The organism is Histidinibacterium aquaticum (assembly GCF_008710275.1).
Lineage (GTDB): Bacteria > Pseudomonadota > Alphaproteobacteria > Rhodobacterales > Rhodobacteraceae > Oceanicola > Oceanicola aquaticus.
This window is the reverse complement of the sequence record NZ_VYQE01000002.1, coordinates 223186-278262: the sequence shown is the minus strand read 5'-3', so window position 1 is coordinate 278262 and position 55077 is coordinate 223186. Positions and strand designations below refer to the sequence as shown.

56 protein-coding genes, 4 tRNA genes and 1 pseudogene (2 of these 61 cut by a window edge) are annotated in these 55077 nt (G+C 69.6%); 22 read left to right on the top strand and 39 right to left on the bottom strand.

Annotated features, from left to right (window positions below; translation table 11 throughout):
• A protein-coding gene (locus F3S47_RS06780) for a S41 family peptidase (protein ID WP_150444491.1) crosses the window boundary here: on the top strand, positions 1-213 show its end. It extends 1074 nt beyond the left edge of the window; the window shows 213 of its 1287 coding nt (coding positions 1075-1287); its start codon lies off the left edge, out of view; the stop codon is at positions 211-213.
• 8 nt (positions 214-221) lie between these two features.
• Here F3S47_RS06780 and F3S47_RS06775 read toward each other — a convergent pair.
• The 9 genes from F3S47_RS06775 to F3S47_RS06735 all read right to left on the bottom strand — a co-directional run bounded on the left by F3S47_RS06775 (position 222) and on the right by F3S47_RS06735 (position 5809).
• Positions 222-298: transfer RNA gene (locus F3S47_RS06775), tRNA-Asp, on the bottom strand.
• Between the two features lie 120 nt (positions 299-418).
• A tRNA-Asp gene (locus F3S47_RS06770) sits at positions 419-495 on the bottom strand.
• 114 nt (positions 496-609) lie between these two features.
• A tRNA-Val gene (locus F3S47_RS06765) sits at positions 610-685 on the bottom strand.
• 21 nt (positions 686-706) lie between these two features.
• Positions 707-1318 carry a histidine phosphatase family protein gene (locus F3S47_RS06760; protein WP_150444490.1) on the bottom strand — a complete coding sequence of 204 codons (612 nt, stop codon included), beginning with the start codon at positions 1316-1318 and terminating at the stop codon, positions 707-709.
• Positions 1319-1446: 128 nt separating this feature from the next.
• A tRNA-Val gene (locus F3S47_RS06755) sits at positions 1447-1521 on the bottom strand.
• A gap of 14 nt (positions 1522-1535) precedes the next feature.
• Entirely contained in the window at positions 1536-1898 is a 363-nt protein-coding gene (locus tag F3S47_RS06750; RefSeq protein ID WP_150444489.1) for an HU family DNA-binding protein, read from the bottom strand.
• A gap of 60 nt (positions 1899-1958) precedes the next feature.
• Entirely contained in the window at positions 1959-2489 is a 531-nt protein-coding gene (locus F3S47_RS06745; protein WP_150444488.1) for a dihydrofolate reductase family protein, read from the bottom strand.
• Positions 2490-2626: 137 nt separating this feature from the next.
• Positions 2627-5035 carry an endopeptidase La gene (gene lon, locus F3S47_RS06740; RefSeq protein ID WP_150444487.1) on the bottom strand — a complete coding sequence of 803 codons (2409 nt, stop codon included), beginning with the start codon at positions 5033-5035 and terminating at the stop codon, positions 2627-2629.
• 186 nt (positions 5036-5221) lie between these two features.
• The gene (locus tag F3S47_RS06735; protein ID WP_150444486.1) at positions 5222-5809 is read right to left on the bottom strand and encodes a hypothetical protein; all 588 of its coding nucleotides are present in this window, start codon (positions 5807-5809) and stop codon (positions 5222-5224) included.
• A 128-nt stretch (positions 5810-5937) separates the two neighbouring features.
• On the opposite strand from F3S47_RS06735, the gene F3S47_RS06730 reads away from it, so the two are divergent.
• Positions 5938-6501: a hypothetical protein gene (locus tag F3S47_RS06730; RefSeq protein WP_150444485.1), complete on the top strand. Its 564-nt coding sequence runs from the start codon at positions 5938-5940 to the stop codon at positions 6499-6501.
• A 5-nt stretch (positions 6502-6506) separates the two neighbouring features.
• Here the strand turns inward: F3S47_RS06730 and tgt are convergent, their stop codons facing one another.
• Positions 6507-7634, bottom strand: coding sequence for a tRNA guanosine(34) transglycosylase Tgt (gene tgt, locus F3S47_RS06725; RefSeq protein ID WP_150444484.1), 1128 nt, complete (start codon positions 7632-7634; stop codon positions 6507-6509).
• Positions 7635-7734: 100 nt separating this feature from the next.
• Positions 7735-8184 (bottom strand): annotated as a pseudogene (locus F3S47_RS06720) (YciE/YciF ferroxidase family protein); the annotation flags it as partial.
• Between the two features lie 281 nt (positions 8185-8465).
• Between F3S47_RS06720 and rimK the strand changes: the two are divergent.
• The 6 genes from rimK (at position 8466) to F3S47_RS06690 (ending at position 13929) form a co-directional block, all read left to right on the top strand.
• Positions 8466-9890 carry a 30S ribosomal protein S6--L-glutamate ligase gene (gene rimK, locus F3S47_RS06715; protein ID WP_150444482.1) on the top strand — a complete coding sequence of 475 codons (1425 nt, stop codon included), beginning with the start codon at positions 8466-8468 and terminating at the stop codon, positions 9888-9890.
• Between the two features lie 87 nt (positions 9891-9977).
• Complete coding sequence (locus tag F3S47_RS06710; RefSeq protein WP_150444481.1) at positions 9978-10340, top strand: SUF system Fe-S cluster assembly protein; 363 nt, start codon at positions 9978-9980, stop codon at positions 10338-10340.
• 51 nt (positions 10341-10391) lie between these two features.
• Positions 10392-12059, top strand: a complete 1668-nt coding sequence (locus F3S47_RS06705) for a mechanosensitive ion channel family protein (RefSeq protein WP_150444480.1) — start codon at positions 10392-10394, stop codon at positions 12057-12059.
• Positions 12060-12144: 85 nt separating this feature from the next.
• The gene (locus F3S47_RS06700) at positions 12145-12771 is read left to right on the top strand and encodes a hypothetical protein (protein ID WP_150444479.1); all 627 of its coding nucleotides are present in this window, start codon (positions 12145-12147) and stop codon (positions 12769-12771) included.
• A complete protein-coding gene (locus tag F3S47_RS06695) occupies positions 12772-13503 on the top strand; it encodes a DUF3307 domain-containing protein (protein ID WP_150444478.1) in 732 nt (243 codons plus the stop codon).
• A 48-nt stretch (positions 13504-13551) separates the two neighbouring features.
• Entirely contained in the window at positions 13552-13929 is a 378-nt protein-coding gene (locus tag F3S47_RS06690; protein ID WP_150444477.1) for a HesB/IscA family protein, read from the top strand.
• Between the two features lie 3 nt (positions 13930-13932).
• On the opposite strand, the gene F3S47_RS06685 is transcribed toward F3S47_RS06690, so the two are convergent.
• On the bottom strand, positions 13933-14835 hold the full coding sequence (locus tag F3S47_RS06685) for an isopenicillin N synthase family dioxygenase (protein ID WP_150444476.1): 903 nt from the start codon (positions 14833-14835) through the stop codon (positions 13933-13935).
• Positions 14836-14956: 121 nt separating this feature from the next.
• Between F3S47_RS06685 and tpiA the strand changes: the two genes are divergently transcribed.
• Positions 14957-15703 carry a triose-phosphate isomerase gene (tpiA, locus tag F3S47_RS06680; RefSeq protein ID WP_150444475.1) on the top strand — a complete coding sequence of 249 codons (747 nt, stop codon included), beginning with the start codon at positions 14957-14959 and terminating at the stop codon, positions 15701-15703.
• Positions 15704-15809: 106 nt separating this feature from the next.
• Here tpiA and pgi read toward each other — a convergent pair whose 3' ends face one another.
• The 12 genes from pgi to F3S47_RS06620 form a co-directional block, all read right to left on the bottom strand.
• A complete protein-coding gene (gene pgi / locus F3S47_RS06675; RefSeq protein WP_150444474.1) occupies positions 15810-17414 on the bottom strand; it encodes a glucose-6-phosphate isomerase in 1605 nt (534 codons plus the stop codon).
• A 1-nt stretch (position 17415) separates the two neighbouring features.
• Positions 17416-18087: a 6-phosphogluconolactonase gene (gene pgl / locus F3S47_RS06670; RefSeq protein ID WP_150444473.1), complete on the bottom strand. Its 672-nt coding sequence runs from the start codon at positions 18085-18087 to the stop codon at positions 17416-17418.
• A 197-nt stretch (positions 18088-18284) separates the two neighbouring features.
• Entirely contained in the window at positions 18285-19736 is a 1452-nt protein-coding gene (gene zwf, locus F3S47_RS06665) for a glucose-6-phosphate dehydrogenase (RefSeq protein ID WP_150444472.1), read from the bottom strand.
• A 104-nt stretch (positions 19737-19840) separates the two neighbouring features.
• Complete coding sequence (gene speB / locus F3S47_RS06660; RefSeq protein ID WP_150444471.1) at positions 19841-20785, bottom strand: agmatinase; 945 nt, start codon at positions 20783-20785, stop codon at positions 19841-19843.
• Positions 20786-20960: 175 nt separating this feature from the next.
• Positions 20961-21545 (bottom strand): HNH endonuclease, encoded by a 585-nt coding sequence (locus F3S47_RS06655; protein ID WP_150444470.1) that lies wholly within the window; start codon positions 21543-21545, stop codon positions 20961-20963.
• Between the two features lie 169 nt (positions 21546-21714).
• Positions 21715-22053, bottom strand: a complete 339-nt coding sequence (locus tag F3S47_RS06650) for a DUF3140 domain-containing protein (RefSeq protein WP_150444469.1) — start codon at positions 22051-22053, stop codon at positions 21715-21717.
• Between the two features lie 54 nt (positions 22054-22107).
• On the bottom strand, positions 22108-22776 hold the full coding sequence (locus tag F3S47_RS06645) for an alpha/beta hydrolase (protein WP_150444468.1): 669 nt from the start codon (positions 22774-22776) through the stop codon (positions 22108-22110).
• Positions 22773-23396 carry a DNA-3-methyladenine glycosylase family protein gene (locus F3S47_RS06640; RefSeq protein ID WP_223877746.1) on the bottom strand — a complete coding sequence of 208 codons (624 nt, stop codon included), beginning with the start codon at positions 23394-23396 and terminating at the stop codon, positions 22773-22775. Before F3S47_RS06640 ends, F3S47_RS06645 begins: the two co-directional genes overlap by 4 nt.
• Entirely contained in the window at positions 23393-24109 is a 717-nt protein-coding gene (locus F3S47_RS06635; protein WP_150444467.1) for a cobalt-precorrin-6A reductase, read from the bottom strand. The genes F3S47_RS06640 and F3S47_RS06635 overlap by 4 nt, the downstream gene beginning before the upstream one ends.
• On the bottom strand, positions 24106-25149 hold the full coding sequence (locus F3S47_RS06630) for a cobalt-precorrin-5B (C(1))-methyltransferase (protein WP_150444466.1): 1044 nt from the start codon (positions 25147-25149) through the stop codon (positions 24106-24108). Before F3S47_RS06630 ends, F3S47_RS06635 begins: the two co-directional genes overlap by 4 nt.
• 122 nt (positions 25150-25271) lie before the next feature.
• A complete protein-coding gene (locus tag F3S47_RS06625; RefSeq protein ID WP_150444465.1) occupies positions 25272-28439 on the bottom strand; it encodes an efflux RND transporter permease subunit in 3168 nt (1055 codons plus the stop codon).
• Positions 28436-29659: an efflux RND transporter periplasmic adaptor subunit gene (locus F3S47_RS06620; RefSeq protein WP_191090109.1), complete on the bottom strand. Its 1224-nt coding sequence runs from the start codon at positions 29657-29659 to the stop codon at positions 28436-28438. Before F3S47_RS06620 ends, F3S47_RS06625 begins: the two co-directional genes overlap by 4 nt.
• A 373-nt stretch (positions 29660-30032) precedes the next feature.
• On the opposite strand from F3S47_RS06620, the gene cobA reads away from it, so the two are divergent.
• The 3 genes from cobA to F3S47_RS06605 all read left to right on the top strand — a co-directional run bounded on the left by cobA (position 30033) and on the right by F3S47_RS06605 (position 33552).
• On the top strand, positions 30033-30875 hold the full coding sequence (gene cobA, locus F3S47_RS06615) for a uroporphyrinogen-III C-methyltransferase (RefSeq protein WP_223877745.1): 843 nt from the start codon (positions 30033-30035) through the stop codon (positions 30873-30875).
• Positions 30876-31060: 185 nt separating this feature from the next.
• Entirely contained in the window at positions 31061-32317 is a 1257-nt protein-coding gene (locus tag F3S47_RS06610; RefSeq protein WP_150444463.1) for a cobyrinate a,c-diamide synthase, read from the top strand.
• A 26-nt stretch (positions 32318-32343) separates the two neighbouring features.
• Positions 32344-33552 (top strand): MFS transporter, encoded by a 1209-nt coding sequence (locus F3S47_RS06605; protein WP_150444462.1) that lies wholly within the window; start codon positions 32344-32346, stop codon positions 33550-33552.
• Between the two features lie 80 nt (positions 33553-33632).
• Here the strand turns inward: F3S47_RS06605 and F3S47_RS06600 are convergent, their stop codons facing one another.
• The 5 genes from F3S47_RS06600 to F3S47_RS06580 form a co-directional block, all read right to left on the bottom strand.
• Positions 33633-34403, bottom strand: coding sequence for a squalene/phytoene synthase family protein (locus F3S47_RS06600; protein ID WP_150444461.1), 771 nt, complete (start codon positions 34401-34403; stop codon positions 33633-33635).
• Positions 34400-34807 carry a hypothetical protein gene (locus tag F3S47_RS06595; protein ID WP_150444460.1) on the bottom strand — a complete coding sequence of 136 codons (408 nt, stop codon included), beginning with the start codon at positions 34805-34807 and terminating at the stop codon, positions 34400-34402. Before F3S47_RS06595 ends, F3S47_RS06600 begins: the two co-directional genes overlap by 4 nt.
• 104 nt (positions 34808-34911) lie before the next feature.
• Positions 34912-36537: a citramalate synthase gene (cimA, locus tag F3S47_RS06590; protein ID WP_191090108.1), complete on the bottom strand. Its 1626-nt coding sequence runs from the start codon at positions 36535-36537 to the stop codon at positions 34912-34914.
• Between the two features lie 97 nt (positions 36538-36634).
• On the bottom strand, positions 36635-38005 hold the full coding sequence (cysS, locus tag F3S47_RS06585) for a cysteine--tRNA ligase (protein ID WP_150444458.1): 1371 nt from the start codon (positions 38003-38005) through the stop codon (positions 36635-36637).
• A gap of 165 nt (positions 38006-38170) precedes the next feature.
• A complete protein-coding gene (locus tag F3S47_RS06580) occupies positions 38171-38695 on the bottom strand; it encodes a DUF1697 domain-containing protein (RefSeq protein WP_191090107.1) in 525 nt (174 codons plus the stop codon).
• A gap of 37 nt (positions 38696-38732) precedes the next feature.
• Here F3S47_RS06580 and F3S47_RS06575 point away from each other — a divergent pair, with 37 nt between their 5' ends.
• Positions 38733-39095 carry an MmcQ/YjbR family DNA-binding protein gene (locus F3S47_RS06575; protein WP_150444456.1) on the top strand — a complete coding sequence of 121 codons (363 nt, stop codon included), beginning with the start codon at positions 38733-38735 and terminating at the stop codon, positions 39093-39095.
• 154 nt (positions 39096-39249) lie between these two features.
• On the opposite strand, the gene F3S47_RS19340 is transcribed toward F3S47_RS06575, so the two are convergent.
• The 7 genes from F3S47_RS19340 to F3S47_RS06545 form a co-directional block, all read right to left on the bottom strand.
• A complete protein-coding gene (locus F3S47_RS19340) occupies positions 39250-39420 on the bottom strand; it encodes a hypothetical protein (protein WP_191090106.1) in 171 nt (56 codons plus the stop codon).
• 63 nt (positions 39421-39483) lie between these two features.
• The gene (gene scpB / locus F3S47_RS06570; RefSeq protein WP_150444455.1) at positions 39484-40140 is read right to left on the bottom strand and encodes an SMC-Scp complex subunit ScpB; all 657 of its coding nucleotides are present in this window, start codon (positions 40138-40140) and stop codon (positions 39484-39486) included.
• Positions 40137-40916, bottom strand: a complete 780-nt coding sequence (locus F3S47_RS06565) for a segregation and condensation protein A (protein ID WP_150444454.1) — start codon at positions 40914-40916, stop codon at positions 40137-40139. Before F3S47_RS06565 ends, scpB begins: the two co-directional genes overlap by 4 nt.
• A gap of 10 nt (positions 40917-40926) precedes the next feature.
• Complete coding sequence (locus tag F3S47_RS06560; protein ID WP_150444453.1) at positions 40927-41916, bottom strand: glycoside hydrolase family 3 N-terminal domain-containing protein; 990 nt, start codon at positions 41914-41916, stop codon at positions 40927-40929.
• A 1-nt stretch (position 41917) separates the two neighbouring features.
• Positions 41918-42919, bottom strand: coding sequence for an SPOR domain-containing protein (locus F3S47_RS06555; RefSeq protein WP_150444452.1), 1002 nt, complete (start codon positions 42917-42919; stop codon positions 41918-41920).
• Positions 42920-43036: 117 nt separating this feature from the next.
• Positions 43037-44779: an arginine--tRNA ligase gene (argS, locus tag F3S47_RS06550; RefSeq protein ID WP_150444451.1), complete on the bottom strand. Its 1743-nt coding sequence runs from the start codon at positions 44777-44779 to the stop codon at positions 43037-43039.
• 70 nt (positions 44780-44849) lie between these two features.
• Positions 44850-46016 carry a deoxyguanosinetriphosphate triphosphohydrolase gene (locus tag F3S47_RS06545; protein ID WP_150444450.1) on the bottom strand — a complete coding sequence of 389 codons (1167 nt, stop codon included), beginning with the start codon at positions 46014-46016 and terminating at the stop codon, positions 44850-44852.
• A gap of 185 nt (positions 46017-46201) precedes the next feature.
• On the opposite strand from F3S47_RS06545, the gene F3S47_RS06540 reads away from it, so the two are divergent.
• From F3S47_RS06540 to F3S47_RS06525, 4 genes are all read left to right on the top strand, one after another.
• Positions 46202-46528 (top strand): HesB/IscA family protein, encoded by a 327-nt coding sequence (locus F3S47_RS06540; RefSeq protein WP_150444449.1) that lies wholly within the window; start codon positions 46202-46204, stop codon positions 46526-46528.
• Between the two features lie 135 nt (positions 46529-46663).
• Positions 46664-47074, top strand: a complete 411-nt coding sequence (locus F3S47_RS06535; RefSeq protein ID WP_150444448.1) for a hypothetical protein — start codon at positions 46664-46666, stop codon at positions 47072-47074.
• Positions 47075-47151: 77 nt separating this feature from the next.
• Positions 47152-47931: an exodeoxyribonuclease III gene (gene xth / locus F3S47_RS06530; RefSeq protein WP_150444447.1), complete on the top strand. Its 780-nt coding sequence runs from the start codon at positions 47152-47154 to the stop codon at positions 47929-47931.
• Positions 47928-48752: a glycosyltransferase family 2 protein gene (locus tag F3S47_RS06525; protein ID WP_150444446.1), complete on the top strand. Its 825-nt coding sequence runs from the start codon at positions 47928-47930 to the stop codon at positions 48750-48752. The genes xth and F3S47_RS06525 overlap by 4 nt, the downstream gene beginning before the upstream one ends.
• Positions 48753-48876: 124 nt before the next feature.
• Here F3S47_RS06525 and F3S47_RS06520 read toward each other — a convergent pair whose 3' ends face one another.
• Positions 48877-49992, bottom strand: a complete 1116-nt coding sequence (locus tag F3S47_RS06520) for an FAD-dependent monooxygenase (protein ID WP_150444445.1) — start codon at positions 49990-49992, stop codon at positions 48877-48879.
• A gap of 1 nt (position 49993) precedes the next feature.
• Positions 49994-50416 carry an RNA polymerase-binding protein DksA gene (dksA, locus tag F3S47_RS06515; RefSeq protein WP_150445027.1) on the bottom strand — a complete coding sequence of 141 codons (423 nt, stop codon included), beginning with the start codon at positions 50414-50416 and terminating at the stop codon, positions 49994-49996.
• A gap of 189 nt (positions 50417-50605) precedes the next feature.
• Here dksA and F3S47_RS06510 point away from each other — a divergent pair, with 189 nt between their 5' ends.
• The 5 genes from F3S47_RS06510 to F3S47_RS06495 all read left to right on the top strand — a co-directional run bounded on the left by F3S47_RS06510 (position 50606) and on the right by F3S47_RS06495 (position 54928).
• Positions 50606-51445: an AAA family ATPase gene (locus tag F3S47_RS06510; protein WP_150444444.1), complete on the top strand. Its 840-nt coding sequence runs from the start codon at positions 50606-50608 to the stop codon at positions 51443-51445.
• A gap of 283 nt (positions 51446-51728) precedes the next feature.
• A complete protein-coding gene (locus F3S47_RS06505) occupies positions 51729-52184 on the top strand; it encodes a GNAT family N-acetyltransferase (RefSeq protein WP_150444443.1) in 456 nt (151 codons plus the stop codon).
• A gap of 4 nt (positions 52185-52188) precedes the next feature.
• Positions 52189-53541 carry a DUF2927 domain-containing protein gene (locus F3S47_RS06500; protein ID WP_150444442.1) on the top strand — a complete coding sequence of 451 codons (1353 nt, stop codon included), beginning with the start codon at positions 52189-52191 and terminating at the stop codon, positions 53539-53541.
• 22 nt (positions 53542-53563) lie between these two features.
• On the top strand, positions 53564-53734 hold the full coding sequence (locus tag F3S47_RS19335) for a hypothetical protein (protein ID WP_191090105.1): 171 nt from the start codon (positions 53564-53566) through the stop codon (positions 53732-53734).
• A 6-nt stretch (positions 53735-53740) separates the two neighbouring features.
• The gene (locus tag F3S47_RS06495; protein ID WP_150444441.1) at positions 53741-54928 is read left to right on the top strand and encodes a vWA domain-containing protein; all 1188 of its coding nucleotides are present in this window, start codon (positions 53741-53743) and stop codon (positions 54926-54928) included.
• Between the two features lie 16 nt (positions 54929-54944).
• Here the strand turns inward: F3S47_RS06495 and F3S47_RS19330 are convergent, their stop codons facing one another.
• Positions 54945-55077: the 3' portion of a hypothetical protein gene (locus F3S47_RS19330; protein WP_191090104.1), read on the bottom strand. It continues 5 nt past the right edge of the window; only the last 133 of its 138 coding nucleotides appear in the window; its start codon lies off the right edge, out of view — the gene reads right to left on this strand; its stop codon occupies positions 54945-54947.

Below are 55077 nucleotides of genomic sequence, written 5' to 3'. Positions count from 1 at the left end.
GAGCCCACCGCGGGCAGCCTCTCGGACAGCATGTCGCGGCACATGCCCAACGACTGGCAGTTCGTCCTGTCCCACCAAGTCTACCGCGATTCCGCGGGCGAGGCTTTCGACGGGCGCGGCGTGCCGCCGCACGAGCAGCTGGGCCTCGACGTGGAGGCCTTCGACCAGGGCCGGGACACCGCCCTGGAGGCGGCGGTCGATCTTCTGAAGTAGGGAGAAAGTGGCGCGGTTGACGGGGCTCGAACCCGCGACCCCCGGCGTGACAGGCCGGTACTCTAACCAACTGAGCTACAACCGCGCGTGAGCCGCCGGATAGGCAATCGGGCGGACGGCGTCAATGCGGAAAGAGCCGCTTTTCACCCCGACACCGCGTAAAGAAAAAGGGCCCACTCAGGGGCCCTTCCAACGCATCTGGCAGTGGCGCGGTTGACGGGGCTCGAACCCGCGACCCCCGGCGTGACAGGCCGGTACTCTAACCAACTGAGCTACAACCGCCCTCTGCCCGACGGGGCGCGTGTCCCCGTGGCGTGACGCGCGTTCTAGAGGCGGAGGATCCTGCGGTCAAGCCGGAAAAAGGGGCGAGTTCGCGGGGGAAAGCGGGGGGCGCCCTGGTGGGTGGTGAGGGATTCGAACCCCCGACATTCTCGGTGTAAACGAGACGCTCTACCAACTGAGCTAACCACCCCCATCAGGGCCGGTCCCGGGTCTAGCCGGAGGCCACGCCGGGCGCAAGCGAGGCCGGGTCGATGACCTCCTGGCGGCCCTCGCGGATCCGGAAGATGACCCCCTGCCCGCCCGGAACCTCGTGCAGCCGGTCGATCCCGAGGCCGAGCGCGGCGGTGCGCAGGAAGCGCGAGGTGATGCCGTGGGTCACCAGTACCGTGGGCCTGTCGAGGGAGGCCAGCAGCCCTGTCACGCGCGCCCAGAGCGCCGAGAACGGCTCTCCCTCGGGAGCGCGGGCGTAGCGGTCGAGAAAATGCTCGTGGGGGTCCGGCGCGGGCCAGCGGGCGTCGGCTTCCTCGCGGGTGAGTCCCGCCCAGAGGCCCACGCCGATCTCGCGCAGCCGCTCGTCGGGCACGGGCTCCAGACCGCAGGCTTCGGCGATGGGCAGGGCCGTCGCCATGGCCCTGCCCTGCGGCGAGTGGAGCAGCGCGTGGGTCCGTCCCTCGATGCCCAGGGCCGCGAGGGCCCGGGCCATCGAGTGGGCCTGGGCCCGGCCCTTCTCCGTCAGCGGCGAATCGAGGGCCCCCTGCCAGCGGCCGATCCTGTTCCACTCGGTCTCGCCGTGGCGGATGACGAGGATCTCGGGCGGCATCATCCGCCTGTCCCCGAAACAGGCCGCCGCGCGGCTCTGGCGAAGGTCATGGCTCTCTCCGAGGCGGCGTCACGCCGGTTCACGACGACCGAACCTGCATTCGCAGCGCGGAACAAGGGCAGAGAGAAAAATGGTGGGTGATAGAAGATTCGAACTTCTGACATCTTCGATGTGAACGAAGCGCTCTACCACTGAGCTAATCACCCAACGGAGTGGTCCTTTAGCCCTCCTCGCCGTCCTCCGCAAGAGGGCTGTCGGCCAATGCGGCGGTCATCGTCTTCGGCCGGCGCAGCTTGCAGACATAGACATGCGCGTTCGCCACTTCCTTCTGGCGATTGATCTTTACCTTGCCCAGCGGCGGCAGGTTCAGCTCCTCGCCGTTGGCGATGGCCTCGCCCAGCACTTCGAGCGCCGCCTCGACCGCCGGTTTCACGTCGCGCTTCTTGCCGCCGCAGCGGTCGACCACGCGGTCGATGAAGGCCTTCTTCTTGAGCTCAGGCCCGACGACGACCGTCTGCTCGGTCACGACCGTTGTCGTCGGTTCGGTCTCCGGAGAGTCGTCCGGCGCGCTGCGGTCCGCCATGCTGTGTCCTCCAGCCTTGATGTTCGGCCGGAGGCTAACCGGTTCGGGCTGGTGCGTCGATCAGGCGGGCACATAGGTCAGCCGCAGCACGTCCTCCCCGATCCGGTCGCTTCCGACCGGGCGAAGCCGCGGCACGGACCCTGCGAAGAAAGGCGTGCCCGTGCCGAGGACGACAGGGTGATAGTAGAGCCGGTACTCGTCGACCAGTCCCAGCTCGATCAGGCTTCGCGCGAGGTCCGGGCCGCCCGCGTCGATCTCGCCTTCGACCTGCGCCTTTAGGCCGTGAACGGCCGTCGCGAGGTCTCCGTCGAGTTGCGTGGCGTTGGGCCCCAGGGCCACCGCGCCGCGAGAGACGACCCACTTCGGTTGCTTCCGCCAGGCCGCCGCGAAATCTCTCTCGTCCGGGCCCCAGTCGGGCTGGTCGTCCTCCCAGTAGCGCATGATCTCGTAGAGCTTGCGGCCGTAGAGGCTGCCCGCGAGGCTCTCCGTGTAGTCGATCCAGTGGCGGAAGAGGACGGGATCGGGTGCGAAGGCCTCGTGATCGACGTAGCCATCGAGAGACAGGTTCATTCCGTAGACGAGCGTTGCCATGCCGGGGGGCCTCCCTCCCCTGGCCGCGACGATAGGACGAAGCTCACCCGCCGCCTACGGGATTTCGCTGCGCCCAGACGAAGAAAGGGCGGCCCGCGATGTGCGGGCCGCCCTGGGTCTTCAACTCGTCGAGTCGGTCAGTGCGTGGTGGCGCTCGGCCCTTCCTGGGCCTTCAGCGCCCGCTCTGCCGCGGCAGCCTCTTCCGCCGCCTCGTCCCACTCGATGGGCTCGGGCTTGCGGACGAGGGCGTGCTCCAGCACCTCCGAGACGTGGGTGACGGGGATGATCGTCAGCCCCTCCTTCACGTTGTCGGGGATCTCGGGGACATCCTTCTCGTTCTCCTCCGGGATCAGCACCGTGGTGATGCCGCCCCTCAGAGCCGCCAGCAGCTTCTCCTTCAGACCGCCGATCGCCGAGGCGTTGCCCCGAAGCGTGACCTCGCCGGTCATGGCGATGTCCTTGCGGACCGGGATCCCGGTCAGGACCGAGACGATGGCCGTGACCATCGCGAGACCCGCCGAGGGTCCGTCCTTCGGGGTCGCCCCGTCAGGCACGTGGACGTGGATGTCGTAGGCGTCGAACTTCGGCGGCTTCACCCCGATCTGCGGCGCGATGGAGCGCACGTAGGACGAAGCGGCGTCGATCGATTCCTTCATCACGTCGCCGAGCTTGCCGGTGGTCTTCATCCGGCCCTTGCCCGGCAGGCGCAGCGCCTCGATGTTCAGCAACTCGCCGCCCACGGAGGTATAGGCCAGCCCCGTGACCACGCCGACCTGATCCTCCTTCTCGGCGAGACCGTAGCGGTGACGCTCGACGCCGAGGAAGTCGTTCAGGTTTTCCGCGGTCACCTCGATGACCTCGGCCTCCTTCTTGACGATCTTGGTCACTGCCTTGCGCGCGACCTTGGCGATCTCGCGCTCGAGGTTCCGCACGCCCGCCTCGCGGGTATAGACGCGGACCATCGCGGTGAGGGCATCGTCGGAGACCGAGAACTCCTTGGCCTTCAGACCGTGATTCTTCATCTGCTTGGGCAGCAAGTGCTGCTTGGCGATCTCGACCTTTTCGTCCTCGGTGTAGCCGGCGAGCGGGATGATCTCCATCCGGTCCAGGAGCGGACCCGGCATGTTGTAGGAGTTCGCCGTCGTCAGGAACATGACGTTCGAGAGGTCGTATTCCACCTCGAGATAGTGGTCGACGAAGGTCCCGTTCTGCTCCGGGTCGAGCACCTCGAGCATCGCCGAGGCCGGGTCGCCACGGAAGTCCTGACCCATCTTGTCGATCTCGTCGAGCAGGATGAGCGGGTTCGTGGTCTTGGCCTTCTTCAACGCCTGGATGATCTTGCCCGGCATGGAGCCGATGTAGGTCCGGCGGTGACCGCGGATCTCGGATTCGTCACGCACGCCGCCCAGCGAAATGCGGATGAACTCGCGTCCCGTGGCCTTCGCGACCGACTGGCCGAGAGAGGTCTTGCCGACGCCCGGAGGGCCGACGAGGCACATGATCGGCCCCTTCAGCTTCTTCGAGCGCTGCTGCACCGCGAGGTACTCGACGATCCTTTCCTTCACCTTCTCGAGGCCGTAGTGATCGGTGTCGAGGATGTGCTCGGCGCGGGACAGATCCTTCTTCACGCGGGACTTGGTGCCCCACGGGATCGACAGCATCCAGTCGAGGTAGTTGCGCACGACGGTCGCCTCGGCGGACATCGGGCTCATGTTCTTGAGCTTCTTGATCTCCGCGTCGGCCTTTTCGCGGGCTTCCTTCGAGAGCTTGGTGTTCTCGATCTTCTCCTCGAGCTCGGCGATCTCGTTCTGGCCCTCGTCGCCATCACCCAGCTCGCGCTGGATCGCCTTCATCTGCTCGTTGAGGTAGTACTCGCGCTGGGTCCGCTCCATCTGCGACTTCACGCGGGTCTTGATCTTCTTCTCGACCTGCATGACGGACATTTCGCCCTGCATCAGGCCGTAGACCTTCTCCAGCCGCTCGGCGACCGTGAGCGTCTCCAGAAGCTCCTGCTTCTGGGCGACCTCGATCCCGAGGTGGCCGGCAACCAGGTCCGCGAGTTTCGCGGGCTCGGTCGCTTCCGAAACGGCGGCGAGCGCCTCTTCGGGGATGTTCTTCTTGACCTTGGCGTACTTCTCGAACTCCTGCGCGACGGAGCGCGTCAGGGCGGTGACCGTCTCCTGGTCGCCCTCGCTCTCCTCGAGATACTCGGCGGAAGCCTCGAAGAAGTCCTCGTTCTCGACGAAGCCGGTGATCTGCACGCGCGCGCGGCCCTCGACCAAGACCTTCACGGTCCCGTCGGGCAGCTTCAGCAGCTGCAGCACGTTGGCGAGGACGCCGGTCCGGTAGATGCCGTCGGCGGTGGGTTCGTCCACGCTAGGGTCGACCTGGGACGACAGCAGGATCTGCTTGTCGTCCTGCATCACCTCCTCCAGCGCCCGCACGGATTTCTCGCGGCCGACAAAGAGCGGCACGACCATGTGCGGGAAAACCACGATGTCGCGCAGCGGCAGCACTGGGTAGGTGGGGCTGAGAGGCTCTTGCATTCTCGTGTCCTTATGTTCTGCGGCAGAACGGCCTGGCCCCTAGATATCGGCGACTCTGGGCCGTCCCCTGACTGGATGTTGAAAGTGGGGCCGAGAGCGCCCCGTTTCAACCTCGCCCGTTTCGCGTAAGTCTGCCCGTCCCGGCCAGATGCCACAAGCGTGAACCGGGCCCTCCGGACGAAAAGGTTAACGCGTGAAGGTGATGGCCCGCCGGGCAATCCCCTGCCCGCCATTGAGCCGCCCGATCGTGGCCCCGGTCATGAAGCCGGGCCCCTGCACGATGAGGTAGAGATCGAACTCAACCTGGCCCTGAGGCTCGGTGAATGTGCCGGTGGCGTGCAACCTGGGCAGCGCGTTCAGGTCGCAGCCGAGGACGGTGCTCATCTCGTCGCCGTCAAGCACGTTCGCCGCGGCCGCCGCCGAGCCTTCCTCCGGTGTGAAGTTCAGGTCCGGTCCCCGGTAGAGCTCCAGCGGGTAGCTGCCCGGAGCCGGGCCGCCGTCGATGGTCAGGCCGCCCGCCGTGACGCTGATCGAGGCCGTCGAGGCGTCCCCCGTGGGCAGAGGAACCGTGCGGCCGTTCATGGTGAGGACCCCCGCCCCGTTCTGGACCGACCAGACGCCGTCCAGCGTCGCGGCTTCCTCCGCCCACCAGGCCTCGGACTCTGCTCCGCAGTAGTCCGGCTCCTGCGCATGGGCCTGCAGTGCGAGGACGGCGACCCCGGCGGAGAGAGCGATGCGACGTGAGGTGGTGTTCAACATGGTCTTACCTTTCATCTGTCCCGCCCGGAGCGTCGCAACCCAGACGTCGCCTGTCCACCGAGGAGACGCCCGGCTTGATCGCAAGGGTCCGTCCCTGCCAGTCTGGGGTACAGTGACACCGTTGATTATTGCCGGAGATCCAGATGAAAGCCCTTGCCGCCGCTCTCGCCCTCGTCGCCTCCCCCGTGCTCGCCCAGGCTCCCTGCGAGATCCCGCCCTCGCAATGGCAGGCCCGCCTCGGCCCGATGCTCGCGGGGAACTGGACGGTGGACAACGGGCCCGGCGTGGCCTCTCTCGGCGGCGGCGGCATGCCCATGGGCCCCGAGCCCAGCGCCCCGGCGGTGATCGCCTCGGACGGCACGCGGACGACCGTGAGCGCCCCCGACTACACGATGACCATGGACGTGAGCTTCATGCCGCAGGAGACTTGGAACTACGGCAGCTCGGACCCGAACTCGCCCTTCGCCTCCCTGCCCGCGCTCGAACACGCGGACATCGGCCTGCTGGCGGACGGGGGCTGCACCACGGACGAGCTGCCCCGGGTCCTGATGCAGGGCAGCGTGCCGATCCAGGGCACGACGACGCTCGACATCACGATGCGGCTCTTCATGATCAGCCCGGACATGATGACCGGCGCGGCGCAGTTCCGGATGATGGCGCAGGGTGTGCCCATCGAGGGCCGGCGGATCATCACCTTCACGCGCTGAGCGGATCAGAGCGGCTCGATGTCTCCCTCGCGGCGGAGCGCGTGAAAGCCCGCCTCCCACTCCGCGAACCGTCCCGCCGAGATGGCCTCGCGCATCCCCGCCATGAGGTCCTGGTAGTAATGCAGGTTGTGCCAGGTTAGCAGCATCCCCGAGATCATCTCTCCCGCGCGGAAGACGTGGTGGAGATAGGCCCGGCTGTAGCCCCGGCAGGCCGGGCAGCCGCACTCCTCGTCCAGGGGCCGCGGGTCGTCGGCATGGCGGGCGTTCTTGAGGTTCACCTGCCCGCGCCGCGTCCAGGCCTGCCCGGTCCGGCCGGATCGTGAGGGCAGCACACAGTCCATCATGTCCACCCCACGCTTCACGGCGCCAACGATGTCGTCGGGCTTGCCCACGCCCATGAGATAGCGCGGCCGGTCCACTGGCAGCATTCCCGGCGCGTAGTCCAGCACGCCGAACATCGCCTCCTGCCCCTCGCCGACCGCGAGCCCGCCGATGGCGTATCCCTCGAAGCCGATGGCCTTCAGCGCCTCGGCGCTCTCCTCGCGCAGCTCCCGCGTCACGCCGCCCTGCTGGATGCCGAAGAGCGCATGCCCCGGCCTGTCGCCGAAGGCCTCCCGCGAGCGTTCGGCCCAGCGCATCGACAGCCGCATGGATTCCGCCACCCGCGCGTCCTCCGCCGGCAGCGAGGGGCATTCGTCGAAGGCCATGACGATGTCGGAGCCCAGCAGCCGCTGGATTTCCATCGACCGTTCCGGCGTCAGCTCGTGTTTGGAGCCATCGATGTGAGAGCGGAAGGTCACGCCCTTTTCTGTCAGCTTGCGCAGCTCCGCGAGGCTCATCACCTGGAAGCCGCCGGAGTCCGTCAGTATTGGCCTCTCCCAGTTCATGAACCGGTGCAGCCCGCCGAGCCGCGCGACACGTTCCGCCCCGGGCCTCAGCATCAGGTGATAGGTATTGCCCAGCAGGATATCGGCCCCCGTCGCGCGAACGCTCTCGGGGAGCATCGCCTTGACCGTGGCGGCGGTGCCGACCGGCATGAAGGCCGGCGTCCGGATGTCACCGCGCGGGGTGGTGATGGCGCCGGTGCGCGCGGCGCCGTCGGTGGCGTGGAGGGCAAAGGAGAAACGGGTCATGCGCGCCGATTAGGGCGCGCGCGGGACCGGCGCAAGACAAAGCCCCCGCGCGGTGCACGGGGGCCTGTCGTCTTTAGTCTGTCTCAAGAGGCTGCCCCGATCAGGCCGCTTCCCGGTTGAGCTCGGTCTCGCCGAGCTTCGAGAGCGTCCGGTCCGCATTGTACTCCTGGTCGAGCGTCTGCTCGAGAAGCTTGGCAACGGTCGGCTTGTCGAGCGTCTTGGCCCAGGAGACCATCGTGCCGTAGCGCGCGATCTCGTAATGCTCGACCGCCTGCGCGGAGGCCACCAGACCGGCGTCGAGCGCATCGCCCGCCTCGGTCTCGGACATGATCTCCTCGCCTTCTTCGAGGATGCCCTGGATCGCCTCGCAGGTGACGCCGCGATGCGGAATGTCGAGTTCGTCCATCACGCGTTCGAGCCGGCGGATATGCTCCTCGGTCTCGCCGTGATGGTGCTCGAAGGCGGCCTTGAGATCGGGCTCGGTCGCCTTTTCGGCCATCTTCGGGAGCGTCTTCAGGATCTTCTGCTCCGCGTAGTACATGTCCTGAACGAAGTGGGTGAGTCTTGCAGGTTTTTCATCACGATCCTCCTTTCGAGAGGTTCAGTGGTGACTGTGGCCCCGTCCGGGGGCGTTCTGCCCCGAAAACACGGGCCGCCTGCGGGCGTTCCAACAATTCGGGACCGCGGCGGAGACCGGCAGATCGCCGCCTCCCGCGTGGCGATGGCGGCTTCCCAAGCATCGCCGAACCTGAGAGAGCAGGTCTCCGGCCTTCGGGTTGACACCCCCGAGGGGGCAGGCACCCTCCGGGACGATCCAACGGGAGACAAGACATGACAGACGACGCGAGCCCGATCCGCCTGGGCTGGGAGGAATGGCTCGGCCTGCCGGACCTCGGGCTGCCGACGCTCAAGGCCAAGGTCGACACCGGCGCGCGCACCTCGGCGCTGCATGCCTTCGACATCGAGACCTTCGGCTCCGCCCGCGCGCCGAAGGTGCGCTTCGCCGTACACCCGCTGCCCGGCAACGACGAGCTCTCGATCCCTTGCTCGGCGACCATCGTGGACCGGCGCGAAGTGACGAGCTCCAACGGCGAGACCGAGATGCGCTTCGTCATCGCGACCGAGCTCGACGTCGGAGACGGCCAGTCCTGGCCCATAGAGATCACCCTGACCGACCGGGGCGACATGCGCTCACGGATGCTGCTGGGCCGCCAGGCGCTGCGCGACGACTGTGTGGTCGCCCCCTCCGAGCGATACCTGCGTCCCGAGCGGAGCTTCGACGTCTACTCGGCGAAGAAGATCAAGGAGACCCAGCCCAATCGTACCCTGCGCATCGCCGTCCTGAGCCGCGAGCCCAACAGCTACTCGACCCAGCGCATCGTGCACGAGGGCGAGAACCGCGGCCACGTCGTCGAGGTGATCGACACCTCGCGCTGCTACATGGCGATCAATGCGCTCGCGCCCGAGATCCACTACGACGGCAAGCGCCTGCCCCGCTACGACGCGGTGATCCCGCGCATCGGCGCTTCGATCACCTCCTACGGCACCGCCATCCTGCGGCAGTTCGAGACGCTGGGGACCTACTGCGTCAACGGTTCGGCCGGCATCACCGCCAGCCGCGACAAGCTCCACGCGCACCAGGTGCTCGCACGGCACAGGATCGGCATGCCCGTCACCGCATTCGCCTCGTCTCCCAAGGACACCGACAACCTCATCGGGCTCGTGGGCACCGCTCCCCTTATCGTGAAGCTGCTGGAGTCGACCCAGGGCAAGGGCGTGGTCATGGCCGAGACCAAGAAGGCCGCCCAGTCGGTGATCGACGCCTTCCGGGGGCTGCGCGCCAACTTTCTCGTGCAGCAGTTCGTGAAGGAGGCCGCGGGCGAGGACATCCGCTGCTTCGTGGTCGCGGGCAAGGTGGTCGCCGCCATGCGCCGCACAGCCGGCGGCGACGATTTCCGCTCGAACCTCCACCGCGGCGGTACGGCCGAAGCGGTCAAGATCACCCGGCAGGAGCGCACCGCGGCCGTCCGCGCGGCGAAGGCCTTCGGGCTGAACCTCGCCGGGGTGGACCTGCTGCGCTCCAACGACGGGCCGAAGATACTGGAGGTCAATTCGAGCCCCGGGTTCGAAGGCATCGAGAAGGCCTCCAAGAAGAACCTGGCCGGCACGCTCTACGAGCAGATCGAGGCGCAGGTGAAGCCGCAGCCGATGCGCAAGCGGTCCACCCGCAGCGCCGCCAAGGCCCAGACCGGCTAGGTGCGACATGGGGGCAGCGCCCCGGTGCTGCCCTTTACCCCCGGCCCCTGAATCCCTATCTTTTCACTCAACGAAAAGGGATAGCCCATGACCGAACAGGCCCCGCCCCTCGAAGGCGCCCCTCTCATCCAGCCGTCGAGCACGGATCACCCGCTCTACGACTCCATCGTGGAGGCTTGCCGCTCGGTCTACGACCCGGAGATTCCGGTCAATATCTATGACCTGGGCCTGGTCTACACCGTCGAGATCGACAGCGAGAACGCGGTGCGCATCATCATGACCCTGACCGCGCCCGGCTGCCCTGTTGCGGGCGAGATGCCCGGCTGGGTCGCCGGCGCCGTCGAGCCTCTGCCCGGCGTCAAGCAGGTCGACGTCGAGCTGACCTGGGATCCGCCCTGGGGCATGGACATGATGTCCGACGAGGCGCGCCTCGAACTCGGCTTCATGTAGGCGCGTTCCGCAACTGCTGGAACCGGAGCCCGGCGGTCCGGTTCTAGATGCATGCGCGCGCCGGCCCTGTACCTCGCCTTGATCGTGTCTGTGCTGCTGTCCGCGGGACAGCAGCTGGTCGCGCAGCAGGACCAGTCCTCGAACTGGTACGAGATCGACGAGCTGAATCCCGGCCTCGGCGCGGCGCCCGAGGATATCGACCGGGCCACGCCCCAGGCGGCCATGGAAAGCTTCATGTTCCGGGCCTCCGAGGGGGACTGGGAATCGGCGGCGCATGTCCTGGACCTCGCCTCGATCCCCGAAGAGGCGCAGGCCGAGATCGGGCCCGAGCGTGCCAAGCAACTCTACACGATCATCGACCGCAAGATCATCGTCGACTGGCACATGCTGTTGGACCGGCCCGACGGCCTGAACGCCCGCGCGCCCTCCGACAGCGCCATGTCGGGCGAGCCCCGGCGCTCTCTTCTGCTCTGGATCGTCGACCTGCCCGAAAGGCCGGTCACGATCCGCCTGAACCGCGTGAAGGCGGAGGGAGAGGACGCGGCCTGGGTCTTCTCGCGGCAGTCGGTGGAGAACCTTCCCGCGCTCGCCGACCGCTTCGGTCCCTCCGCGCTCGAACAGATGCTGCCCGATCCCCTGCGGACGCGGGCGTTCTGGGGGCTGCGCTGGTGGGAGGTGATCGCCCTGCCGCTGATGATCGCGGTCGCCACCCTGCTCGGAAGCATCACCTATTCCCTGATGTCGCGCGGTCTGCACCGGACGCGACGCGACGACGGCTCGAGTTCGCTGCTCGTGGCGATGCGGCCGCCCGCGGTTCTTGCGGTCGTCACCCTGACCGTCGGGCTGATGACCAAGCACCTCTTCGTGTTCTCGGGGCGGATCGACACGGTCCTCTCGCCCCTGATCGCGATCGGCTTCGTCAGCGTCACGCTCTGGGCGATCATCAACGCCGTGGACACCCTGCTCGACCGCCTTGTCCAGTTCGACGGCGGCGAGCTGAGCTCGGTGGCCGAGGGACAGGAACGCAAGCGCCAGTTCGCGACCAAGATTGCTGCCGCCCGGCGGGCCATCATCGTGATCGTCGTGATCTTCGGCGCAGGCATCGTCCTGCGCGAGGCCAACATGATGCAGACGCTGGGCTTCTCGCTCCTGGCCTCCGCCAGCGTCACCACCCTTGTGCTGGCCTTCGCCGCGCGGAACGTGCTGGCCAACATCATGGCCTCGATGCAGATCGCCATGAACCAGTCCGCCAAGATGGGCGACAAGCTGCTGTATCAGGGCTACATGTGTTCGGTCGAGCGGATCAACTTCACCTTCGTCCAGCTTCGGGTCTGGACCGGCAAACGCCTGATCGTCCCGGTGAGCGAGTTCGTCGCCGAGCCCTTCGAGAACTGGACGATGCAGGAGCCCTTCATGATCATGGAGATCCGCCTGCGCCTCGCCCACGGGGCCGACATCGAGCCTCTGCGCAAGCGGTACTTCGAGATCCTCGACCAGCTGGATGAGGGTGGCGAGCCGCATGCCGACAGCCGAGGCGTCTATGTCTCCAACCATGACGTCTTCGGCATGGAGGCGCTCTTCATGGTACCTTGCGAGGATCCCAACACCGCCTGGGCGCGCGCCTGCGAGGTTCGCGAGCGGCTCCTGCGCGCGGCCGCCGATCTCGAGATGGAGGCCGAGGCCATGTTCCCGGACGCGAACCCCGCAGAGGCAGCGTGACGGGGAAAACAAGCCCTCAAGCTTGATCGCCTGAAAGCAAGTCGTAATGCTTGCAAATCAAAAAAGCAAGCCTTAATACTTGCTCATGTCCTTCGCCGTGCTGACCGGAGATATCGTGGCGTCCGAGGACGCCGGCCTCGCGGCCACCCAGGCCGCGCTCGACGCGCTGCGCCGGGCCGCCGAGGACTTCGGAAAGGACCGCGAGGAGGACCTGAGATTCACCCGCTTCCGGGGCGACGGCTGGCAGGCGATGACCTCGCACAACAGCTTCTTCGACGCGACGCTCTTCCTGCTCGCGCGCCTGCGCGCCGAGGACGAAGAGATCGAGACCCGTATCTCCATCGGTATCGGAGAGGTGGAGTCCAGCGGGACCCGTGACCTCTCCGATGCCTCAGGTTCCGCCTTCACGCAGTCCGGGCGCGGCCTGGACGCGATGGGTCGCCGCGACCGGCTGGCGATCTCCGGTGCGGGGATCGGACCGTTCCAGCGGGCCGCCCTTGCCCTCACGGACTACGTCACCTCCTCCTGGACCGCCGCACAGGGCGAGGCGGTCGCGCTCTCGCTCGACCCGGCGACCCAGACGCAGGACGACATCGCCCGCCGGATCGGCGTGACCCGACAGGCCGTGCAACTGCGCCTCTCCGCCGCCGGCCTCCCCTGGCTCGCCCCCGCGCGAGAGGCCTTCGCCAGCCACGACTACCGGGAGACCTGAGTGGCAGAGACCTTCACCGCCCTCCTGATCGCTCACGTTCTGGCCGACTTCGTCTTCCAGACCGACGGCATGATCCGCCGCAAGGCCCGGATCCCGGTGCTCCTGCTCCACGCCCTCGTCGTACTGGCGCTGCTGCTCGCGGCCTTCGGACGTCTCGACGTCCCCGCGCTCTACCTCCTCGCTCTCGCGCATCTCGTCATCGACGCGGTGAAAGTGCGGTTCGGCGACAGCCTCCGCCCCTTCCTGCTCGACCAGGGAGCGCACCTGGCGACCCTCGGAATCGCGACGCTCGCGGTCCCGGACCTCTGGGCGCAATCGCTCTGGATGGCGGTGGACCCCGGCACCGCGCGGACGGTTCTCGCTGTCCTGCTCTACGTCGCGGGCTTCACCGTCGCCGTGCGCGCGGGCGGCTTCGCGGTGGGCAAGCTGCTGGCGCCGATGACGCCCCACTGGGTCCGCGCGCGCATCCTCTCCGGCGGCTTTCCCGGCGCGGGGCGGATCATCGGCCAGCTGGAGCGCGGCCTCACCTTCGCGCTGGTCCTCATCGGCCAGCCCACCGGCGTCGCCTTCCTCGTCGCCGCGAAGTCGGTCATGCGCTTCAACGCCACGCGGGAGGACCGGAGCATGGCGGAATACGTCATCATCGGCACGCTCGCCTCGGTCGCCTGGGCCCTCGCCGCCGCCTACGGCACCCAATGGCTCGCGCAGGCGATCGGCATCGCGCCCCCTTGAGAGAGAGCGCCCGCGGGACTAGGTCTGGGGACGACAAGGAGATGTGCCATGTTCTCGATCCCCGGCAAACAGGCCGTCACGATGACCGAAGCGGCCGCCGCCCAGATCCGCAAGCTGATGGACGCCAAGGGCCACAAGGGCCTGAAGGTCGGCGTCAAGAAAGGCGGATGCGCGGGCATGGAATACACCATGGACTACGCCGACGAGATCGACCCGCATGACGAGGTGGTCGAGCAGGACGGCGCGCGCGTGATGATCGCCCCGATGGCGCAGATGTTCCTCTTCGGGACAGAGATCGACTACGAGGTCTCGCTGCTCGAAGCCGGGTTCAAGTTCCGCAACCCCAACGTCACCGACGCCTGCGGCTGCGGCGAATCCATCAAGTTCAAGGATGTCGAGGAGCTCGCCGCCGAACGCGGCGCCTGAGCCCTAGCCCGCCTTCAGGTGCAGGTAGGTTTCGTCGTAGCGCTTCTGCAGGTGATCGGCCGCGCGGATCGTGCGGCCTGAGCCCACCGGCGCGACATTGGCGTCGTGGCGCGGATTGAAGAAGAGCGGCACCGAGATGCGCTCCTCGCGGCTCCCGATCACCCGGTGTTCAGTCGCCCGGATTCGACCGTCGCTCCAGAACTCCAGCATCTCTCCGAAGTTGATGATGAAGGTCCCGGGCTCCGCCGAGACCGGAAGCCAGCCGCTCGGGCTGTTCACCTCAAGCCCCGCGACACCGTCCGTCGCAAGCAGCGTGAGACAGCCGTAGTCCGTGTGCGCTCCGATCCCGAAGTCGCGAGCGCCCGCCCAGTCGGGCCGCTCGGGATAGTAATTCCCGCGCAGCAGAGCCATCGGGCGGTCGAACTTGTCCCGGAAATAGGCGCGGTCCTCGCCGATGGCCCCCGCCAGCGCCGAGAGCAGGTCGAGCGAGAAGGCGCAGGCGTCGCGGTAATAGGCCTCCAGTACGGCGCGAAATCCCTCGGGCCGGTCGGGCCAGAGGTTCGGCGCGTAGACCTTGAGGCCGCTCTCGGGCCATTCGTGACCGCAGTCGAAGACCTCCTTGTAGTCGGGGTTCGCCTCCGGATCGACCTGCTCGGAGCGGGGCGCGCCCCAGCCGCGGCTTGCCTCGGTGCGGCTCATGTCGACCTTCGCCTTCTCCTCCTCCGGCAGGGCGAAGAACCCGCGGTAGGCGGCGATCAGCTCTTCCACGCGGGCGCGGTCCAGCGGCGTGTTGTGCACCGTCAGGAAGCCGATACCACCGGCCGCGTCGCGGGTACGGGCGGTTTCAGCCGGGTCGCCGGCGAGCAGCCTGGCGGCGTCGATGGCGGGGATCGAGGTTTCTGTCATGGTCCTTCAACGTCGGTCGGGCCCGGCGTGTTTCAGCCGGGCGGCAGCGGGATGCAAGCTTTGTTGACCCTGCCCCGCCATTGCGGCGAGAAAGGCCGCGACCCAAGACAAGGAGAGGCCGATGCGCCGCAAGCTCGCCGCCGGAAACTGGAAGATGAACGGATCCCTCTCGGCCATGGCCGAGGTGCAGGCGCTCTGCGAGGCGCATCCCGAGCCGAAGGTGGACATGCTGCTCTGCCCGCCAGCCACGCTGATCTGGCCGATGGCCTCGATGCGGGGCGAGCATCCGCTCGCCGTCGGCGCGCAGGACTGCCATCCCGAGGACAAGGGCGCGCATACCGGCGACATCGCGGCGCCGATGCTGCGCGAGGCCGGGGCGACGGCAGTCATCGTCGGGCACTCCGAACGGCGCGCGGATCACGGCGAGAGCTCCGAGACGGTCCGGGCCAAGGCCGAGGCCGCCCACCGCGCGGGCCTTCTCGCTGTCGTCTGCGTGGGCGAGACGCTGGAAGAGCGTGAGGCCGGCCGCGCGCTCGAGGTCGTGGGAGAGCAACTCGCCGCCTCGCTGCCGCCGGGATCGACCGGCGAGACGGTTGTCGTGGCCTACGAGCCTGTCTGGGCCATCGGCACAGGCAAGGTTGCCGGGACCGAGGAGATCGGCGAGATGCACGGCTTCCTCCGCGAGGCTCTCCGCAAGAGCCACCCCGAGGCGGCCGATGCGATCCGGCTGCTCTACGGCGGCTCGGTGAAGGGGTCGAACGCGGCCGAGATCTTCGCGGTGCCGGACGTGGACGGGGCCCTCGTCGGGGGCGCGAGCCTCACGGCAGAGCAGTTCTCTCCGATCGTCACGGCGCTGGAAGGCGCCTGACGGAGCACCCGTCCAAATTTGGACGGGACCTTAAGTATCGGACTTAAAACGGATAACCTATCCCGATCGAGACCGCCCGGCGCGCCGCCGGGCGGTCTTCCGACGGTCACTCCGTGAGGCCGTATTTGCCCAGAAACGCGACCAGGGCGGCGGTCGAGCCGTCCTTGCCCTCGGCGCTTTCCTTGCCCTCGACCACCGGCTGCAGGTCCGTCGCCAGCTCTTTGCCGAGCTCCACGCCCCACTGGTCGTAGGAGTTGATCCCGAGCACAGTGCCCTCGACGAAGACCCGGTGCTCGTAGAGGGCGACGATCTTGCCCAGCATCTCCGGCGTGAGCGTCTCGTAGGCGAGCGTCACCGAGGGCCGGTTGCCCGGGAAGACCCGGTGCTTCGCCTGCCGCTCCAGCTCGTCGCCCTCGAACTTGTCGCGCACCTTCTCGCGCGCCTCGTCGAGCGTGCGACCCTTCATCAGCGCCTCCGACTGCGCGAGGCAATTGGCGACCAGCAGCTGGTGCTGGTGGTGCAGATCGTCCTCGTGACCGCGCGCGGCGACGAGGAACTCGCAGGGGACGACCTGCGTCCCCTGGTGGATCAGCTGGTAGAAGGCGTGCTGGCCGTTGGTCCCCGGCTCGCCCCAGACGACGGGCCCGGAAGGCACGGACAGATCCTCGCCGTTCATCGAGACGCCTTTGCCGTTCGATTCCATCTCGAGCTGCTGCAGGTAGGCGGGCAGCCGCGCGAGCCGGTTGTCGTAGGGCAGAACCGCGCGGGTGGCATGGCCGCAGACCTGGTTGTGCCAGATCCCGGTGATCGCCAGCAGCGCCGGCAGATTCTCGTGCCAGGCGGCAGTATGAAAGTGCCGGTCCATCTCGTGCCCGCCGCGCAGGAAGGCACGGAAAGCGTCGGGCCCGATGGCGATCATCAGGCTCAGGCCGATGGGACCCCAAAGGGAATAGCGCCCGCCGACCCAGTCCTCGAAGCCGAAGACACGCGCGGTGTCGATGCCGAAGTCCGCGGTCTTGTCGAGCGCCGAGGAGAGCGCCGCGAACTGCGCTGCCGGGTCGGAGACCTCATCGGACATCCAGGCCTTCGCGGTGCGCGCGTTCGTCATGGTCTCGATGGTCGTGAAGGTCTTGGAGGCGACGATCACCAGAGTCGTCTTCGGATCGCATTCCCGCAGGACCGAGGCGATGTCCGCCGGGTCCACGTTCGACACGAAATGGCAGCGCGGCCCGTCGTGGTAAGGCGCGAGCGCGATGGTTGCCATGGCCGGGCCGAGGTCCGAACCGCCGATGCCGATGTTGACGACGTCGGTGATCTTGCCGCCCGCGCCATGGAAAGCGCCGCTGCGCACCTCTTCGGCAAAGCGCTCCATCCGCTCCAGCGTCTCGCGGACGCCGGGCATCACGTCGTGGCCGTCGACCCAGACCATCCCGCTGTCGAGATTGCGCAGGGCCGTGTGCAGCACCGCCCTGCCCTCCGTCTCGTTGATGCGGGCGCCGGCGAACATCTCGTCGCGACGTTCGGCGACCCGGGTCTGTCCGAGCAGGTCGAAGAGCAGCTTGCGCCCCTCGGCGTCGATGTTGGTCTTGGAGTAGTCGAAACGCATCCCGAGCGCCTCGGCCGAGAACTCCTCCGCCCGCTCCGCGTCCAGCATCTCGGCGAAACGGCGATCCTTCACCTGCGAATGGTGCGCCTTGAGGTCAGCCCACATCTCAGCTCTCCGCCCAGTGAACCACGGCGTCGCGCAGCACGGCGGCGACCGGGGCCTCTTGAGGTTTCAGGGTCCGGGCCCGTTCCAGCGCCTCGCGCTTCTCAGAGCCGGTGATGACGATATGCGTGCTCATGGCGTCGCGCAGCACCTTGGCCGAAAGCGTGACCCGCGGCTCGGGCGCACCGGGCGCACGCATCGGCACGACGAGGTCGTCTCCGGTCAGCGCGTCCTCCAGCCGGTCGGCACCGGGGAAGATCGAGGCGGTATGCATGTCCGATCCCATGCCAAGCACCAGCACCGAGAGCGGCAGCTCGGGCTTCAGGCTCTCCTCGATCTCGGCGAGCCGGTCCTCCGGTTGGTCTGCAGGCAGGTAGAGCGGGATGTACTTCGCCTCGGCGGCGCGGTCGGTCAGCAGACGCTGGCGCACGAGCCGGGTGTTGGAGCGCTCGTGGTCCTCGGGCACCCAGCGTTCGTCCGTCAGCATGACGTGGACGCGGGACCAGTCGAGGTGCGTTGCGCAGAGGGAATCGAAGATGGGCCCGGGCGTGCTGCCGCCCGGCACGGCGAGCGAGGCGTGGTCGTGGCCCGCCAGCGCCGCCCGCAGCTCGGAGGCGAGCATGTCGGCGATATCCATCATCATCATCTCGGCGTCGGGGTATTCCTTGAGCTCCATGGCGCCTCTCTTCCGTCTTGGCCGGCCGGGCCGGCGATTGCAGCGACACTTGCCCCGGAGCGGGCGGGCGTCAACGGGGGCAGGCCGCGGCCCGCTTGCGGGTCGGCGGTTCGAAGACCGCCCTACGGGCCCGAAGTCCCGCTGTCGGGCGGGTTTTCAACCCACCGCCACGGACGCCCCCCGAACACGCGGGAGCATCACCCCTTGATCTCTCTCCACCGGCGGCCGTCGCGGTGCATGAGCATCATCGCGTCCTCGGGCCCCGCCGTGCCCTGGTCGTAGTGCTTGGGCACGTCGTTGCGCGCCTCCCAGGCCTCGATGATCGGGTCGGTCCAGGCCCAGGCCGCCTCGACCTCGTCGCCGCGCATGAAGAGCGTCTGGTTGCCCCGGATCACGTCCATGATCAGCCGCTCGTAGGCGTCGGGCACCTCCTGCTCGTCGCCCAGCGCGTCGGCGAAGGTCATGTCGAGCGGCACGTCCACCAGCCGCATGCCCCCCGGGCCTGGCTCCTTGATGGTAACCTGCAGGTCCATCCCCTCGTTCGGCTGGAGCCGGATGGCGAGGATGTTGCGGTGCCGCGCCTCGTCGCCCTCGAAGATCGAGTGGCCGATGTCCTTGAACACCACGGCGATCTCCGAGACCCGGCCTTTCATCCGCTTGCCCGTGCGCAGGTAGAACGGCACGCCGGCCCAGCGCATGTTGGCGATATGCGCCTTGAGCGCGACGAAGCTCTCGGTGTGGCTGCGCGGGTTCTCGACGTCCTCCCGGTAGGAGGGGCCGCCGGAGCCCGGCTCGTACTGGCCGCGGACGATGTGGTGGAAGTCGACCGGCTGCAGGGCGCGGATCACCTTGAGCTTCTCGTCGCGCACGGCGTCGGCCTCGAACTGGTTGGGGGCCTCCATCGCGATGAGGCAGAGCAGCTGCATCAGGTGGTTCTGCACCATGTCCCGCATCGCACCGGACTTGTCGTAGTAGCCGCCGCGTCCGCCCACGCCCACGGTCTCGGCCACGGTGATCTGGATGTGGTCGACGTAGTGGCTGTTCCAGAGCGGCTCGAAGAGCGCGTTGCCGAAGCGGACGGCCATCAGGTTCTGAACCGTCTCCTTCCCGAGGTAGTGGTCGATCCGGTAGATCTGGTCCTCGCGGAAGTGCTGGGCCAGCGTGGCGTTCAGGGCCTTGGCGCTCTGCAGGTCGCGGCCGAAGGGCTTTTCCACCACGATCCGGCTGTCACGGTCGGCGATGGCGTGCTGGTGCAGGCGCTCGGCGAGGTCGCCGAAGAGACCGGGCCCGACGGAGAAGTAGAAGGCCCGGATCACGCCGTCCCGCATGAGCTGGGCGAGTTCGGACCAGCCGCCGTCGCCCCGGGCGTCGACGGCCACGTAGTGCAGCGACTGGACGAAAGCCTCGAGGGACTCGGTGTCCTTGGTTTCGGAGCCGCCGAATTCCTTGATCGCGGCCATCATCTGCTTGCGGTAGTCCGCGTCGTCCATCTCCGACCGGGCGGCGGCGATGACGCGCGAGCCCTCGGGCATCTGGCCGGCCCGGAACCGGCGGAAGAGACCGGGCAGGATCTTGCGGCGGGCGAGATCGCCGGTGCCGCCGAAGATCACGAGGTCGAACTGCTCGACCGGAATGACGCGAGACACCATGCGGGCCCCCTTTTCGGCTTGCGAGGAGCGGTTAGCGCTAACGCGCCCCCTCTATCGGCCTCCCCGAGGCCTGTCTAGCGCGGGCATACAGGATTCGCAGCCCGTCACACCATCACGCAGAGCAGTTCGAAGAGGATCGAAGCCCCGAGCCAGGCCGTCGCCCCGCCCTGGTCGAAGGGCGGCGAGACCTCCACGACGTCGGCGCCCACGATGTCGAGCCCGGCGAGGCGGCGCACCACCCGCTGCGCGTCGAGCGAGTTCGGCCCCCCGATTTCGGGCGTCCCGGTGCCCGGCGCGAAGGCCGGGTCGACGAAGTCGATGTCGTAGGAGACATAGGTCGGCCCCTCTCCGGCGATCTCCATCGCCTCGTCCATGACGTCGCCCCAACCGCGGTCGACGCACTCCTCGATCGGGATGACCCGGATGCCGTGGGCCTTGGCGAAGTCGCGGTCCTCCATGTCGTAGGCGGTGCCGCGGATGCCGATCTGCACGACGCGCTTCGGGTCCAGCAGCCCCTCCTCGACCGCGCGGCGGAAGGGTGTCCCGTGGGTGTACTTCGTGCCCCCGAAATAGCCGCGGTAGAGGTCGGTATGGGCGTCGAAGTGGACCATGCCGAGCGGCCGGTCCTTCGCGAGCGCCCGCAGGATCGGCAGGGAACTCAGGTGATCGCCGCCCGCCGTCAGGGGCCGGATGCCGGCGGCCGCGAGGTCGGTGTAGTAGGCCGTCACCCGCTCCAGCGTATCCATCAGGTCCGCGGGGTTCGGCCCGACGTCGCCCAGATCGGCGCAGCGCCGCCGGACGAAGGGCTCGACGCCGGTGGCGGCGTTCATCGCCCGGATCATGGTCGAGGCGTCCCGCAGGGCACGCGGCCCGTGCCTGGCGCCGGGGCGATTGGTGGTGCCCCCGTCCCAGGGGAGACCGACGATGCCGATCTCGACCTCGGCGTATTTCTCGTGCCCCGGGGGGACATGGGGCAGCCGCATGAAGGTCGGCACCCCGGCGAAGCGCGGCAGGTCCATGCCGCTGACGGGTTGGAAGTCTGTGCTCATGGGCCGGAGCCTAGCGAGGCGCGCGGGCCGCGGAAAGGCCGTCGGCCGACGAGACAATCAGCCGGAATAGGACAGCCTGATCCCCTTGGTCCGGCATTCCTTGATGAGGGACCGCGTGCTGGCTCAGTCTTTCACGGAATCGGTCAGTTCGGAGGGGTCTCGGCCGCCGGAGACCTCAGGCCTCGAGCTCGGCGTCCCAGTAGAGGAAGTCGAGCCAGGTCTCGTGCAGGTGGTTCGGCGGGAATTTCCGGCCGAGGTTCATCAGCTGCTCCGCCCCGGGACGCCGCGGCGGCTTGCGCAGGGCCATGCCGCACTGGCGCAGGCTCTTGGAGCCCTTCTTGAGGTTGCAGCGCGCGCAGGCGGCGACGACGTTCTCCCAGCTGGTGACGCCGCCCCGGGCTCGGGGGATGACGTGATCGAATGTCAGATCGCCCTTCCCGCCGCAGTACTGGCAGCAGAATTCGTCCCTCAGAAAAAGATTGAAGCGCGTGAATGCCACGCGCTTCTGGGGTTTGACGTAATCCTTGAGAACGACGACCGAGGGGATCCGTATCTCGGTCGAGGGACTTCGCACAGACTCGTCGTATTCCGCGACGATGTCCACGCGGTCGAGCCAGGCCGCCTTGATGGCCTCCTGCCACGGCCAGAGCGACAGCGGGTAGTAGGACAACGGCCGGTAGTCGGCATTCAGAACCAGTGCCGGATGGTGTCTGAGCCCCGCGGGCTCGCGCACGAACTGTCTCCTGAAGTTTCCGTCCATGGTGTCAGCCTAACCCGCCCTGCTGCCTCTGTCGCGGCGCCGGCGCGGAGGCCGCGCCCCGTCCACGATCTGACTATATCTGGCGCTTCGCGCCTGACAAGACCCACATATATGTGAGCCTCTGTGGACAAGCCCATAGGCCGATTCTGTCACGGGAGGATGACGCGTCTCAGGCGCAGCCGTCGTCCTTCATCGGGTCGTGGCCCCAGTTCATCAGCGACCAGCGCCAGTCGGATTGCTCGGGGTCGTTCGGCACCTGGGCGCAATGGCGGTTGATGTAGCCCACCACCTTGGCCATGTGATCCCATTGGCCGTCGCTTAGGTCGTCCTTGTCGGTACGCTTGATCTCGACGATCCGCTTGCCGCTGTCGCGCCCGGTGGAGTTCGCGTCGCCGGTGTCGCCCACCGACCTGCTCTCCTCCGTCTGCAGGAAGTCCTCGATCTCCTTGGGCGACATGTTCACCCTGTCGCGCCACTCCTGCCAGATCTCGTCTCGGGATTTGCTCATCGCGGGGCCTCCATGTGTCGGAGGCGAACCCGCGCCCGCGTGGGCCGGTTCCGCCTAGCGGTAACCCAGCCGCTCGCGCATGAAGGCGAGCGCCACCTGCAGCCCGTCCTGGGCGATCCCGTGGCCCGTGCCCTTCTGGATGTGGGCATAGACGTCCGACCAGCCGGCCTCCTGCAGCCCCTCGGCTGCCTGCGGCAGCGACTCGGGCGGGACGACGTCGTCCTGGTCGCCGTGAACGAGCAGCACCGGCGGGCGCGACTGCACCTCGTCGACGAGATGCTCGGGCTCCAGCAGCCGCCCGGAAAAAGCGACGATCCCCGCCACCGCATCCTCGCGACGCGGAACCACGTGCAGCGCCATCATGGTGCCCTGGCTGAAGCCGAAGACCACGACCTGCTCGGGCATGAGATCCTCGTCGACCATCACCCCGTCGAGGAAGGCGTCGAGATCCTCCGCCGCCCGGTAGAGGCCCTGCCGGCTTTCCTCTTCGGAGGAGCCGTCGATCCAGGGGATCGGGAACCACTGGAGCATCCCAGGCGCCGCGATCGATTCCTCGGGCGCGTTGGGCGCGAGAAAGAGCGTGTCCTCCATGTGCTCGGCCAGCGGATCCGCGAGCGCGATGAGATCGGCCCCGTTGGCCCCGTAGCCGTGCAGGAACACCACCGCCGAGCGCGTCTCGCCCGACGCCGCCTCGCGCCGTTCCGCCTGTAGATACCTCGTCACGCCGCACCCTCCCGGCCCGTTTCCAGCCGGTAATAGGCCCAGAGCGCCCGTGCCGCAACCGAGGCCCAGGGCGACCAGGCCTGCGCCCGTTCTCTCAACTCGCGCTCCGTCGGCCTGCGCTCCAGACCGTAGAGTCGTCGCGCCGCCTCCTGCAGCGCGAGGTCGCCGGCCGCGAAGACGTCGCGCCGGCCAAGCGAGAACATGGCGTAGATCTCCGCCGTCCAGCGCCCGATGCCGGGCACCGCCACGAGCGTCGCGATGACCTCCTCGTCCGGGGCCCGCCGCAGGACCTCGTAGTCGATTCCCGCCTCAGCGAGCGCCCTGAGGTAGCGCTGCTTGGGCCGGGAGAGCCCCGCCTGCCGAAGGATGTCGTCGGCCGCACAGCGCACCGCATCCGCCTCGGTCAGCCCCGCCCCTTCGCACCGCGCCCAGATCGCCGCCGCCGAGGCCGTCGAGACCTGCTGACTGACGATGGCCGAGGCGAGCGCCGCGAAGCCGTCCTCCCTCCGCCTGAGCGGCAGCGGCGCGCAGAGCGCGACGGCCCGGGCCATCCGCGCGTCCCGCGCCGAGAGCCAGGCCGCCCCCTCGGCCACGTCATCGGGTCCCTCGACCAGCCTCACGGCCGCAGCACCCAGTCCACCGCCTCCCCGACCGTCGAGACCCGCTCCCCCTCCGGCACCGGCGGCCGCCGCATCAGGGCGACCGGCAGCCCCAGCGCCCGCGCGGCGTCGAGCTTGCCCCGCGCCGTGCCGCCGGAGTTGCGCGCCACCAGCCAGTCGACGCCCTCCTCGCGGAAGAGCGCCTCTTCCGCCGCGGCATCCCCGGGACGCCCCGCGATCACGCGCCACCCCGGGACGGGCGCTGCCCCCGGGTCCGCCACCCGCAGCACCACCGCGCGCCCCGCGAGCGCGCCGAACTCCGCGGCCCGCTGCGCCCCGACCGCCAGGAAGATTCGCGCGTCCTCCGGCACGACATCCGCGACCTCTTCCGGACCGCCGACCTCCCGCCAGTCGTCCCCCGGCCCCGGCGCCCAGGCCGGCCGCAGGAGCCGCAGGTAGGGCAGCCCCTCCTCCGCGCAGACCGCGGCCGACCGCGGCCCCATGCGCGCGGCGAAGGGATGGGTCGCGTCCACCACCGCCCGGACGGGCACCGTGCGCAGATAGTCGCGAAAGCCCTCCGCCCCGCCGAAGCCGCCCACGCGCACCGGCGCGGCCAGCGCCTCCGGCCGCTCCGTCACCCCCGCGAGAGAGGCCACGACGGCCACCCCGCGCTCCGCGAGCGCCCCGACCAGCGCCCGCCCCTCCGCGGTCCCGGCGAGCACGAGGACGGTCATGCCACCGCCAGCACGGTGCCCGCGCGGTCGATCACCAACGTCTCCACGGCGACACCCGAGTCGCGCAGCACCTCCCCGGCCACGCTTCGCGCCTCGCGCGCCACCCGCTCGGCCAGTGGCGCCCCGGCGATCTCCCAGGCCTCGAGCGCCGTGTTGCATTCCGCCAGCCGAGGGTCCCCCATCCAGGCCGCGAGCGCCGCGAAATCGACCTGGCTTCGCCCGGAGTGCAGGTCGAGCGCCCCCTGCGCGAGCTTGGTCATCTTGCCGATGCCCCCGCCGATGACGAGCCGCTCCACCGGGTGCCGCCGCAGGTACTTGAGCAGCCCGCCCGCGAAATCCCCCATGTCCAGCATGGCGTGATCGGGCAGGCCGTAGCGCGCCTGCACGACGCGCTCGCTCGTCGCCCCGGTGCAGCCCGCCACCCGCGTCAGCCCCGCCGCCCGCGCCACGTCGATGCCGCGGTGGATCGAGGCGATCCAGGCCGCGCAGGAGAAGGGCCGGACCACGCCCGTCGTCCCGAGGATCGAAAGCCCGCCCTCGATCCCCAGCCGCGGGTTCCAGGTCTTCGCCGCGAGAGCCGCGCCGCCCGGAACCGAGATGGTGATCTCGACCGCCGGCGCCCGTCCGAACTCGGAGGCGAGATCGGCCACGACCTCCTCCATCATCTGCCGCGGCACCGGGTTGATGGCGGGCTCCCCCACGGCGACCGGCAGCCCCGCCTTCGTCACTGTCCCCACGCCCTCCCCGGCGCGGAATACGACACCCGCCTGCGCCTCCGCCACCCGCGCGACGATCATCGCCCCATGGGTCACGTCCGGGTCGTCGCCCGCGTCCTTGACGATGCCGACCTCGGCCCAGCCGTCCCCCGTGTCACGGTGCGCCACCTCGAAGACCGGCTCCTCGCCGCGGGGCAGCCGGATCGAGACGGTCTCCGGCCATGATCCGCCCCAGAGTCGCAGAAGCGCCGCCCGCACAGCCGCGGTGGCGCAGGCTCCCGTGGTCCAGCCACGCCGCAACTCTTTGCCCGGCTCGCGATCCATCGCCCGGACCCTACCCCCGCGGCCGCCGGCCGCCAATCGCTCCCGCCCCCTCCCCGGCCCAAATATTCCCGGGGGGGGGGCTGGCGTGACCCTCGGCGCGCAACGCCGCACCCGCCGGGCCGTCAGGCGGCGGATCTCGCGCGGTCGTCCCGTCTCCCGACCCGGCGACGCGCCCAGTTGTAGACCGACAGGTAGGCCGGCATCAGGAGCGGCAGCAGAACCATCGCGACGAGGAGGCCGAACGCGAGGGAGACCGCGGTCGGGATCAGGAACTTCGCCTGCACGCTCGTCTCGAGGATCAGTGGGAAGATCCCGAAGAAGGTGGTCAGTGTCGTCAGCAGGATCGGCCGGAAGCGTCGAACCGTGGCCTCCACGATAGCGTCCTCGGGCGGGACGCCCTCGGCCTCCAGTTCCTGCACCACGTCGTTGATGAGCAGGCCGCCGTTCACGATGATGCCGGCGAGGCCGATGATCCCGAACATGCTGAGCAGCGTGAGCGACAGCCCCAGCAGGAAATGCCCGCCGACGGCCCCGATCAGCCCGAACGGCACCGTCATGAGGATCAGGAGGGGCCGGAAGTAGGACTGAAAGGCCAGTGCAAGAATGCCGTAGACCGCGATCATGGCCAGGCCGAAGTTCCGCGCGAGCGCCGGGCCGGTCTGACCCCGCTCCTCCTGCTCGCCTCCGACCGAGACCATGAGGCCGGGCGTCTGTTCGCGCAGGTCCGGGACCACGGTCTGCATGAGCCAGCCCGTCTCCGCCCCGCCCGTCGTGACAGAGGTGTCGACATCCGCGGTGAGCGTGACGATCGTCCGGCCCTCGGCCCGCCGGACGACCGTCGGGGCCTGCCGGAAGCCGAGATCGGCCACGGTCGTCACCGGGACGAACCCGTCGCCCACGCGGATGCGCAGGTCCTGAAGGTCGGCGACGCTGTCGCGCTGGCTCTCCGGAAGGCGGATCCGCACGTCGACCTCTTCCCGGTCGCGCTGGAGCGTCGTGACGGTCTGGCCGAAGAACGCCGCCCGGAGCTGGGAGGCGACCATGTCGGCGGAGACGCCGAGCGCCTGGGCCTCCGGCTTCATCGTCACGGCGATCTCCCTCGCCGTGCTGAACCGGTCGTCGGATATCGAATAGACGCCCTCGCGCCCCTCCAGCGCATCGCGGAGTCGGCCGACGGCCCGGTCGGCGAGCGCGTCGGTTTCCGCCGACACCTCGAGCGCGATGGGGGAGCCGACCCCCACGAGGCTCGACGAGAAGGACAGCGTCTTGAGTCCGGGAACCTCGCCCGTCGCCTCCTGCCAGGCGCGCTCGAAATCGGAGGCGGCGAACTCCCTCGCGCTCGCCTCGGCGAGCTTCACCGTGATCGTGGCGACGTTGCGCGCTCCCGGGGTGCCCCCTCCGCCGGGACCGCCCTGCCCCGTGGAAAACCCGATGGCGACGGCGGTGCCAGCGACGATTTCCTCGGCCGGGGACGGAAACCGCTCGGCAAGGGCCTCCGCCGCGGCGCCGGTCGCGGCCGCGATCTCTTCCGCGGTCTCCAGCGTCTCGGCTTCCGACGCACTCTCCGGCAGCTCCACCTCCGCGGTGACGAAGTTGCCCTCGATCTGGGGAAAGAAGGTGACCTTGACCCAGCCGCCGGCGATCAGGCCGATCGAGAGCGCGAGCAGGCTCATCGAGAAGGCGATCGGCAGCCATGGATGCCCGGCGCAGAACCCGACGATCCGGCGCAGCGGCCCGTTGGAAAAGCGCTCCACCCCTCCGCCGACAAGCCGACGCAGGGGCTCGGTCGCCCGCCGCGGCGACCACCAGTGCCGCGGCGGTCCGGGGCGGATGCCGCTCAGGTGCTGCGGCAGGACGAAGAAGGACTCCAGAAGGCTCAGCGCCAGCGCGATGATCACGACCGACGCGATCGGGGCGATGAAGCTTCCGGAGGATCCCGGCAGGAAGAGCAGAGGCACGAAGGCCGCGATGGTCGTCGAGACCGAGAAGAAGACCGGTGCGGCCATTCGGCTCGACGCCGTTCTGGAGGCCGCGAAGGGATCGGACTCACTCTCCTGCTCCGTGTAGACCGCTTCTCCGACGACGATGGCATCATCGACCACGATGCCGAGCGCGAGGATGAAACCGAAGAGAGAGAGCTGGTTGATCGTGATGCCGAAGACCGACATCGGGACGAAGCTCCCGACGAAGGCCGCCCCCACACCGACCGCCACGAAGACCGCGACCCGAAGGTCGAGAAACAGGGTCAGGATCAGCGTGATCAGCCCGAAGCCGATCGCCGCGTTCTTCGTGAGAAGGTCGATCCGCGACTGCAGGAGTTCCGCCTCGTTCCTCCATACCGTCGCCGAGATCGCGTCGGGCAGCGACGGCCTGAGCGTCCCCTCGAGATACTCGTCGACCGCCTCGACCTGGGAGAGGATCTGCTGGTCGCCGACCCGGTTCACCGCGAGATAGACCGCCGGGCGGCCATCAAGGCGGCTGACGAGCGCCGCGCTGTCGTCGAAGGTTTCGTAGACGCGGGCAATCTCGCCCAGTTCGACGGTCGATCCGGTCTCCGACGCGAAGAGGCGCACCGCCCGCAGATCGGCTGGCGTGGTCCGCTCGCGGTCCGCGCGGATCTGGATCTGTTCGTCGGCGGTTTCGATCTGGCCCGCCGAGAGGTCCACGTCTTCCGCCCGGATGCGGTCCGCGAGTTCGGGCAGCGATATTCCGTAGCCAAGCAGCGTCTCTTCGGAGACCTCGATCACGATCTGGTCGGTCGGCGCGCCCAGCAGTTCGACCTGGCTCACCTCATCGAGCGCGAGGAGGTCGTCGCGAACCTCTTCGGCCCTCGACTTGAGGGTCTCGATGTCGGTGTCCCCCGATAGCACGATCTGGATGGCGAGCTCGTCCGGCTCGACTTCCGCGATGGTCGGGCTTTCGGCATCCTCGGGGAAGACCGTTATCCGGTCGATCTCGGACTCGATGTCGTTCACGGCGGGGCGCACCTCCGCGCCACGCCGCAGACCGACCGAGATATTGGCCCGTCCCTGGGTCGCGGTGGCGGTGATCGTATCGATGTCGGGCAACCCCGAGAGAGCTTCTTCGACGGGAACCACAACGCTGTCCGCGATGTCCTGGGGCGAGGCGCCGGGCACCGTTACGCCGACCTGAACGGTCCCCGTCGCGATTTCGGGGAACGTCCTGACGTTGATCGAGGACAGCGACAGCAGGCCCCCGACGATCAGGGCGGCGAATATCAGGTTCGGCAGAACCCGGTTCGCCAGAGCGGCACGGATCAGGTGCTTCATCCCTCCGTCCCTGCGGGGCCGAAGGATGTGGGCGCGCCGGGCTCAAGGCCTCCGGTACGGGAAGAGGCTGGCTCATCCTCGGACGGGGCCGTCCGTCCACCCTCCTCGTCCACCGACCTGTCTCCGCCTGTCGTGGCGCCCCTGTCCGCATCTTCGCTCGTCGCCTCGGGCCCTCCGGACGAGCCCGCGGACGGACTGCTTTCCCCATCGGCGACGCGGACCTCCATGCCGTCGGACGCCCCGGCAAGATCGGTGGTCATCAGGCGAGCGCCTTCAAGGTCCGCGGCGTCTGACAGGTAGACCGTCTCGTCGGTGCGCAGCGCGACGCTCACGTCCCGCGACGCGAGTTCCTCCTCCGGCGTGACGACCCAGACGCGCCTGCCATCCTTCACGGCCCGCGAGGGGACGGCAACAAGCGGATCGTCGGTCAGGAACGGGATCTCGACGACCAGGAGTTCGCCGAGCCTGACCGGGGCATCGCCGAAGGGATCGGCGACGTTGACGAGCAAGTTGGTCAGGCGGGTGGCTTCGTCGATCCGGACGTCGACATCGACGACCCGGCCACGGCGCAGGACCCGTCCATCCCCCCCGGCGCGCCGGATGGTCACCTCGGTTCCCGCCAGTTCGGAGAGGTCGTCGAGCGCCTGCGCCTGCCGGTCCGACAAGCCAACGACCAAGCGGGCGATATCGGCCCGGACCAATGTGCCGATGGCCTGGCCCGGCGACACGATCTGTCCCTCGCTGGCCGACCGCGCGGTCACGTAGGCGTCGAAGGGAGCCGTCAATTCCGCCGAACGCAGGTCTATCCGTGCCGCTTCGACGGCGGCGGCAGCCACGTCGACCTGCGCCTGCGCGGTCGTCCGGGCTGCGCGCACCTCTTCCAGGGTCGCTTCGGCGGCGACACCGCGGTCCTCGAGTTCGTCCTGCCGCTGAAACGCCTGCTCGGCTTCCGAAGCGCTGGCCTGCGCCGCCCTCAGGTCCGCCTCGGCCTGGGCCACGTTGGCCCGCAGCCGCTCCCTGTCGATCGTCGCCAGGACGGCCCCCTCCTCGACCGTGTTTCCGACCTCGAAGTCGCCGGACACCGAGTCGATGCGTCCCTGGACCTCGAACGCCGCGTCGACTTCCCGATAGGGCCGGAGGAACGCCGTCTGCGAAATCGTGGGCGGCGCGTCGGGAACCTCCGCCCTCTCCGTCTCGACCAGCGGGGCCCGGGGCTGCACGTCCCTGCCCTGGGCCGCGCCCCCGGAGCCCTGGGACAACAGCCAGAACCCGAACCCGCCGACGCCGGCAAGAGCGAGACTGAGAAGGAGAGTAACGACGCGCCCCAAGACCACCCGAGACCTTTCTGCAATGATCCCGGGGCACCTAGGTCCGGGGCAGCGGTCATCCAGCACGGATACGTGAGCAGGTCCGGTCGTCAGGGACGCCCGACAGGGCTGGCGCGGTCGCGGTTGAGGGCGACAGACGCATCGGATGTCGGCACGACGTGGATGAATTCTTGCAGAACTCTGGCGCCGCGCCGAGGTCGCACAGCGCCGCGTCCCGGTCGCATCGCGGCTTTCCCGCGCGGTCGGAAAGATCCATAACGACCCCATGACAGCGCTGCCCGACCACGACTGGCCCGAGATGCAGCCCGGATGGGTCTGGCTCTGCGGAGCGGGACCCGGCGATCCGGGCCTGCTGACGCTGCATGCGCTCAACGCGCTCCGCCAGGCCGACGTCGTGGTCTACGACGCCCTCGTCTCCGAAGCGATCCTCGCCTGGGCACCGCAGGCCGAGCACCGATACGCCGGCAAGCGCGGCGGCAAGCCCTCGGCCAAGCAGCGCGACATCTCGCTGCTGCTGGTCGACCTCGCCCGTCAGGGCAAGCGCGTCCTGCGGCTCAAGGGCGGCGATCCCTTCGTCTTCGGTCGCGGCGGCGAGGAGGGCCAGACCCTCGTGCAGCACGGCGTGCCGATCCGCATCGTGCCCGGCATCTCGGCGGGCATCGGCGGGCTTGCCTACGCGGGGATTCCCGTGACCCACCGCGACGTGAACCAGTCGGTGACCTTCGTCACCGGCCACGACCAGACCGGGGAGACGCCGCTCTCGCTCGACTGGGAGGCAATCTCGCGCGCGAGCGGGGTCATCGTCATCTACATGGGCATGAAGCACATCGCGCCCATCGCCGAGGCGCTGCGCGACGCCGGACGGCCCGCCTCGGAGCCGGTGGCCGTGGTCTGCACCGCGACGACGCCGGACCAGCAGGTTCTCGAGACCACGCTCGGCACGGTCGTCGAGGACATCGCGGAGAGCGGGCTCGAGCCGCCCGCGATCATCTGCGTCGGCCGCTCCGTCCTCATGCGCCAGGCGCTGGACTGGCAGGCCATGGCCCGCGGCCTCGCCCCGCGCGACACCGACCCGCTCGGCCGCGGACGTCCCGCCGAAAGCGCGTGAGCGCGGGCGGCAGAACAACCCGGGGAATCCGTTTTTTTACTTACTTTTCGATATTTAGAATGCGCTCCTAAGGCATCGCGCGAACGTCGCACCGGGCGGCGCAGGCAAGTTCGTCCCGGGAAAGTGCAGAGCACCCGCACCTTCGTGAAAACCTCTCTACAACAACACCTTAAAACCCGCCCCTCATGTCCGGCCTGATCCTCTCCGCCCCCGCGTCCGGCGCCGGCAAGACCACCCTCACGCTCGGCCTGCTCCGTGCGCTGACCCGTCGGGGCGCGCCCGTCCGCGCCGCCAAGTCCGGGCCGGATTACATCGACCCGCGCTTCCACGAGGCGGCCTGCGGGCGGCCCTGCCCGAACCTCGACGCCTGGGCGATGACGCCCGACCGGATCGCCGCGCTTGCCGCGGGTGACGGGCTGCTGGTGGTCGAAGGGGCCATGGGCCTCTTCGACGCCGCCGCAGACGGAACCGGCGCCACCGCCGACCTTGCCCGCCAGCTCGGCCTTCCGGTCATCCTCGTCCTCGACGCCGCCCGCATGGCTCAGTCGGCCGCGCCGCTTGTCCAGGGTTTCCGCGACTTCGACCCGCGCGTCCGCGTGGCGGGCGTGATCCTCAACCGGACCGGCTCCGACCGGCACGAGCGCCTGCTCCGGCGCGCGCTCGCCCCGACGGGCCTGCCGGTGCTCGGCGCCCTGCGGCGGACCCCGGACCTCGCGCATCCCTCGCGGCACCTGGGTCTCGTGCAGGCGCAGGAGCGGCCCGACCTCGAGGCCTTTCTCGACCGCGCCGCGGACCTCGTGGAGCAATCCCTCGACCTCGACAGTCTCACCGCTCTCGCTGCGCCCCTGCCGGAGGCTCCACCGGCACGGCGCGTGCCGCCACCCGCCCAGACGATCGCCCTCGCCCGGGACGCGGCCTTCGCCTTCGCCTACCCCCACCTGCTCGACGACTGGCGAGCGCAGGGGGCGGAAATCCGTCCCTTCTCGCCCCTGGCGGACGACCCCGCCCCCGGGGCCGATCTCGTCATCCTCCCGGGCGGCTACCCCGAGCTGCACGCCGGACGGATCGCCGCGAACTCCGCCTTCCAGCAGAGCCTCCGGGATCGCGCGATCTACGGCGAATGCGGCGGGTACATGGTCCTCGGCGAGACCCTGACCGATGCCGAGGGCGAGACCCACCGCATGGCCGGCCTCCTCCGGCTCGAAACCTCCTTCGCCGAGCGCCGCCTGCACCTCGGATACCGTCGCCTGACCGCGCGCGGCGGCCCCCTGCCCGGCACCTGGGCGGCGCACGAGTTCCACTACGCCACGACGCTCCGCGCGGAGGGCGACCCGCTCTTCGAGGCCACGGATGCGGAAGGCACCGACCTGCCGCCCATGGGCCTGAGACAGGGCCGGGTCTGCGGCTCCTTCGCCCATCTGATCGACCGCGTCTTGCCGTGACCGCGGCCAGGGTCTAACGCAGCGACATGGACCGGACCGACGACAGACGCGCCTTCCGCAACGTGGGAATCCTCGTGGCCGCGCAGGCCCTTATCGGCGCGCAGATGCCGATGATCTTCGTGGTGGGCGGGCTCGCGGGCGGCATGCTGAGCCCCAACCCCTGTCTTGCCACCCTCCCGATCTCGCTCATCGTCTTCGGCTCGATGACGACCGCGCCCTGGATCTCGCCGCTCATGCAGCGGCACGGACGCAGGGCCGGCTTCCTGACCGGCACCGCGGGCGGCGCGGCGGGGGCGGCCGTGGCGGCCTGGGCCCTCTCCATCGGGTCCTTCCCGCTGCTGCTCGCGGGCAGCTACCTCACCGGCATCTACATGTCGGCGCAGGGCTTCTACCGCTTCGCCGCGACCGACAGCGCGTCGGAGGACTTCCGCCCCAAGGCGGTCAGCTACGTCATGGCGGGCGGACTCGTCTCGGCGATTCTCGGCCCCCAGCTCAACAAGCTGGTGCAGACCAGTTTCGCGGTGCCCTTCCTCGGCACCTACCTCGCGATCATCGCGATCAATCTGCTCGGCGCACTGCTCTTCTTCGGGCTCGACCTGCCCAAGCCGCCGCCCCCGCGCAAGGACGCGCCGCGGGCCCGCTCGCGGATGGAGCTGCTGAAGAACCCGACCATCCTGACGGCCGTGATCTGCGGCATGGTCTCCTACGCGCTGATGAACCTGGTGATGACCTCGACCCCGCTCGCCGTGGTGGGCTGCGGGTTCACCACCGCCCGCGCGAACGACATCGTCTCGGCCCACGTGCTGGCGATGTTCGTGCCCTCGTTCTTCACCGGCCACCTGATCGCCCGCTTCGGGGCGGAGCGGATCATCGCGACCGGCCTCGTGATCCTCGCGGGCGCGGGAGCCGTGGCGCTCTCCGGCGTGACGCTCGGCAACTTTTTCGGGGCGCTGGTGTTGCTGGGCCTCGGCTGGAACTTCGGCTTCATCGGGGCGACGACGCTTCTTGCCTCGGCCCATGCGCCCGAGGAGCGCGGCGCGGTTCAGGGCATGAACGACATGATCGTCTTCGGCTGCGTAACGCTGGCCTCGCTCGCCTCGGGCGGGCTGATGAACTGCTCGGGCGGCACCGCGCAAGAGGGCTGGACGGCGGTGAACCTCGCCATGGCGCCCTTCCTCATGCTCGCGGGGGCGGCGCTGATCCGGCTGGCGCTCGGCGAACGCAGGACGGCGTAGGCGGGGTGCCGGGCTGAAGCCCGGCCTACGGGGCGTCGAGCGGCAATCGCTGGCCGGGCTTCAACCCGGCCGCTTTCACCCTACCAACGCCCCCGCGCCGCCACGACGGAGAGCGCGAGCTTCCTCCGGAACTCCGACCGCACGAGTTGGCCCGCGCCGACCCGCGCAGGCTCCCGCGCCGCCGCCTGGAGGACCGGTCCGGTCTCCCAGCCGTGCCGCAGCGCGAGCGCCGCCGGTCCGCCGCGCACGGCCCGCCGCGCCCGCGCCAGCCGTTCGAGCCCCTCGCGGGCCAGCCCGGCCACGGCCTCGGGGCGGCCATCGGCCAGGGGCTTCAGCCCACGGGCCTCCATCTCCGGCACGGCCTCGAACCACCGGGCGAGGCCCGCCGCCCAGGCCCCGTCCCGAACGCCCGCCTCGTCCTCCGGACGGGCGCCGAGCGCGAGCGCCGAGGCCCAGGCCAGGTCCCCCGCGACCCGCTCCAGGTGGTCTCGAAAGGCCGCCTCGTCCTCGAAGGGCTCCGCCCAGACGTCCCAGCGGCGGGCCACCGGCACCGAATCGAGCAGCGCCACCGAAAGCCCGGCGGACCGGATCACCTCCGAGAGGGGCTGGGCCACCTCGTGGGCGCGCGGCGGCTTGCCCGCGCCGATCTCCTCCAGCGCGTCGCGCCACCACTGCAGCCGCATCTCGGCGATCATCGGCTCCTGCGTGAGGTAGGGCGCGCGGGAGACCTCGACGTTGAAGGCATAAAGCGGAAAGAGCACCTCGCGCGCGGGCGGCGGGCAGGACATGGCGGCGAGAAACCGCACGGGATCGCCCCGTTCGACGAGTTCGGCACAGGCCTGAAGGGTCATCGCGGCACGATCGCGCGCAGCTCTTCCACCAGCGCGAGAACGCCGTCCTCGCCGCAGCTCCAGCCCACGGCGGCGATCCCCGAGGCGGCAGGCTGCGCCTGTACCGTGGCCTCGCCCACGTCGGGACAATCCCGCGCCTCCCGCAACGCGGCCTGGCGGGAGAAGATGCGGGGGAAGTCACGCTCGACCAGGGCGCGGGCGCGGGCGTAGCTGCCCTCGGGCAGCGCGCGGACGCCCTTGCGGGTGCCGACGCCGATCTCCGCCTGGTCGGTCGCGAAGATCGTCACGCGGACCGGCCCCTCCGGCGCCTCGCCGGTGATGAGCCGGACGTAGGGCACCGGCGGCTCGCGGCCGCAGGCGGCGAGCAGGACAAGCAGGCTGAGGGCGGCGAGGCCTGTCTTCATCGGGGCTTCCTTTCCTCTGCGAAAGCTAGACCGCCCGGGCCGCGAGGCCATGCCCGGTCGGGCCCGCCCCCCTGTTTTCCCGGCCGGGTCCGCCTCCGGACGGCTCACCCCGTCGCCCCGTCGCGCAGGAGCTTCCAGCGGATCGCGTCGACCAGCGCGTCGAAGGAGGCGTCGACTATGTTGGCCGAGACCCCCACCGTCGACCAGCGCCGGCCCTGCCCGTCCTCGCTGTCGATGATGACCCGGGTCACGGCCTCGGTGCCGCCGTTTGTGATCCGCACCTTGAAGTCCACCAGCCGCCAGTCGTCGATCAGCTCCTGGTAGGGCCCGAGGTCCTTCGACAGCGCCACCGAGAGCGCGTTGACCGGGCCCGCGTCCTCCTGCTCCGTCGGGTTCTCGTTCTGGTAGAAGGAAGTCGTCTGCCCCCCGCCCGCCAGGGCCACGGTCACCACCGCCTCCGAGACGATCACCAGCTCGCCCTTGGCGTTGCGCCGCCGCTCCGAGATCACCCGGTAGCGCTCCACGTCGAAGAAGTGGTGCGTCATCAGCCCCAGTTCCTCGCGCGCCAGCAGCTCGAAGGAGGCCTGGGCGCTGTCGTAGGCATAGCCCTGCGCCTCGCGCGTCTTCACGAGGTCCAGCAGCTGCCCGAGCCGCGCGTCGCCGCGATCGACCTCGATGCCCACCTCCTCCAGCCGGTGCCGCAGGTTCGACTGCCCGGCCTGGTTCGACATCGGCACGACCCGCTCGTTGCCGACGAGGGCGGGGTCGATGTGCTCGTAGGTCGTGGGGTCCTTGAGGATCGCGCTGGCGTGCAGCCCCGCCTTGTGCGCGAAGGCCGAGGCGCCGACGTAGGGCGCCTGTTTCATCGGCACCCGGTTCAGCAGCTCGTCCAGTGTCCGGCTGGCCCGGCGCAGCCCCTTCAGCGCCTCAACCGAGACGCCGGTCTCGTAGCGGCTGGCATAGGGCTCCTTGAGCAGCAGCGTCGGGATCAACGTGGTGAGATTGGCGTTGCCGCAGCGCTCGCCCAGCCCGTTGAGCGTCCCCTGGATCTGCCGCGCCCCGGCCTCCACCGCGGCGAGCGAGCCCGCCACCGCCGTCTCGGTGTCGTTGTGGCAATGGATGCCGAGCTTCCCCCCCGGCACGCCTGCCGCGATCACTTCGCCCACGATCCGCCCGATCTCGGCGGGCAGCGTGCCGCCGTTGGTGTCGCAGAGCACCACCCAGTCCGCCCCGCCCTCGAGCGCGGCCATGAGGCAGGAGAGCGCGTAGACGCGGTTCGCCTTCCACCCGTCGAAGAAGTGCTCGGCGTCCAGATGCGCCTCGCGCCCCTGCGCCTTCACATGCGCGACCGAGGCCCGGATGTTCTCGCGGTTCTCCTCAAGCGTGATCCCCAGCGCCCGCTCGACGTGGAAGTCGTGCGTCTTGCCCACGAGGCAGACCGAGGGCGTCCCCGCGTTGAGGACCGCCGCCAGCACGTCGTCGTTCTCGGCCGACCGCCCGGCCCGCTTGGTCATGCCGAAGGCGGTCATCGTCGCGCGCGTCTTCGGCGCGTCCTCGAAGAAGTCGCTGTCGGTGGGGTTCGCCCCCGGCCAGCCGCCCTCGATGTAGTCGACCCCGAGCGCATCCAGCAGCCCCGCGATCTTGCGCTTCTCTCCGGTGGAGAAATCCACGCCCTGGGTCTGCTGCCCATCGCGCAGCGTGGTGTCGAAGAGATAGAGCCGTTCCTTCACCGCTCCCCTCCTTCTTCTGGGGTCAAATATCCTCGGGGGGAGTCCGCGCAGCGGACGGGGGGCGGACAGCCCCCCTCCCCGGTCCGGGCCCGGGCGCTCACCTCAGCCCCTCCAGCCGGGCCGGGTCGAACTTGGGCGTGAGCTCCCATTCCACCCCACCGCCGGTGTCCTTCACCGCGACGCCCGCCGCCGCGAGCCCGTCGCGCAAGGCGTCCGCCCGGGCGAAATCCTTCGCCTTGCGCGCCGCGACCCGCTCGTCCACCAGCCGCTGCACCAGCGCGCGGGCGTCGTCGGTCACCTCCAGCGCCTCCCATCCGGCGAGATCGGGTCCAAGCAGCCCCAGCATCTCCGCCGAGGCCAGCAGCCCCCCGGCATCGCCCTCGTGCGCCAGCCGGTGCAACTCGGCGATGGCCCCCGCGGTATTGAGGTCGTCGCAGAGCGCCTCCAGCACCTCGGGCGCCACCTCGGTGGGCGTGACGTCTGCGGTCATCGCCCGCCATTTCCGCAGCGTCGCCTCGGCCTCCTCGCGCTTCTTCGCGGTCCAGTCCATCGGCTTGGAGTAATGCGTCCCCAGCATCACCAGCCGGATCACCTCGCCGGGGATGCCCTCATCCAGGAGGTCGCGCACGGTGAAGAAGTTGCCGAGCGACTTCGACATCTTCTTGCCCTCGACCTGCAGCATCTCGTTGTGCACCCAGTAGCGCGCGAAGCCGCCGCCGGGATGCGCGCAGGCCGACTGGGCAATCTCGTTCTCGTGGTGCGGGAACATCAGGTCGTTGCCGCCGCCGTGGATGTCGAAGCTCTCGCCCAGCAGCTCGTAGGCCATGGCCGAGCACTCGATGTGCCAGCCGGGACGGCCCCGGCCCCAGGGGCTCTCCCACCCGGGCTGGTCCTCGTCCGAGGGCTTCCAGAGCACGAAGTCCATGGGGTTGCGCTTGTAGGGCGCGACCTCGACCCGGGCGCCGGCGATCATGTCCTCGACTGTGCGCCCCGAGAGTCGCCCGTAGTCGGCGTAGCTCTCCACCGCGAAGAGCACGTGCCCCTCCGCCTCGTAGGCGTGGCCGGAGCCGACGAGCCCCGCGATCATGTCCTTCATCGCGCCGATCCACTCGGTCGCCCGCGGCTCCTGCGTGGGACGCAGCGCGCCGAGCGCGCCCATGTCCTGGTGGTACCAGCCGATGGTCTCGGTGGTGATGTCCCGGATCGCCCGGCCCGTCTCCGCCGCCCGCGCGTTGATCTTGTCGTCGACGTCGGTGAAGTTGCGGACGTAGGTCACGTGCTCCTCGCCGTAGACCCGCCGCAGCAGGCGGAACAGCGTGTCGAAGACGATGACCGGCCGCGCGTTGCCGAGGTGGGCGCGGTCGTAGACCGTCGGCCCGCAGACATAGAGCCGCACGTTGCGGCTGTCGTGCGGGACGAAGAGCTCGACCTCGCGGCTCAGGGAGTTTCTCAGTCGGATCGCGCTCATGGATCGTCCTCGGGCAAGCACCGCCGCCGGGCCTTGGCACCTTCGATCCGGATTGGGAAGAGAAAGAGCGGCCCGCGACGGAAGTCAGCAGGGAATGATGCAGCAGGTGATGCAAATGCTCTTCATGGGCCGAGGCCTAGCAGCCGGAGGTGCCCGCGTCCAGTCTCAAGCCGCCCCGAGCATCCCGTCCAGCGCCCGAACGGTGCGCAGGTTGCGTCCCGTGAGCTCGGTCCCCCGCACGACCCGCTCGAGGTTGGCCGCGAGCTTCGACCGTCCGATCCCGCTCGGCGCATCGAGGTAGACCGCCCCCTCGCCCGCCTCCAGCCGCTCGTCCGGCGCGCGCAGCCGCTCCAGGAGCCCGGCGTCGATTTCGGGCTCCGCCCAGCAGAAATAGACATGCGCCAGCCGCCCGTCCTCGGGGGAGAAGGGACAGGCCGCCGCGATCGTCCGGAATCGGCCCGCGTCGAGAACCCGCACGGCGATCCGGAGCCCCGCCTCCCGGCGCAGCGCCTCGCGCAGGGCCGCCTCGTGGTCCCCTTCGTCGGCCTCGAAGACGAGGTTGCCCGAGGCGAGATAGCTCCGCGCCTCCCGCCACCCGAGCCCGCCGGCGATGCGTTTCAGGTCGGCCATCGGCAGCCGGTTCGCCCCGCCCACGTTGATTCCCCGCAGCAGGGCCACATGCGCAGCCATTCTTGCCCCCGTCATCTTTCGCGCGCAGCATAGCGCCATGAGCCGCGAGATCGTCAACGCCTACTGCAGGACCCTGCCCGGGGCAGAGCACTCCGACCCCTGGGGCGGCGGCCACGACGCCTGGAAGGTCGGCGGCAAGCTCTTCGCCGTCGTGGGCAGCCAGGGCGAGGGTGTCTCGGTTAAGACGCCCTCGGTCGAGGATGCCGCGATGCTCATCGACATGGGCCGCGCGGTCCGGGCGCCCTACTTTCACCGCTCCTGGGTGCGCGTCGACTGGTCGATCGCCGCGCAGGAAGAGATCCGCGAGCGGCTGCACGCCTCCTACCGCATCGTCCGCGCCGGCCTGACCCGGGCACAGCGCGCCGCGCTGGAGCCCGTCCCGCCGCCGCCAATGTCCTGATCCTCTTCTGGGGTGAAATATCCCGGGGGTGAATTGCGGCCCCGGGGCCGCAAGAGGGGGCAGCGCCCCCCGAACCCGCCCGGAGCCCGCCGAAGGCGGGGCCGGGCTCACAGGGCGCGGCCGCGAGGCCGCTCCGCGTGGTGAAAGCCGTCGGTCAGAACCGCCCGATGCGCCGGGTCACCCGCATCGCCCGCCGCGCCTGCTTGGCCGCCTTGCGGGCCTGCGGCGAGGTCGGGGCCGCCCCGCGCCCGCCGCCCCTGCGCGAGGTCTGGCGGAATCCCTCGCGGAGGAACATCCTCACGATCGTCCTGATGATGCGCTCCATGACGTCCCTTTCCGCCCCTGCCCGGCCGCGACCCTAGGGGAGGACGGCCCTTCCGGAAAGGCCTCACTCCTCGAAGAGATCCTCCTGGCCCTCGTCGGTCGCCTCCTCGCCCTCGGCATCCTCCTCGCCCTCGCCCGGCGGCGGGCGGCTGTCCAGCAGGCCCGCGGCGCGCAGCTCCGAGAGCCCCGGCAGATCCCGCGCGGTCTCCAGCGCGAAGTGGTCGAGGAAGGTCTCCGTCACGACGAAGGTGACCGGGCGGCCCGGCGTCATCCGGCGGCGGCCGAAGCGGATCCAGTCCATCTCGATGAGCTGGTCGATGGTGCCCCGGCTCACGCCCACGCCGCGGATCTCCTCGATCTCGGCGCGGGTCACCGGCTGGTGGTAGGCGATGATGGCCAGCGTCTCGATCGCCGCGCGCGAGAGCTTGCGGGTCTCGACCACCTCCTGGCGCATCAGGAACCCGAGGTCGGGCGCGGTGCGGATCGCCCAGGCCTCGCCGATCCGGGTGACCTGCACGCCGCGACCCTCGTAGCGGCGGCGCAGATGCTCCAGCGCCTCGCGCGGCTCGGAGCCATGCGGCATCCGGCCGGTCAGCTCGCGGATCGTCACCGGCTCGGCCGTGGCGAAGAGGATGGCCTCGACCATGCGCTCCTGCTCCGCCATGGGCGGCGCCTCGAAGAGGCTCTGCTCCTGCGGCTCGTCCCGCGTCTCCTCGCTCATGACTTCCGCCGGATCTGGATCGGGGCGAAGGTCTCGCCCTGGCGGATCTGGATCGCCCCCTCCTTCACCAGTTCCAGCGAGGCGGCGAAGGTCGAGGCGGCCGCGCTCCGGCGGCGCGCGGGATCGGCGCTCCAGCTGTCGGGCAGGTAGGACATGAGATCGGTCCACTCCCCCGCGAAGCCGATCAGCGGCCGCAGCCGGTCGAGCGCCTCTTCCATGCTGAGCAGGTTGGTCCGGTCGTAGGCATAGGGCCGGAACTCGTCGCGGGTGCGGATCCGGGCATAGGCCTGCATCAGGTCGATGAGCGTCGCGGTGTATTCCACCCGGCGTACGCGGGCCACGTCCTCGGTGATCCCCCGCGCGAAGCGGTCGCGCCCCAGCTGGTCGCGCGCCATGAGCCGGGCGGCCGACCGGCGCATCGCCTCCAGCCGCTCCAGCTGGAACGCGAGATGCGCGGCGAGGTCCTCGCCCGAGGGCCCCTCCTCTTCGGGGTCCGGCGGCAGCAGCAGCCGCGACTTCAGAAAGGCCAGCCAGGCCGCCATGACGAGGTAGTCGGCGGCCAGCTCGATCCGCAGCTCCCGCGCCTTCTCCACGAAGGCCAGGTACTGCCGCGCGAGCGCGAGGATCGAGATCTCCCGCAGGTCCACCTTCTGCGTGCGGCTGAGGCTCAGCAGCAGGTCGAGCGGCCCCTCGAAGCCCTCGACGTCGACGATCAGCGCCTCGGCGGCGAGCCGGGCGGAGACGTCGAGCTGGACCGGTTCGGGACTGTCGGACAAGGGGCGACCCTCAGTTGAGAAGGTCAGAGAGTTCCGCGATGAGGGCGCCGGTGTCAATCGGCTGGGGCGCCGTCCGGCGGGCGAGCGCCGCCTGCAGACGTTCCGCTCCGCGCTCGGTCAGCGGACCGCAGGCGCCCGCCACGGCCTCCATCTCGGCCAGCTCGCCGTTGCAATGCAGCGCCACGTCGCAGCCCGCGTCGAGACAGGCCGCCGCCCGATCCGGAACGGGGCCCGAGAGCGCCTCCATCCCGATGTCGTCGGAGAAGAGCAGGCCGGAGAACCCGATCTCCTGCCGGATCAGCGCGATCATCCGCTCCGAGGTCGTGGCGGGATGGTCGGGGTCGATGTCGGAGACCACGATATGCGCGGTCATGCCCATGGGCAGGTCGTTGAGCGCCCGGAAGGGGGCGAAGTCCCGCGCCGCGAGCTCTTCCGCCGGAAGGTCGATGCGCGGCAGCTCCAGGTGGCTGTCGACCTGCGCGCGGCCGTAGCCCGGGATGTGCTTGAGCACCGGCAGCACGCCGCCCGAGAGCAGCGCTTCGGCGCAGGTTCTCGCGGCCTCGACCACCGTCTCCACGTCGGACCCGTAGAGCCGGTTGCGCAGCACCGCGTGGGTCTCGGGCTCCACAAGGTCGGCGAGCGGGGCGCAGTTCACGTCGATGCCCACGGCGTGCAGCTCGTCGGCGATCAGCCGGTTGCGCAGCCACTGGGCCCGCATCGGCTCGCGCGCCCGCTCCATCTGGTCGAGCGCCGGCAGGTAGGCGCGCCAGTGCGGCGGGCCCATGCGCTGCACGCGCCCGCCCTCCTGGTCGATCAGGACCGGCGCGTTCCAGCCGACGGAGTCGCGCAGCTCGGAGGTGAGCGCGCGCACCTGGTCCGGGGCCTCGAGGTTTCGGGCGAAGAGGATGAACCCCACGGGGTCCGCGCGGCCGAAGAAGCGGCGCTCCCCGGCCGTCAGGCGGAGACCCTCGCAGCCGAAGGCAACCGCCCGCCGGGTCATGTCAGCGCACCACCACGGGGATGCAGAGCGCATCCTCGGCCACCAGCGCCGCGCAGAACCGCCGCGCCTCGGAAAGGTCGCCGAAGCCCGCGGCGCGCAGCCGCCAGAAGGTGCGTCCGCCGCTCTCCGCGCGCTGGATCACGCGGGCCTTGTCGCCCATGAACTCGCCGAAGCGCCCCTGCAGCGCCTGCCACTCGGCCAGGGCCACCTGTTCGCTGTCGAAGGCTCCGAGCTGCACGAGCTTGGTTCCCACGGTGATCTCCGAGGGATCGAGACTGCGGGTCTCGCTCGCCGGCGCGGCCATGGTCGAGGTGGGCTCGATGGCGGTGATCCGCATGGGCCGCGTCTTCGGTCGCAGCGAGCGGCTCACGCCCGGCACGCTCGCGGGGATCACGTCGACGACCGGGGAGCCGTCGAGCGCCAGCTCGACCTCGCCGGTGGTGGCGCCTTCCTCGACCGGTTCGAGCGGCTGCGTGCCGCGGGCGATCTCGTCGGCGAGCGCCAGGATCTGCTCGGCGGTGAGCGGGCCGTCGGCCTCCTGCCCCGCCGCGGCGACCTCTTCCTGCACCTCGGCCTCGGACACGTCGCTCTCCGCGGCGGCTTCGGCGATCATGGCGGAGACGCGGGTGACGGCCTCCCCGCCGGTCTCGTCGGCGGCCGGGGCGACCTCCATGTCCTCCGCCGCGAGGTCGACACCCTCGGGCGCCAGCACCAGCCGGTCCTCCGGCGGCGCCGCTTCGCCCTCGGCGGCGATCGTGTTGACGGAAAGTCCGCGATGCAGCGCGACCTCGCCGCCCGGGTTCTCGGGCTGGATCCGCATGGGACCCTCCATCGCCTTGACGACGGGGACGCCGGTCACGTCGCGCATCACCAGCTTGTAGCCCCAGACGCCGATCCCGGCGACAAGGGCGAGCGAGAGGCCCGCGCCGATCAGATTCACGACCGGTCCGGCCACCGAGCCGGTCCGCGGCTCGTCCGCCGCACCGTAGGGAATGTCTGCCATTTCTGCCTCACATGCCCCGGCGGTTCGGGCCGCCGGTGGGTCTTTCGGGGTTCCTGCTCGTCACCCCCGCAAGGCATTCCTGTGCGGTTTGATCCGTCGCGCCTTCCGGCCCTCGGGCTACCGCATCTCGTCCACGGGGGTCACGCCAAGGATACCAAGCCCTTGCGAAATAACAATCGCGGCGGCCTTCGGAAGCGCAATTTTCGCCTGTGTTGCGGCAGCGTCACCCTCTTGAAGGAAGCGCAGGGCCGGATCGTCGTTGCCCTTGTTCCAGAGCGCGTGGAACTCGCTGGCCAGTTCGTAGAGGTAGAAGGCCACCCGGTGCGGCTCGTGAAGGCGCGCGGCGATCTCGATCAGGCGCGGCCATTCGGCGATCTTCTGCATGAGCTTGAGCTCGCCCTCGTCGGAAAAGGCGCTCAGGTCCTGCCCCGCCAGCGCGGCCGGATCGGTCTCGCAGCCCATCTCGACGGCCTTTCGCAGCACCGACTGGGCGCGGGCATGGGCGTACTGGACATAGAAGACCGGGTTGTCCTTGGACTGCTCGGTCACCTTGTCCACGTCGAAATCGAGCGGTGCGTCGTTCTTGCGCGTGAGCATGTGGAAGCGGGCCACGTCGGCGCCCACGAGGTCCACCACGTCGGAAAGCGTGACGAAGGTCCCCGCCCGCTTGGACATCTTGAAGGGTTCGCCGTCCTTGTAGAGCTTCACCAGCTGGATCAGCTTGATGTCGAGCGGCACGCGCCCGTCGGTCAGCGCCGAGACCGCGGCCTTCATCCGCTTGACGTAGCCGCCGTGGTCGGCGCCCATCACGTCGATCAGCTGGTCGTAGCCCCGCTCCACCTTGTCGTAGTGGTAGGCGATGTCGGGCGCGAAGTAGGTCCAGGCGCCGTCGGACTTCATGATCGGCCGGTCAACGTCGTCGCCATGCGCGGTCGAGCGGAAGAGCGTCTGCTCCCGCGGCTCCCAGTCCTCGGGGACCTTGCCCTTCGGCGGCTCCAGCGTGCCCTTGTAGATCAGGTCCCGCTCGCGCAGCGCCTCGATGGCCGCCTCGATCCGGCCGGTGCCGTAGAGCGACTTCTCCGAGAAATAGCGGTCCATGGTCACGCCGATGGCGGCGAGATCCGAGCGGATCTGCTCCATCATCTTCTCGGTGGCGAAGGCCCGCACCTCGTCGAGCCAGACCTCTTCGGGCTGGCCCACGAAGGCGTCGCCGTGCAGGTCCTTGAGCGCCTCGCCCACCGGGATCAGGTAGTCGCCCGGGTAGGTGCCGTCGGCAAAGGCCACCTCCTGCCCGTGGGCCTCGAGGTAGCGCAGGTAGACAGACCGCGCGAGCACGTCGACCTGCGCGCCGCCGTCGTTGATGTAGTATTCCCGCGTGACCTCGTAACCCGCGAAGTCGAGCAGGCTGGCGAGCGCGTCGCCGAAGCAGGCGTTGCGGGTATGGCCCACGTGCATCGGGCCCGTGGGGTTCACCGAGACGAACTCGACGTTGACCTTCTGGCCCGCGCCCATCCCGGACCGGCCGAAGCCCGCGTCGGTCAACGCAGTCTTCACGACACCCTGCCAGACCGAGGCCGCGAGCCGCATGTTCAGGAACCCCGGCCCCGCCACCTCGGCCAGCTCGATCCGACCGTCGGCGGAGAGCTTCTCCGAGAGCGTCTCGGCGATGTCGCGCGGCTTCAGCCCGGCGGGCTTGGCCAGCACCATCGCGGCATTGGTCGCCATGTCGCCGTGGGCGGGGTCGCGCGGCGGCTCGACGGTGACGTTGGCGTAGTCCAGGCCCTCGGGCAGCGCGCCCTCGGCCACCATCGCGTCGAGGCAGTCCACGACCAGCACCCGGATATCGGAAAAGAGGTTCATCGCGCTCACTCTGTCAGATGTCGCGCGGGGTTTAACACGGCCCCGCGCGGGTGCAATCGCCTGCGCCGCCTCAGGAGCGCGGCGCCACCACCACGACCCGCCCGGTCAGCCGCTCGTGGGTCTGGATCGCGAAGCGGTCGGTCATCCCGGCGATGTAGTCCGAGACGATCCGCGCCAGCGCCGTCTCGTCGCCCTCGGCCGCCTCCACGTCCTTGCGCCACTGCTTGGGCAGTTGCGACGGGTCGGCCATGAAGGCCGGGAACAGTCCCTCGACCACCTGCGTCACCTGCCCGCGCATCTCCACCACCGAGGGCGCGCGGTACATCCGCTGGAAGAGGAACCGCCGGATCACGTTGAGATCGGCCCAAAGGCCCTCCGAGAACCGTGCCATCATCCGCCCCGCCCCGCGCACGTCCTCCGGCGTCTCGGGCGCGAGATCGCGCAGGTTCGCCGCCGTGACGCTGAGCACGTCCTCCACCAGCACGCCGAAGAACCGCCGCAGCGCCTCGTGCCGGCGCCGGTAGTAGTTCAGCCCGGGATAGAGCCTGTCGACCTCGCCGAAGCAGTCCCCCAGCACCGGCAATTCCGCCAGCTCGTCGGTGGAAAAGAGCTCGGCCCGCAGGCCGTCGTGCAGGTCGTGGTTGTTGTAGGCGATGTCGTCCGAGAGCGCCGCCACCTGCGCCTCGGCGCTGGCGTGGGTCGCAAGCTCCAGGTCGTGGCTCCGGTCGTAGAGCGCGAGCGCCCAGGGCACGGGGTCTGTCACCGGCCCGTTGTGCTTGGCGATGCCCTCGAGGCTCTCCCAGGTGAGATTGAGCCCGTCCCACTCCGCGTAATGCCGCTCCAGAGAGGTGACGATGCGGATCGCCTGGGCGTTGTGGTCGAAGCCGCCGTAGGGCGCCATGAGCCGCTGCAGCGCCTCCTCTCCGGTATGGCCGAAGGGCGGGTGGCCCAGATCGTGCGCCAGCGCCACCGCCTCGGCCAGCTCCTCGTTGAGGCCCAGCGTCTTGGCCATGGTCCGCGCCACCTGCGCGACCTCGATGGAATGGGTGAGACGCGTGCGGAAGTAGTCGCCCTCGTGCTCGACGAAGACCTGCGTCTTGTGCTTCAGCCTGCGAAAGGCCGAGGCGTGAATGATCCTGTCCCGGTCCCGCTGGAAGGGCGAGCGGAAGGTGCTGCCCGACTCTTCGTGGAGCCGACCGCGGCTGAGCCCCGGATCGCAGGCAAAGGGCGCTGCCATCGTCCCTGCCCCTTTGTTCTTCACTGTCCGAACGGCCCTGCCCGGCCGTTCCTGCCGCGGGCAGCCCTAGCACCGCGAACCCGGGATGGCGAGGGTCGGCGGGTCCGGCACGGAAAGGGTCCCCATCTTGCTTCGGCGGCCGCCGATCCCTAGTTTCCGAAGACAAGAGACAAGAGGTCCGACCCATGCTCACCGTCCCGCCCAAAGTCACGCCCCGCGCCTTCGAACGCCTCTCCGAGATCGGCGCCGCCGCTCAGGGCAAGGCCCTGCGCGTCGCGGTCGAGGGTGGCGGATGCTCGGGCTTCCAGTACCAGATCGAACTCGACTCTCCCGCCGACGACGACCTCGTGCTCGAGGACCGCGGCGAGAAGGTCGTCGTGGACAGCACCTCGCTGCCCTTCCTCGCCGATGCGGTGATCGATTTCTCCGAGGAGCTGATCGGCGCCCGTTTCACGATCGAGAACCCGAACGCCACGAGCTCCTGCGGCTGCGGCACCTCCTTCTCGATCTGAGGCCCTGACGTTCTAAGCCGCCGGCCCGGGCCGGCCACTCACATTTTTGTTCAGAAATTAAGGCACATATCCACGAAACCCATTCGGCTCCCCCTCCGTTGTCTGCGCAACGAACCAATCGAATGGAGTTTCAAAATGCGTACCAAGTTTGCTCTTACGACTGCCGCCGCCGCTCTCATCGGCACTGCCGCCGCGGCCGACAGCTACTTCACGTACATCAACGAAGCGCCGCAGGAGCGTGACAACACCATCGAGCTCGGCACGGTCGTGGCCGACACCGACGGCTTCGTCGCGATCTTCGACGTGGACGGCGACATTCTCGGCACCGAAGCCGTGAACGCCGGCGCCAACCAGAGCGTCGACGTCAACATCGGCGAAGAGCCGAGCAGCGACGTCACCGCCGCGCTCTTCCTCGGCGAAGCCCCGGCCATGACCGACGGCTCCGACGACACCGACATGCCCATCCTCGACGTGGCCACCGCGGTCGACACCGTGATGGTGCAGATCGACGTCGAAGGCGTGGACGACATGGACGACGATTCGTAAGCGTCCATCGTCATCTGACGGACAGAGGGCCGGCCTTCGGGCTGGCCCTTTTTCTTTGCCTGCGGCATGGTCGCGCCATGAAAATCGCCACCTTCAACATCAACGGCATCAAGGCCCGTCACCAGGCGCTCTGCGACTGGCTGGACGAGAGCGATGTCGACGTCGTGCTCCTGCAGGAGATCAAGTCGGTCAACGAGAATTTCCCCTCCGAGCTCTTCGAGGACCGCGGCTACAACGTCGCGGTGCACGGTCAGAAGGGGTTCAACGGGGTCGCCATCCTGTCGAAGCTCCCGCTCGAGGACGTCAGCCGCGGCCTGCCCGGCGACGAGAGTGACGAGCAGTCCCGCTGGATCGAGGCTACGGTCACGGGCGAGCGGGCGATCCGCGTCTGCGGCCTCTACCTGCCGAACGGCAACCCGGCGCCGGGGCCGAAGTACGACTACAAGCTCGCCTGGATGGAGCGTCTGCGCCGCCGCGCAGAAGAGCTTCTGGCCGCCGAGGAGCCGGCGCTCATGGCCGGCGACTACAACGTGATCCCGCAACCCGAGGACGCCGCGAAGCCGGAGAAGTGGGAGACCGACGCGCTCTTCCTGCCGCAGACGCGCGAAGCCTTTCGCAAGGTGGTGAACCTTGGCTTCACCGAGGCGCTGCGCGCGCGGACCCGGTCGCCGGGCGTCTACACCTTCTGGGACTACCAGGCCGGGGCCTGGAACCGGAACGACGGCATCCGCATCGACCACGTCCTGCTGACCCCGCAGGCCGCCGACCTGCTGCGCGACGTCGAGGTCGTGAGCGAGCTGCGCGGGCGCGAGAAGCCCTCGGACCACGTTCCGGTGGTGGTCGACCTCGAGGCATGAGCCTGCTCCGGGTGCTCCAGGGCAAGACCCGGACCCAGGGCCGGTGGCGCGCGCGCCTCTGGCGCTGGCGCCGGCCCGAGGCCGAGCCCTCCGACGATCCGCTCGTGCTCTTCGCCCTGCCCCTCGTCTCGCGCCGCCGCGCCTCGGACTGGGCGCGGGTGGAGGAGAACCTTCGCGGCACGCTGGAGGCCTTCCGGCGCCAGAGCGACCCGAACTGGCGCGCCGTGATCTGCGGCCAGGACCGCCCGGCGCTGCCGGAGGACGACCGGATCGACTTCATCGAGGCGAAGGTCGGAGACAAGTTCTACGACAAGGGCGACAAGCGCCGCCAGCTGATCGCGCAGGTCGCGCGGACCGTGCGGCGCGACCTCTACTACATGCAGCACGACGCCGACGACATCCTGCACCCCGACGTGGTCGCGCACATCCGCAAGGGTCACAACGGACGCGGCTACCTCATCGACCGGGGCTACTTCGTGCATGCGGGCACCCGCCGTCTCGCGCCGCTCTTCCCGCCGGAACGCCCCTTTCACAAGACCTGCGGCTCCTCCGCCGCGGTCTACGCCGACTTCCGGGAGCATCGGCTCGACGCCCGCCTGCTCTACGAGCACCGCTCGCATACCCAGGTCGCCGGCATCTGCGAGGACTGGGGCCGCCCGCTGGAGCCGATCCCCTTCGCCGCGGGTCTCTACATGGTGGGTCACGGCGAGAACATGATCGAGCGCCGCGGCAAGCTGGAGCAGCGCCTGGGTTACCTCGACGCGAACGAGATCACCGATCCCGCCGAACGCGAGGAGATTCTGCGCGCCTTTGGCCTCTGAGCGGCAAGCCGCTTCGAAGCGGCTTGGAGCGACCTTGCAAGATCGCTGAAAGGCCCTTCGAAGGGCCTTTCTCTCCAAATTCACACGATTTCAATGACTTGACGGAGCGTCCAAATTTGGACGCTCAGGCCGTCACGTCGTGGCCGTAGAGCCAGTCGAGCCGCGCAAGGAACCGGCGCGGGGCAAGCAGCCCGACCGCCTTGACCGCCCCCAGCCCGGCAAGGCGCGCGGGTCCCCGCAGGTGATAGTTCCGCGCGTTGGCCTCCGCCGCCGCGACGGCACGACGGACGCGCGGGGCGCGATCCGCCCCGTAGCCATCGAGCCGGTCCTCTTCCCAGGCCCGCGCCAGGCACCAGGCATCCTCGAGCGCGAGATTCGCGCCCTGCGCCAGGAAGGGCAGCGTCGGATGCGCCGCGTCGCCCAGCAGCGCCAGGCCGTCCCGCGCCCAGGTGCCGGCCACCGGATGTCGGAAGAGGCCCCAGACCCGCACGCGGTCGACGTGCGACAGCAGCCCCCGGACCCGGCCGGAGAAGTGGCGAAAGGCATGGCGCAGGTCGCCCGGGTCGGCGGCGTGATGCCATCCTTCCTCGGTCCATTCGCGCCGTTCCTGCACGGCCACGAGATTCACCCGCCCGCCCGGGAGCGGGTAGCTGACGACGTGCTGGCCCGGGGCCATCCAGATCCGCGCGGCGGGCGGCGCCTCGGCCGCCACCACGGCGCGCCAGGCCACCTGGCCGGTGAAGAAGGGCGTGTCGGCGCCGTTCAGGACCGGGCGGACGACCGAGCGGATCCCGTCCGCGCCCACCGTGAGGTCGGGCCGGACCGTCTCCCCGTCCACGGCGAAGCTGCCGTCGGGCGCGACCTCGGCGATCCGCGCGCCGAGCCGGATCTCGACCCCGGCCGCACGCGCGGCCCCTGCGAGCATGTCGATCAGGTCGGAGCGATGGAAGAAGCGGTAGGGCGGCCCCTCGAGGCCCGTCAGGTCGAAGCGGGCGACCGGCTTGCCGGTGAGCCCGTCCATGGGCTCGACCGCCTCGGCGGCGATGCCGCGCCGGGCGGCCTCGTCGGCGAGGCCGAGCGCGTCGAGGACGCGCCCGCCGTTCGGCGTGATCTGGATGCCGGCGCCGATCTCGGTGAGTTCCGGCGCCTGTTCGAAGAGTGTGACCCCGGCCCCGCGGCGCGCGACCGCCGCCGCGACCGCGAGCCCGCCGATACCGCCGCCTATGACGGCGACGGTCACCTCAGTCGTCCCGGTGAACCTTCTCGCGGCGCTCGTGACGCTCCTGCGCCTCGAGGCTCATGGTCGCGATCGGGCGGGCGTCGAGCCGTTTCAGCGAGATCGGCTCGCCGGTTATCTCGCAGTAGCCGTACTCGCCCTCCTCGATCCGCCGCAGCGCGGCGTCGATCTTGGAGACCAGCTTGCGCTGGCGATCCCGCGTGCGCAGCTCGAGCGCGCGGTCGGTCTCCTCCGAGGCGCGGTCGGCGATGTCGGGAATGTTGCGGGTCCCGTCCTTCATCCCCTCGATGGTGTCGCGGCTGTCCTCGAGAATGTCGGCCTTCCAGGTGAGCAGCTTCCGGCGGAAGTACTCGAGCTGGCGATCGTTCATGAACGGTTCATCTTCGGCGGGACGATAATCGTCCGGGAGGAAAACCTCGGCCTTCATCTTGTTATCCCTTGCCTCGCCGTGGTCTGGCTTGTGCAGGTAACCAGTCATGCGGCGTCCCCTTCTGAGCGCACCCTTTACTCGCGAAGCTGCCCGCTGTCACCCCCCCAAATAAGCGTGGAGAACAGTTGAAGCATGCCCTGCAAGCTGTAGGTATGGCTTGACAAACTCACATCGGAAGGATCTGCCGTGCAGTTCGCGGGAACGCAGGATTACGTCGCGACACATGACCTCTCGGTCGCCGTCAACGCGGCCGTCGCGCTGGAGCGGCCGCTTCTGGTCAAGGGCGAGCCCGGCACCGGAAAGACCGAGCTGGCGCGGCAGGTGGCCCGGGGGCTCGGCCTGCCGATCCTCGAATGGCACGTGAAATCTACCACGCGCGCCCAGCAGGGTCTCTATGAATACGACGCCGTGGGCCGCCTGCGCGACAGTCAGCTCGGCGATCCCCGGGTGAACGAGGTCGCTAACTACATCCGGCGGGGCAAGCTCTGGCAGGCCTTCGAGGCCGAAGAACGGGTCGTGCTGCTGATCGACGAGATCGACAAGGCCGACATCGAGTTTCCCAACGACCTGCTGCAGGAACTCGACCGGATGGAGTTCCACGTCTACGAAACCGGTGAGACCGTGCGGGCGCGGCATCGCCCCATCGTCATCATCACCTCGAACAACGAGAAGGAGCTGCCGGATGCCTTTCTGCGGCGCTGCTTCTTCCACTACATCGCCTTCCCCGACATGGAGACGCTTCGCCGGATCGTGGAGCTGCACCACCCCGGCATCCGCGACGAACTGCTGACCGCCGCGCTGACCCGGTTCTACGAGATTCGCGAGACGCCGGGGCTGAAGAAGAAGCCCTCGACCTCGGAGGTGCTCGACTGGCTGCGGCTGCTGCTCGCCGAGGACCTGTCGCCCGAGGACCTTCGGGGCGACACTCGCGACGCCCTGCCCCGGCTCCACGGCGCGCTGCTGAAGACCGAGCAGGACGTGCATCTTTTCGAGCGGCTGGTCTTCATGGCCCGGCGCGAGCGCTAGGCGGCCGCGTCGCCCAGGGGGGGGGCGCTGCCCCCCGCCGCCCCCGGTGCCCCGGGGGCGTCTCCCCCGGGATATTTCGCCCCAGAAGACGGGGGCGGTGCGCCTTCCGGGCCACGGTTGTGGACGCTCGTCCGGCGGTTGTGGCGAAACCGGGTGAAATCGCGACCGTCCCGGGTTGGAATGCCGCAAAAGGCGCGCATCCGGGCCCGGCAACCGCCCCGGCGGGGCCCCGAAAAGGCCGGGGTCCGCTGGCAGGCCGGACCGGACGAAGAAGGAGAGCGGTGTGACCGAGGCAAACGAGCCGGTCGGGATCCGCCCGCTGACCGCCGCCGACGAGGCGGAGTGGCGCGGGCTCTGGACGGCCTACCTGGAGTTCTATGAAACGCGCGTGGCCGAGGAGGTCTACCGGACCACCTTCGCGCGCCTGCTGTCGGAGGACGAGCCGATGCACGCACGGCTCGCGCTGGACGGCGAACGCCCGGTCGGCCTCGTGCACTACATCTTTCACCGCCACTGCTGGCGGGTCGAGGACGCCTGCTACCTGCAGGATCTCTACGCCGTCCCGGAGGCGCGCGGACGCGGCGTGGGCCGGGCGCTGATCGAGGCGGTCTACGCCGAGGCGGATGCCGCCGGGTCGCCGCGCGTCAACTGGATGACTCAGGACTTCAACCACGAAGCGCGCAGGCTCTATGACCGGATCGGAACGCTCTCGCCCTTCATCAAGTACGACAGGCCCTGAGCCCATGCGTCGCGCCCTCCTGACCGCCGCCCTTCTGCTGGCCTCCTGCGCACCGGTCGAGACGCCGACCCGCGCGCCCGGCACCGACGCCGCGCTGCCGCCGATGCAGGGCTTCGCCGGGGCCCCTGCCCGGGCCCCGCTGCGCTCGAACGCCGAGATCTCGCGGGATTTCCTCGACCTTGCCTTCCGGATGGAGAGCGGGCGGTCGGTGCCCACCCTCACCCGCTTCGAGGAGCCGATCACCGTCCGGGTGACCGGCCGCGCCCCGGCCTCGCTTTCGACCGATCTCTCGGCGCTGCTGGGCCGGTTGCGGCGCGAGGCGGGCATCGAGATCGGGCCCGCCCCTTCGGGCGGCGCGGCCTCGATCACCGTGGAGGCCGTGCCCTCGGCCACGCTGCGCCGCGCGGTACCGCGCGCCGCCTGCTTCGTTGTGCCGCGCGTCTCCTCTTGGGCGGAGTTCTCCGCCGCGCGGCGCTCGCCGCAGGTCGACTGGACGACCCTGACCCGGCGCGACCGGGCGGCGATCTTCGTGCCCTCGGACGCGGCCCCGCAGGAGATCCGCGACTGCCTGCACGAGGAGCTGGCGCAGGCTCTGGGGCCGCTCAACGACCTCTACCGGCTGCCGGATTCGGTCTTCAACGACGACAACATCCACGCCGTTCTCACCGGCTTCGACATGCTGGTGCTTCGCACCTACTACGCCCCCGAACTGCGCAACGGCATGAGCCGCGCGCAGGTCCAGGCCCGGCTGCCGGCGGTGCTCGCCCGGCTCAACCCGGCGGGCGAGGCCGGCGGGCGCGGCGCGGGCGGCGGGGTGAGCCAGGACTGGGTCCAGGCGATGCAGACGGCGCTGTCGAGCGACGCCACCCCCGGAACCCGCCGCGCCGCCGCCTCGCGGGCCGTCGACATGGCCCGCGCCTTCGGCTGGACCGGGGCGCGCGAGGGCTTCGCGCACTATGCCTACGGGCGCCTCATGGTGGGCCACGACGGCAACGCGGCCCACGCGGCCTTCACCGCCTCGGCGCGCGCCTACTCGGGCAGCTCGCTGACCCGGATCCACGCCGCGCACGTCGCGGTCCAGCTCGCGGCCTTCGAGCTCAGGGGCGGCAATGGACAGGCAGTGCTCGATCTCGTGGAGCCCGCGATCCCGGTGGCGCGGGCGCACGAGAACGCGGCCCTGCTCGCCACGCTGATGATGTTCCGGGCCGAGGGGCTAGAGCTCACGGGGCAGTTCGACGCGGCACGGGAGACCCGTCTGGACAGCCTCCGCTGGGCGCGCTACGGCTTCGGCTCCGACGCGGAGGTGCGGGCCCGGCAGCGCGAGATTGCCGCCTTGAGACCCGCCTCCGCCCTCTGACCCGCAGCCCGGGGAGCGCGCGATGATCTATCCTTTCGGCGGCCTCGTGATCGGCGCCCTGCTGGGCGCCCTCGCCGCGCGGCGGCAGGGCGGCAAGCGCGCCGACATCCTGCAGTGGGCCGCCGTTGGCGCCATGATCCTCGGGATCGTGGGGCTCTTCGTTCTGGTCTTCATCGAGCGCAGCTATACCTGACCGGGCATGTTCCTGCCCTTCTTCCAGGCCCTGCGCGACCACAAGGTCCCGGTCAGCCTGCGCGAGCATCTCGACTTCCTCGCCGCCCTGAGAACGGGCGTGGTCCTCTACGACGTGGAGGGCTTCTACTACCTCGCGCGCGCGGCGCTGGTGAAGGACGAGCGGCACATCGACCGCTTCGACCGCGCCTTCTCGGCGGCCTTCGCCGGGGCGCAGGACCTGAGCCTCGACGAGGTGCTGGAGGCCCTGGACCTGCCCGAGGACTGGCTGCGAAAGCAGGCGGAGAAACACCTCTCGCCCGAGGAGATGGCCGAGATCGAGAGCCTCGGCGGCTTCGACAAGCTGATGGAGACGCTGCGCGAACGGCTGAATGAGCAGGAAGGCCGGCACCAGGGCGGATCGAAGTGGATCGGCACCGCCGGGACCTCGCCCTTCGGCGCCTACGGCTATAACCCCGAGGGCGTCCGTATCGGTCAGGACGAGAGCCGCCACCGCCGCGCGGTGAAGGTTTGGGACCGGCGCGAGTTCCGCAATCTCGACGGCGACCGGGAGATCGGCACGCGCAACATCAAGGTCGCGCTCAAGCGCCTGCGCCGCTGGGCGCGCGAGGGGGCGGAGGAAGAGCTCGACCTCGAGGGCACGATCCGCGAGACGGCGCGGCAGGGCTACCTCGACGTGAAGACCCGGCCCGAGCGGCAGAACGCGGCGAAGGTGCTGCTCTTCCTCGACGTGGGCGGCTCGATGGACCCGCATGTCTCCATGGTGGAGGACCTCTTCTCGGCGGCGCGGTCGGAGTTCCGGCACCTCGAGACCTTCTACTTCCACAACTGTCTCTACGAGGGCGTCTGGCGCGACAACCGGAGGCGCTGGACACAGCAGACCCCGACCTGGGACCTGCTGCACGGCTACGGGCCGGAGTGGGTCTGCATCTTCGTCGGCGACGCCTCAATGAGCCCCTACGAGATCGCCCTGCCCGGCGGCGCCAACGAGCACTGGAACCGCGAGGCGGGCCAGGTCTGGCTTGAACGGGCGCGCGACCAGTGGCCGCAGCACCTCTGGATCAACCCGGTGCCGGAGGAGCACTGGGGCTGGACGCAGTCAATCCAGATGATCCGCGAGATCATGGGAGACGAGCGCATGGTTCCCATGACGCTCGACGGTCTCGATCGGGGAATGAAGCGGCTCAGGAAGTGAGCCGCTCCGGTCGGCCTCAGCGGTGGGCCGTCTCTCGCGCACGCGAGTTTCGCTCAGCCGATTGATCGGCCTCGGCCAGCTTGTTCAGAAGGGCCTGAAGCGCATCGGGCACGTCGCCCGGTGTGCCGTACACCTTGCGCAATCCGTCG

What these genes read in the sequence shown, in the direction of transcription:
- dksA (WP_150445027.1), bottom strand. Translation starts at nt 50,416, where the DNA reads ATGAAGGCCGAGGTTTTCCTCCCGGACGATTATCGTCCCGCCGAAGAT.
- rimK (WP_150444482.1), top strand. Translation starts at nt 8,466, where the DNA reads ATGACAGACGACGCGAGCCCGATCCGCCTGGGCTGGGAGGAATGGCTC.
- F3S47_RS06630 (WP_150444466.1), bottom strand. Translation starts at nt 25,149, where the DNA reads ATGGATCGCGAGCCGGGCAAAGAGTTGCGGCGTGGCTGGACCACGGGA.
- F3S47_RS06555 (WP_150444452.1), bottom strand. Translation starts at nt 42,919, where the DNA reads ATGGCAGACATTCCCTACGGTGCGGCGGACGAGCCGCGGACCGGCTCG.
- F3S47_RS06535 (WP_150444448.1), top strand. Translation starts at nt 46,664, where the DNA reads ATGCGTACCAAGTTTGCTCTTACGACTGCCGCCGCCGCTCTCATCGGC.
- speB (WP_150444471.1), bottom strand. Translation starts at nt 20,785, where the DNA reads ATGAGCACAGACTTCCAACCCGTCAGCGGCATGGACCTGCCGCGCTTC.
- xth (WP_150444447.1), top strand. Translation starts at nt 47,152, where the DNA reads ATGAAAATCGCCACCTTCAACATCAACGGCATCAAGGCCCGTCACCAG.
- F3S47_RS06700 (WP_150444479.1), top strand. Translation starts at nt 12,145, where the DNA reads ATGTCCTTCGCCGTGCTGACCGGAGATATCGTGGCGTCCGAGGACGCC.
- argS (WP_150444451.1), bottom strand. Translation starts at nt 44,779, where the DNA reads ATGAACCTCTTTTCCGATATCCGGGTGCTGGTCGTGGACTGCCTCGAC.
- F3S47_RS06760 (WP_150444490.1), bottom strand. Translation starts at nt 1,318, where the DNA reads ATGATGCCGCCCGAGATCCTCGTCATCCGCCACGGCGAGACCGAGTGG.
- F3S47_RS06580 (WP_191090107.1), bottom strand. Translation starts at nt 38,695, where the DNA reads ATGGCTGCGCATGTGGCCCTGCTGCGGGGAATCAACGTGGGCGGGGCG.
- F3S47_RS06705 (WP_150444480.1), top strand. Translation starts at nt 10,392, where the DNA reads ATGCGCGCGCCGGCCCTGTACCTCGCCTTGATCGTGTCTGTGCTGCTG.
- F3S47_RS06735 (WP_150444486.1), bottom strand. Translation starts at nt 5,809, where the DNA reads ATGAAAGGTAAGACCATGTTGAACACCACCTCACGTCGCATCGCTCTC.
- F3S47_RS06750 (WP_150444489.1), bottom strand. Translation starts at nt 1,898, where the DNA reads ATGGCGGACCGCAGCGCGCCGGACGACTCTCCGGAGACCGAACCGACG.
- F3S47_RS19340 (WP_191090106.1), bottom strand. Translation starts at nt 39,420, where the DNA reads ATGGAGCGCATCATCAGGACGATCGTGAGGATGTTCCTCCGCGAGGGA.
- F3S47_RS06730 (WP_150444485.1), top strand. Translation starts at nt 5,938, where the DNA reads ATGAAAGCCCTTGCCGCCGCTCTCGCCCTCGTCGCCTCCCCCGTGCTC.
- F3S47_RS06595 (WP_150444460.1), bottom strand. Translation starts at nt 34,807, where the DNA reads ATGAAGACAGGCCTCGCCGCCCTCAGCCTGCTTGTCCTGCTCGCCGCC.
- F3S47_RS06600 (WP_150444461.1), bottom strand. Translation starts at nt 34,403, where the DNA reads ATGACCCTTCAGGCCTGTGCCGAACTCGTCGAACGGGGCGATCCCGTG.
- lon (WP_150444487.1), bottom strand. Translation starts at nt 5,035, where the DNA reads ATGCAAGAGCCTCTCAGCCCCACCTACCCAGTGCTGCCGCTGCGCGAC.
- zwf (WP_150444472.1), bottom strand. Translation starts at nt 19,736, where the DNA reads ATGGTGTCTCGCGTCATTCCGGTCGAGCAGTTCGACCTCGTGATCTTC.
- F3S47_RS06690 (WP_150444477.1), top strand. Translation starts at nt 13,552, where the DNA reads ATGTTCTCGATCCCCGGCAAACAGGCCGTCACGATGACCGAAGCGGCC.
- pgi (WP_150444474.1), bottom strand. Translation starts at nt 17,414, where the DNA reads ATGTGGGCTGACCTCAAGGCGCACCATTCGCAGGTGAAGGATCGCCGT.
- F3S47_RS19335 (WP_191090105.1), top strand. Translation starts at nt 53,564, where the DNA reads ATGATCTATCCTTTCGGCGGCCTCGTGATCGGCGCCCTGCTGGGCGCC.
- F3S47_RS06685 (WP_150444476.1), bottom strand. Translation starts at nt 14,835, where the DNA reads ATGACAGAAACCTCGATCCCCGCCATCGACGCCGCCAGGCTGCTCGCC.
- F3S47_RS06635 (WP_150444467.1), bottom strand. Translation starts at nt 24,109, where the DNA reads ATGACCGTCCTCGTGCTCGCCGGGACCGCGGAGGGGCGGGCGCTGGTC.
- scpB (WP_150444455.1), bottom strand. Translation starts at nt 40,140, where the DNA reads ATGAGCGAGGAGACGCGGGACGAGCCGCAGGAGCAGAGCCTCTTCGAG.
- F3S47_RS06625 (WP_150444465.1), bottom strand. Translation starts at nt 28,439, where the DNA reads ATGAAGCACCTGATCCGTGCCGCTCTGGCGAACCGGGTTCTGCCGAAC.
- cysS (WP_150444458.1), bottom strand. Translation starts at nt 38,005, where the DNA reads ATGAGCGCGATCCGACTGAGAAACTCCCTGAGCCGCGAGGTCGAGCTC.
- tgt (WP_150444484.1), bottom strand. Translation starts at nt 7,634, where the DNA reads ATGACCCGTTTCTCCTTTGCCCTCCACGCCACCGACGGCGCCGCGCGC.
- F3S47_RS06560 (WP_150444453.1), bottom strand. Translation starts at nt 41,916, where the DNA reads ATGACCCGGCGGGCGGTTGCCTTCGGCTGCGAGGGTCTCCGCCTGACG.
- F3S47_RS06605 (WP_150444462.1), top strand. Translation starts at nt 32,344, where the DNA reads ATGGACCGGACCGACGACAGACGCGCCTTCCGCAACGTGGGAATCCTC.
- F3S47_RS06610 (WP_150444463.1), top strand. Translation starts at nt 31,061, where the DNA reads ATGTCCGGCCTGATCCTCTCCGCCCCCGCGTCCGGCGCCGGCAAGACC.
- F3S47_RS06525 (WP_150444446.1), top strand. Translation starts at nt 47,928, where the DNA reads ATGAGCCTGCTCCGGGTGCTCCAGGGCAAGACCCGGACCCAGGGCCGG.
- F3S47_RS06545 (WP_150444450.1), bottom strand. Translation starts at nt 46,016, where the DNA reads ATGGCAGCGCCCTTTGCCTGCGATCCGGGGCTCAGCCGCGGTCGGCTC.
- pgl (WP_150444473.1), bottom strand. Translation starts at nt 18,087, where the DNA reads ATGGAGCTCAAGGAATACCCCGACGCCGAGATGATGATGATGGATATC.
- F3S47_RS06650 (WP_150444469.1), bottom strand. Translation starts at nt 22,053, where the DNA reads ATGAGCAAATCCCGAGACGAGATCTGGCAGGAGTGGCGCGACAGGGTG.
- F3S47_RS06655 (WP_150444470.1), bottom strand. Translation starts at nt 21,545, where the DNA reads ATGGACGGAAACTTCAGGAGACAGTTCGTGCGCGAGCCCGCGGGGCTC.
- F3S47_RS06710 (WP_150444481.1), top strand. Translation starts at nt 9,978, where the DNA reads ATGACCGAACAGGCCCCGCCCCTCGAAGGCGCCCCTCTCATCCAGCCG.
- cobA (WP_223877745.1), top strand. Translation starts at nt 30,033, where the DNA reads ATGACAGCGCTGCCCGACCACGACTGGCCCGAGATGCAGCCCGGATGG.
- F3S47_RS06495 (WP_150444441.1), top strand. Translation starts at nt 53,741, where the DNA reads ATGTTCCTGCCCTTCTTCCAGGCCCTGCGCGACCACAAGGTCCCGGTC.
- F3S47_RS06500 (WP_150444442.1), top strand. Translation starts at nt 52,189, where the DNA reads ATGCGTCGCGCCCTCCTGACCGCCGCCCTTCTGCTGGCCTCCTGCGCA.
- F3S47_RS06540 (WP_150444449.1), top strand. Translation starts at nt 46,202, where the DNA reads ATGCTCACCGTCCCGCCCAAAGTCACGCCCCGCGCCTTCGAACGCCTC.
- F3S47_RS06745 (WP_150444488.1), bottom strand. Translation starts at nt 2,489, where the DNA reads ATGGCAACGCTCGTCTACGGAATGAACCTGTCTCTCGATGGCTACGTC.
- F3S47_RS06575 (WP_150444456.1), top strand. Translation starts at nt 38,733, where the DNA reads ATGAGCCGCGAGATCGTCAACGCCTACTGCAGGACCCTGCCCGGGGCA.
- tpiA (WP_150444475.1), top strand. Translation starts at nt 14,957, where the DNA reads ATGCGCCGCAAGCTCGCCGCCGGAAACTGGAAGATGAACGGATCCCTC.